Source organism: Pseudonocardia nantongensis (assembly GCF_046546495.1).
GTDB classification, from domain to species: domain Bacteria; phylum Actinomycetota; class Actinomycetes; order Mycobacteriales; family Pseudonocardiaceae; genus Pseudonocardia; species Pseudonocardia nantongensis.
Genome location: NZ_JBKGXT010000016.1, coordinates 56,617 through 113,012 on the forward strand (window position 1 = coordinate 56,617; position 56,396 = coordinate 113,012).

The window sequence follows — 56,396 nt, forward strand, 5'->3', positions numbered from 1 at the left end:
AGACGGTGTTCAAGCTGCAGCACTCGACCCGCTCCGGCCAGTACGACGTGTTCAAGGAGTACACGAAGGCGGTCGACGACCAGGCGCGGCGGTTGATGACGCTGCGCGGCCTGTTCGTCTTCAAGGAGGGCGAGCGGGCGCCGGTGCCGATCGACGAGGTCGAGCCGATCGAGTCGATCATGACCCGGTTCGCCACCGGCGCGATCTCCTACGGCTCCATCTCCCAGGAGATGCACGAGACCCTGGCGATCGCGATGAACCGGATCGGCGGCCGGTCGAACACCGGCGAGGGCGGCGAGGACCCGGACCGCTACACCACCGACGCGAACGGTGACTCCCGGCGCAGCGCGGTCAAGCAGGCCGCGTCCGGGCGGTTCGGCGTGACCTCGGAGTACCTGGTCAACGCGGACGACATCCAGATCAAGATCGCGCAGGGCGCCAAGCCCGGCGAGGGGGGCCAGCTGCCCGGCGGCAAGGTCTACCCGTGGATCGCGACCACCCGGTACTCGACGCCGGGCGTCGGCCTGATCTCGCCGCCGCCGCACCACGACATCTACTCGATCGAGGACATCAAGCAGCTCATCCACGACCTGAAGAACGCCAACCCGGCCGCGCGCATCCACGTGAAGCTGGTCTCCCAGGTCGGCGTCGGGACCGTGGCGGCCGGCGTGTCCAAGGCGCACTCCGACGTCGTGCTCATCTCCGGGCACGACGGCGGCACCGGCGCCTCGCCGCTGTCCTCGATCAAGCACGCGGGCGGGCCCTGGGAGCTCGGCCTGGCCGAGACCCAGCAGACGCTGATGGCCAACGGGCTGCGCGACCGGATCGTCGTGCAGGCCGACGGCCAGCTCAAGACCGGCCGGGACGTCGTCATCGCGGCGCTGCTCGGCGCCGAGGAGTTCGGCTTCGCGACCGCACCGCTGGTGGTCTCCGGCTGCATCATGATGCGGGTCTGTCACCTCGACACCTGCCCGGTCGGCGTCGCGACGCAGAACCCGGAGCTGCGCAAGAAGTTCGACGGCAAGGCCGCCTACGTCGTGAACTTCATGCACTTCATCGCGCAGGAGGTGCGGGAGTACCTGGCTGCGCTGGGCTTCCGCACGCTGGAGGAGGCGATCGGCCGGGCCGACGTGCTCGACGTCGACCCCGCCGCGCAGCACTGGAAGTCCCAGCACCTCGACCTGTCGCCGATCTTCCAGGTCGGCGACCACGGCGACGACGCCCCCCGCCGGCGGACCCGCGAGCAGGACCACGGCCTGGACAAGGCGCTGGACAACACCATGATCCAGCTGGCCGAGGGGGCGCTGCGCAGCGGCGACCAGGTCACCCTGGACCTGCCGGTGCGCAACGTGAACCGGACCGTCGGCACGATGCTGGGCTCGGAGCTGACCCGGGTGCACGGCGGCAAGGGCCTGCCCGACGACACGATCGACGTCACGCTCACCGGCTCGGCCGGGCAGAGCTTCGGCGCGTTCGTCCCGAAGGGCATCACGCTGCGGCTGGTCGGCGACACCAACGACTACTTCGGCAAGGGCCTGTCCGGCGGCCGGCTCACGCTGCGGCCGGACCCCTCGGCGCCGTTCTCCGCCGAGGAGAACGTCATCGCCGGCAACGTCATCGGCTACGGCGCGACCTCGGGCGAGATGTACGTCCGTGGTGTCGTCGGTGAGCGGTTCTGCGTCCGGAACTCCGGCGCGGTGGCCGTCGTCGAGGGCGTCGGTGACCACGGCTGCGAGTACATGACCGGCGGCCAGGTGGTCGTCCTCGGGCGGACCGGGCGGAACTTCGCGGCCGGCATGTCCGGCGGCGTCGCCTACGTGCTCGACCTCGACAGCAACCGGGTCAACCCGGAGATGGTCGACCTGGACCCGCTGACCGACGAGGACCGCTCGATCATCCGCGACCGGGTGGAGCGGCACCACGCCGAGACCGGCTCCGCGGTGGCGCACACCCTCCTCACGGACTGGGAACGCGCGGTCGAGCGGTTCGGCAAGGTCATGCCCAAGGACTACAAGCGCGTGCTGCTCGCGACGGAGAACGCCGAGCGCGAGGGGCGGGACGTGAACACGGCGATCATGGAGGCGGCTCATGGCTGACCCCAAGGGCTTCATGACCACCCCCCGGGAGAACCCGACCCGGCGGCCGGTGGACCTGCGCCTGATGGACTGGCGCGAGGTGTACGAGGACTTCCCGCGCGCGTCCCTGGAGTCCCAGGCCGGGCGCTGCATGAACTGCGGCATCCCGTTCTGCCATCAGGGCTGCCCGCTGGGCAACCTGATCCCGGAGTGGAACGACCTCGTCCACCGCCAGGACTGGCGGGAGGCGATCGAGCGGCTGCACGCCACGAACAACTTCCCGGAGTTCACCGGGACGCTGTGCCCCGCCCCGTGCGAGTCGGCGTGCGTGTTGGCCATCAACGACGACGCCGTGGCGATCAAGCAGATCGAGGTCGAGATCATCGACCGGGCATGGGACGAGGGCTGGGTGCCCCCGCAGACGCCGACGACGAAGACCGGCAAGAAGGTCGCCGTCGTCGGTTCCGGCCCGGCCGGGCTGGCCGCCGCGCAGCAGCTGACCCGGGTCGGGCACGACGTCGTCGTGTTCGAGCGGGCGGACCGCATCGGCGGGCTGATGCGCTACGGGATCCCCGAGTTCAAGATGGAGAAGTCCCGGCTCGACCGGCGGCTGGAGCAGATGGTCGCCGAGGGCACCCACTTCCGGGCCTCGGTCGACGTCGGCACCGACGTCACCGTCGAGCAGCTGCGGGCCGGCTACGACGCGGTCGTGCTGGCCGGCGGCGCCACGGCGTGGCGGGACCTGCCGGCCGACGGCCGGGACGCCGAGGGCGTCCACCAGGCGATGGAGTTCCTGCCGTGGGCCAACCACGTGCAGCAGGGCGACCTGGACGCCCCGCCGATCTCCGCCGAGGGCAAGGACGTCGTGATCATCGGTGGCGGTGACACCGGGGCCGACTGCCTGGGGACCTCGCACCGGCAGGGCGCCCGCTCGGTGACCCAGCTGGAGATCATGCCGACGCCGCCGGAGCACCGCACCGAGAACATGCCCTGGCCGACCTACCCGATGGTCTACCGGGTGTCCTCGGCGCACGAGGAGGGTGGCGAGCGGCTGTTCTCGGTCAACACCGCCGAGTTCGTCAAGGACGCCGACGGGAAGCTGACCGGCATCCGGATCGTCGAGGTGAAGCGCGGGGACTCCGGCTTCGAGCCGGTCGAGGGCACCGAGCGGGAGCTCCCGGCCCAGCTGGTGCTGCTGGCCATGGGCTTCGTCGGCCCGGAGAAGGGCAGGCTGCTCACCGACCTCGAGGTCGAGCTGGACGAGCGCGGCAACGTCGCCCGCGACGACGGCTACATGTCCAGCGCCGACGGCGTGTTCGTGGCCGGCGACATCGGCCGCGGGCAGTCGCTGATCGTGTGGGCCATCTCCGAGGGCCGTGCCGCGGCCGCCGGGGTGGACACCTACCTGACCGGCCGGACCGTGCTGCCCCGGCCGATCGACCCGACCGACCGGCAGATCGGCTGACACCGGCCGCTGCCACCGGGCGGCAACCGGTCGAGGGCCCGTACCGCGCGGCGGTGCGGGCCCTCGCCGTCGCTACTCCACGCGTTCCAGCTCGAAGGCGTCGTCGCCGATCCAGATCCGCACCCCGTCGCCGTCGTCGGTGATGTAGCCGTCCTCCTCCTCGCCGAGCTCACGGATCGCGCCGAGGGCACGCCGGCTGAACTCGACGACGCCGTCACCGGCGTCCACCGGGCGGTACTCCGGAGCGAGCCGCGCCGTCCGGCACTCGGTGGACAGCCACGCCGCGTTCTCCGGGCCGACCTCGCCCCGCCAGCATTCGTCGCGCATGCGTCGAGTATGGCCTCGATCACCCCGCCCGTCGCGAGCGCCCTACCGGCGATCGCGGGCCCGGGTTCCGGAACCGATTCCGTCACCGTCCGTCGCGAGCGGGCCGCCGCTCGCGGTCCGACCGCCGGGAAGCACAACTCGACGCCGGCTCGTGCGTTGAACCATGCGACCGGCACCTGCAGAACCGGGAGCCCCTGTGAGTGCCGGCACCATCGCCGACATCGGGTACCGCGGTGTGAACCGCGGTCCCGGTGCCCGGCGGTGTATCCCAGCCAGAACCGGTCAGTCCGCCGCGGGCACCGGCTCGCGGGTCTCCGGCACCGGCACGGCGGACCGCCCGGGGCACCCCGTCCGCAGCCGCTGCGCGAGCGCGAACGTGCTGGTCGTCAGGACCGCCATCACGCCGCCGGCCAGGATGCAGAGCAGCGGGTTCCCGCCGGTCACCGGGCCCAGCACGAGACCGATCACGATCATGTAGGCGCCCCACAGCATCGAGCTGACCAGCGAACCCGCCAGGAACAGTCGCGCCGGCAGCCGCATCCGGCCTGCCGCGGCGGTGCTCACCAGCCGGCCGCCGGGCATGAACCGGGACGCGGCGAGCGAGGTCACCGGACGGCGGAACAGGTTCGCCCGGACCCAGCGGGCGATGCCGTAGCGGTCGTCGCGCTGCCGGGGCAGCATCCGGTGCGAGCCGCGGCCCAGGCCGTAGGCCACATGGTCGCCCAGCATCGAACCGGTCGCGGCGGCCAGGAACAGTCCCGCCAGCATCGGGACGTCCCACCCCACGGTCGCGGTGGCGATGCCGGACATCAGGACGGTCTCGCTCGGCAGCACCGGCAACGGGCCGTCGACGGCGATCATCAGGATCAGCACCGGGAGCAACCACGGGCTCTGCAGCACGGAGGAGACGAGCGCCAGCGGGTCCACGACGGCTCCCTCCGGCGGTCTGGTCGGTCTGGTCGGCCACTCCACCGTCGCAGACCGGCGGTGCACGGGAACGGGGGCCTGCCCCCGGAGATGCCTTCCGGGCCGCCGATGAGTTCGCCGACGGGTGCCGGTCGTAGGGGTGAGCGCTGCGGAAAGGCCGTGGCGACACACCTCGGAGGCCACCGTGACCACGCATCCCGCCACCCGGCGCCCGTCGCTCTCCCCCGCCGCCCACCGCGTCCTGTGGGTGCTGCAGATCCTGCTCGGGTTGTTCTTCGTCGCGGCCTCCGCGCTGCCGAAGCTGTTCGGCGAGGCGACCGCGGTGGAGATCTTCACCGAGATCGGGGCCGGCCAGTGGTTGCGGTACGCGATCGGCCTCCTCGAGCTGGCCGGGGGGATCGGCCTGCTGCTGCGCCGGTTCGCCGGTCCGGCCGCCACCGGTCTGGTGCTGCTGATGATCGGGGCCGCGCTCACCCAGGCGTTCGTGCTCGACGGCGGCCTGCTGGTCCTGACGCCGATCGTGCTCGGTCTGCTCTGCGCGCTGATCGGCTACGGGCGCCGGGACACCCCGGTGCGGCTCGGCGCCGCAGGTGCGGACCGCTGACCTGCGGCATCGGGTTTCGCACCGGTAGGACCGGGAACCCACCCGGTGAGATCGGCACCGGAGCACCGGTGCCACCGGAGAACCCGTACAGGAGGCGACACCGCCATGGCCGACCGTCACGTCAAGCCGGTCGACGACGGCTGGACCGTCGAGAAGGACAACGCCCAGCGCCCGAGCGCGCGGACCACCACCCAGGCCGAGGCGATCAGCCGCGCCGTCGAGATCATCGCGAACGACGGTGGCGGCAACCTCATCGTCTACGGCACCGACGGGGCGGTGCGCGAGCGCCGCGCGGTGGACTCCGGCTCGGACGACGGCCCGGCGACGGCGGAGACCGCCACCCGGGCGGCCGCGTCGGCAGCTGCCACCGGTGCGAAGGACACCGCCGGAAAGGCCGCCGACACCGCGGGCCGGACGGCCGGCTCCGTCGCCGGGGACGCCTCCACCACCGCGAAGAAGGTGGCCGGCGAGGCCCGCTCCGGTGCAGGCAAGGCCGCCGAGGAGGCCCGGTCCGGTGCCGCGTCGGTCGCCGACGAGGCCGACGAGGGCGCGAAGGACGCGCAGCAGGCCGGCAAGGCCGCGGCGTCGGCGGCGAAGGCGACCGGTGAGCAGCTGGCCGACACCGCCGCCCGGACCGGCAGCCAGGTCGCCGGCGAGATCGGAGGCTCGGCGAACCGCTCGGCCGCCTCCGTGCGATCGGCCGCCGACAAGGGCGCCGACCAGGCCGTCCGCACCGCGGATCGGGCCGCGCGGATCGGTGACCGCGCCGAGAACGACCTCGACGACACCGGGGCCCGGCTGGCCCGCCGGCTCTACGACGACGGCGAGCGCGTCGCCACCCGCCTGGACGCCCTCGCTGCCCGGGTCTACCGCCCGCTGAACCCGGTCCGGTTCGGCAGCCGGGTCGCCGCCGGCGCGGTGGCCACCGCGTTCGGCGTCACCGGCGCCGTCACCTCCGGGGCGGGCCGCCTGCTCCGCGGTGGGGCCCGCCGGACCACCGGCCGCTAGGGACCGGCCCTGCCGTCCGCCGGGGCACCGGTCAGGACGGCAGGGTCAGCACGTAGTCGCCGGCCTCGTCGCTCCACTGCATGTCGATCAGCTCCCGCGCCCGGGCCGCCTTGGCGAACGATAGGAAGCTGCCGAAGCCGTACCGCTTCTCCGAGAATCCGGGTACCCGCTTGCGCAGCTGGTCCTTGAGCCCGGACAGCTGCGGCGGGGCGGACTGCGTCGACAGCGCCCGGACCACGTCGACCAGCTGCGCGAACGCGTCCTTGTCGGCGTCCGGGTCGTCCGGAATGCCGATCTCCGGGTCGCCCTGCGCCGTGCCCGCGGTCAGGGTCACCGCACCCTGGCCCTCCAGGTGGCGCAGCAGCTCGCCGAAGCCGCGGAAGCCGTGGTCGGCCTCGTCGAACGTGGGGTCCTTGCGCAGCACCGCCCGCTTCAGCCGGGACGCCAGTACCGGGCCGTCGGCGTGCCGCATCAGCCCGGTCAGCGTGCTGACCACCAGCGCGGCGACGTCGCGCTCCTCGGCGCCGGTGGTCGCGGTCTCCTCGGCCGAGCCGTCGGAGAAGGACACGTCGAACGGGTCCTGCGGCGGCACCCGCTCCGGCGCCGGCGTCGGCGCGGCGGTTCCGGACGGCGACCCGCCCACCGGGCCGGTCGTCCCGGTCGCCGGTGCGGCGGCCGGGGCCGGCGCGGCCGCGGCGGCCGGGACCCGGCCACCCCGGCGGCGCCGCGCCGGGGCCGGTGCCTGGCTCGGCTCGACACCCGGCAGCCGGTCGTAGAACAGGAACTCGTCGCAGGCCGGGGGCAGCAGCGCCGACGTCGAGGACTGCACCCCGATCCCGATCACCCGCTTGTCCAGCTCGCGCAGCTTGTGCATCAGCGGGGTGAAGTCGGAGTCGCCGGTCGCGATGGCGAACGTGGTCACGAACTCCCGCTCGTAGGCGAGTTCGATCGCGTCCACCGCGAGCTTGATGTCCGCGGCGTTCTTCCGGGAGCCACCGATCCGCTGCGGGATCTCGATCAGCTCGACCTGGGCGCGGGCCATCAGCCTGCGGTCCTCGTCGAACGCCGACCAGTCGGCGTAGGCCCGGCGCACCACCACCCGGCCGCGCTCGGCCAGGGCGTCGGCGACCGGCCCGAAGTCGAACGGGACGACGCCGAGACCGTCCCGGGCCCCGATCGCGAGGTTCTCGTAGTCGAGCAGCAGGGCGATGCGTTCGTCCTCGTGTGCCACCGCGGAAGACTAATCCCGCTGCCCCGGACGGGCCCGACCGGCACGGCGCCGAGGACCGCGCCGACCTGCCGGCGGTCGCGGACACGGTGATCACTCGGTCGGGGCGCTGACCCCCCAGTACTCGACGGCCTTGCCCTCGGCGATGCGCAGGATGTCGTTCCCGACGAACTCGGCGGGCCCGCCCGACATCCGCCCGGTGCCGCGCCAGCGCCCGGCGACCAGGTCACCGTCGCAGAGCGGTCCGATGTCGACGGCGAAGTGCGGCCCGTCGAGCATCGCCCGGGTCTCGTCGATGATCGCCTGCAGCTCGTGCGGGCCGCGGACATCGCGGTCCGGCCAGTGCCCGACGAAGGTGTCGGCGACGAGGTCGATCGCGGCCGCCCGGCCGTTCCACAGCTCGTTGATCCAGTGCAGGTACAGGTCGCGGACGTCGCGGCTCACGGGGTGCTCCTGAGGTCGGTGCGGGTTCGCCGCCGTCAGGTACCCGGGCCGGTGGGCACCCATGCGGCGGCACGGAACAACGCGGCCGCCGTGCCGGTTGTCCCGGACATGTCGGACACCCAGGAGCCGGTCGTCACGCACGCGCCGGAACGTAGCCGCTACGAGATCGCCCTGGACGGACAGCGGGTCGGGGTGGCCGCCTACGTCGACGACGGCGAGCGGCGGATCTTCCACCACACCGAGATCGACGACGCGTACGGCGGGCGCGGTCTGGCCGGGACGCTGGTGCGCGCGGCGCTGAGGGCCACCCGCGACGCCGGGAAGCGGATCGTGCCGGTGTGCCCGTACGTGCGGCGCTGGGTCCGCTCGCACGACGACGTCGCCGACGTGCTGGATCCGGTCACCCCGGAGGCGATCGAGATCGTGGAGCGGGCGGCGGGATGACGGCCCGGGTGTGGATCGACAAGCAGTCTCCCGAGGTGTTCTCGGCGATGACCCGGGTCGTGACGGTGGTCCGCGAGCAGGCGGCCCGGGCGGGTCTGGACCGGGCGCTGCTGGAGCTGGTGAACGTCCGGGTCTCGCAGATCAACGGTTGCGCCACCTGCCTCGACCAGCACTGGCGGCAGGCGGTCGCGGCCGGTCTCACGCCGCAACGGCTCGCGGTGCTGCCCGCGTGGCGGGACGTCGACCTGTTCGACGGCCGTGAGCGTGCCGCGCTGGAGCTCGCCGAGGCCGTCACCCGCACCGCGGACGGGCATCTCGACGACGACGCGTACACCCGGGCGCGCGCGGACCTCACCGACGACGAGACGTCGATGCTGGTCTGGGCGGCGATCACGATCAACTCGTTCAACCGGATCTCGATCCTGTCCGGCCATCCGATCCGCGAGCGGGACGCCGACGGCCGGGTGGTCCCCAGGGAGAAGGTCACCCGGTGAGCAACGTCGAGCTCGCACCGGAGGAGATCGTCTGCGGTGGCGACCGGGCCGGTGCCCAGCTGATCGAGCCGCGCGAGGTCCCGCTCGGCGGTCCGCGGGCGATGAGGGTGCGCCGCACGCTGCCGCGGCGGGCCCGGTCGTTGATCGGGGCCTGGTGCTTCGTCGACCACTACGGCCCGGACCGGGTCGCGGCGACCGGCGGGATGAGCGTGCCCGGGCATCCGCACACCGGGTTGCAGACCGTGTCCTGGCTGTTCGGCGGCGAGATCGAGCATCGGGACACGACCGGCGCGCACGCGCTGGTGCGGCCCGGCGAGCTGAACCTGATGACCGCGGGGCGCGGGATCGCGCACTCCGAGTACTCGACGCCGGGCACCGACCTGCTGCACGGCACGCAGCTGTGGCTGGCGTTGCCCCGGCAGGACCGGGAGACCGCCCCGGCCTTCGAGCACTTCGCCCCGCCACTGCGCGACGCCGACGGCGCCGGCGTGCGGGTGTTCCTCGGTTCGCTGGGCGGCGAGACCTCGCCGGTCGCGACGTTCTCCCCGCTGCTCGGCGCCGAGGTGACCGTGCCGGCAGGTGGCCGGGTCCGGCTGCCGCTGGATCCGGGTTTCGAGCACGGCGTGCTGGTCGACACCGGGACGGTCACCGTGGCGGGTACCACGGCGGCCGGCGGGGAGCTGGTCTACCTGTCGCCGGGCGGGTCCGACGTGGACCTGCGGGCCGGTGACGACGACGGGGCCCGGCTGCTGCTGCTCGGCGGTGAGCCGCTGGGCGAGCGGATCGTGATGTGGTGGAACTTCGTCGGTTCCGACCACGACGAGATCGTCGCGTTCCGTGAGCAGTGGCAGCGCGAGCGCGCCGCCGGCGGGGTCGCCGACGGCCGCTTCGGCGCCTTCCCCGACACCTGGCCCTCGACGCTCCCGGCGCCGGAGTTGCCGAACGCACGGCTCAACCCCCGGGGCTGACCCGCGGCCGTCCGGCATACTGCCGCCATGGTCACCGGAGGCACGCTCCCCCAGGCCGGACCCGCCGTCACCTGCCGCGCGCAGGCGGTCGGGGTGCCGGAACACCCGCAGCCCACCACGCCGGGAGCGCGCCGATGAGCGCCGCCGGGCTCACGGCCGCCGGCACGCTGCTGTTCGTCCCCGGGCACCGCCCGGAACGCTTCGACAAGGCCGCCGCGGCCGGCGCCGGGGCCGTCGTCCTCGACCTGGAGGACGCCGTCGGGCCGGACGAGAAGGACGCCGCCCGGGAGCACGTGCGGGCCTGGCTGGCCGCCGGCGGCACCGGTGTCGTGCGGGTCAACAGCGCGGACACCCCGTGGTACGCCGACGACCTCGCCGCCGTCGCCGGCGCGGCCACCGCGGTGATGCTGCCCAAGGCCGAGGACCCGGCGGTCGTGCGGGCGACCGCGGGCTCCGCCGGTGCGGTGCTCCCGCTGATCGAGACCGCCCGCGGCGTGTTCGACGCGCGGGCCGTGTGCGATGTCCCGGGCGTCGTGCGGCCGGCGTTCGGCAGCGTCGACCTCGCCGCCGAGCTGTCCGTCGACCCGGCTGACCGGTCGGCGTTGCAGCTCGCCCGGCAGACCCTGGTGCTCGCCGCCGCGGCCGCCCGCGTCGGCAGCCCCGTCGACGGGGTGACCACCGCCTACCGGGACGAGGAACTGCTGCGCGCCGACATCGCGCACGCCCGGGCGCTCGGCTTCGGGGCGAAGCTCTGCATCCATCCGGCCCAGGTCGCGGTCGCCGAGCAGGCCTACCGCCCCTCCGACGACGAGCTGGACTGGGCCCGGCGGGTGACCGCCACCGCCGGCACGTCGGTCGGCACCGTGGACGGGCAAATGATCGACAAACCGGTCCTGGAGCGGGCCAGGGCGGTCCTGGCGCGAGCAACCCCCTGACCGGGTGAGCGCCCCCGCCGGCGTCCAGCGGTCGCGGGCCGCGCAGCACGCTGCGATGCTTCGGGTGCGGCGTCGGACGCCGCTACCGGAAGGACGTGCTACGGATGAGCGACGGGGAGCGCCCCTTCACCGAGGGCGACACCGACGGCACCGCTCCCGGGCCTGCCCTGCGGTTCGAGCGCGCGCACGACCCGTCGGGGGCGGTCGTGCTGCGGGCGATCGGCGCGATCGACGACGACACCTCGCCGGACCTCTGGGTCGAGATCGGCGTCTGGTCCGAGGAGCACGCCGACCTGATCCTGGACCTGTCCGGGGTGGACTTCCTCGGCACCGCCGGGCTCACCTCGCTGCTCACGGCCCGGGACACGATCGACGCCGAGGGCGGCCGGTTGCGCGTGACCGTCGGCGGGTCCCGCCCGGCGCGACGGGCCCTGCAGGTCACCGGGGCGATGGAGCTCTTCGACGTCGTCGACCGCATCCCCGAGGAGCCGGCCGCGCGCCCGGCGCTGCTGTTCCTGGTCCCGCACCCCGACGGCCGGCCGACCGGCCGGTAGATCCACGCCCGTCATCGATGCGTCGCGCGCATCGCGCAGCCGAGCAATGGGCATTTCACACATCGGGCCCGGCGGGACGACACTGGCCGGGCCACCACCGCAGGACCGGGAGACAGTAGGGGACATGGCTGCGCTGAACGCCGAGGAACAGGCCGTCGTCGACACCGTGCGCGATTTCGTCGATCGCGAGGTGAAGCCCCAGGTCAACGAGCTGGAGCACGCGAACACCTACCCCGAGAAGTGGATCGAGCAGATGAAGGAGCTCGGGATCTACGGGCTCGCGATCCCCGAGCCGTGGGGCGAGGCCCCGGTCTCCATGCCCTGCTACGCCCTGGTCACCGCGGAGCTCGCCCGCGGCTGGATGAGCCTCGCCGGCGCGATGGGTGGGCACACCGTCGTCGCCAAGCTACTCGTCGAGTTCGGCACCCAGGAGCAGCGCGACCGCTACCTGCCCCGGATGGCCACCGGCGAGCTGCGGGCCACGATGGCGCTCACCGAACCCGGGGGCGGCTCCGACCTGCAGAACCTGACCACCCACGCCACCCGCACCGACGACGGCGGGTTCCTGGTCAACGGGTCCAAGACCTGGATCTCCAACGCGCGCCGCTCCGGGCTGATCGCGCTCCTGTGCAAGACCGACCCGGCCGCCGAACCCAAGCACAAGGGCATCTCGGTGCTGCTCGTCGAGCACGGACCCGGGCTCACCGTCTCCCGCGACCTGCCCAAGCTCGGCTACAAGGGCGTCGAGTCCTGCGAGCTGAGCTTCGACGACATGGCCGTGCCGGCCGACGCCCTGCTCGGCGGCACCCCGGGCAAGGGCTTCTCGCAGATGATGAAGGGCCTGGAGACCGGCCGGATCCAGGTCGCCTCCCGTGCCCTGGGCGTCGCCGACGCCGCACTCGCCGACGCCCTGCGCTACGCCCAGGAACGCGAGAGCTTCGGCAAGCCCATCTGGCAGCACCAGTCGATCGGCAACTACCTCGCCGACATGGCCACCAAGGTCACCGCCGCCCGCCAGCTGATCCTCTACGCGGCCGACAAGTACGACGCCGGCGAGCGCTGCGACATGGAGGCCGGCATGGCGAAGCTGTTCACCTCCGAGATCGCGATGGACGTCGCGCTCAACGCCGTCCGGATCCACGGCGGCTACGGCTACTCGACCGAGTTCGACGTCGAGCGCTACTTCCGGGACGCCCCGCTGATGATCGTCGGCGAGGGCACCAACGAGATCCAGCAGGGCGTCATCGCCGCGCAGCTGGTCAAACGCGGCGGGCTCGACCGGCACTGACACCGGATCGCGACGGTCCGATGCGCCGCGCGCATGATGGTGCGGTGACCACCATGGACGAGCTCGAGTGGTTCGTGGTGCTGGCCGAGACCGAGCACATGACCCGGGCCGCGGACCGGCTCTCGCTCGCCCAGCCGACCCTGTCCCGTGCTCTGGGCCGGCTGGAGCGACGGGTCGGGGCGCCGCTGTTCGACCGGCTGCACCGGCGGCTGCGGCTCAACCCGTCCGGCGAGATCATGCTGGAGCACGCCCGGCGCAGCCTGGCCGAGCTGGCGGCCGCGCAGGAACGGATCGAGACCCTGCGCGACCCGGAGCGCGGCACCGTGCGGCTGGCGTTCCTGCACTCGATCGCGGGCTGGCTGACCCCGGAGGTGCTGCGCGGGTTCCGCGGGCAGGCCCCGGGCGTCACCTTCGAGCTGACCCAGGCCGTCGGGCACGAGATCGCCGAGCACCTGCGGGCCGGACGGGTGGACATCGGCCTGACCGCACCCCGCCCGGATGGCGACGACCTGGCCTGGACCGGGCTGCAGCGCGAGCAGCTGTGCCTGGCCGTCCCGGCCGACCACCCGCTGGCCGGGCGGGACGATCTCGGGCTGGCCGCGGCGGGGGACGAGCCGTTCGTGACGCTGCGCGAGCCGATCGGGTTCCGCCGGCTCACCGACGAGCTGTGTGCCCGGGCCGGGATCGAGCCGCGGATCGCCTTCGAGGGCACCGAGATCGGCACCCTGGAGGGGTTCGTCGCGGCCGGGCTCGGCGTCGCCGTCGTGCCGGAGCCGCGCCCGCACCGGGCCGAGCCCGGGGTCGCGTACCTGCGGCTGACCGACGAGGCCGCGCACCGGATGATCGGCCTGGCCTGGCTGGCCGAGCGTCCCCGGCCGCCGGTGGTGGCCCGGTTCGCCGAGCACGTCACCGCGCGGTTCGGGACGCCCTCCGGGGCCGGAGCCGACGATGCTCCCGGCACCGGACCGGACGGCCTATCGTCGCTCGCATGACGAGCACGGACACCGGTGGTCACCGCCTCTTCGCCGCCCTCTACGACCGGTTGAGCGCCCCGGTGGAGCGGGCTGTGCTCGGGCCGCGACGGGCGGAGCTGGTCGGCCCGCTGACCGGGACCGTGCTCGACGTCGGCGCCGGGACCGGCGCGAACCTGCCGCACTTCCGTGCCGCCGAGCGGGTCGTCGCGACCGAGCCCGACCCGGCCATGCGGCGCCGGCTGACCGAGCGGGTGCGCGCCGCCGCGGTGCCGGTCGCGGTCGGCGACGCGGGTGCCGAGCGTCTCCCGCACCCCGACGGGGCGTTCGACGCGGTCGTGTTCACGCTCGTCCTGTGCACGGTCGGGGATCCCGCCCGCGCACTGGCCGAGGCGTACCGGGTGCTGCGCCCTGGCGGGCGGCTGGTCGCGCTGGAGCACGTGCGCGGCTCCGGCCGGCACGCGCGCCTGCAGCGCCGGCTCGACCCGCTGTGGACCCGGATGATGGCGGGCTGTCACCTGGACCGGGACACCGGCGCGGCGATCCGGGCCGCGGGGTTCCGCATCGAGCACGAGGAGCGGTTCACCGTCGAGCCGAGCTGGAACCCGACGTCGTCGGTGCTGCAGCTCACCGGCAGCCGCTGAGTCCTCCCCGTCAGCCGCCGACGATCCCGGCCAGCCGGTCGAGCGACGCGCGGAGCCGGTCCGCGGTCGTCGCACGGGCCCGGTCGAACCGGGTCGGATCGGTCAGGCCGGACCAGTCGTAGGTGTGGCGGACCCGGGTGTGGCCGGCGTCGAGCGGCTCGAACTCCCAGCGCCAGAGATGCCCGGGCGGTTCCTGGCCGGGCTCCGCGGGCAGCCAGGCGATGCGGCGCCCCTCCTCGAACTCGACGACGTGGTTCTCCCGGACGGCACCGTCGTGGGTCAGCGTCATCGCGAACGTCTCGCCGGTGCCCCGCACCCGCTGGTTCGCCGCGGCCTCTGCGAGGTTGTCGTTGCCGTCCCAGCGCGGCTGCTGGGCGGGATCGGCGACCAGCTCGAAGAGCCGCTCGGCCCCGGCGGCGATCTCCCGCCGGCTGGTCACGACGGTGGCAGTGTGCTCGGTCACGGCCCCAGTGAAGCATCCGCGCGGCTCGCGCCCCACGAGCACGGCCCCCGGGACCACGGCGGGTCCCGGGGGCCGTGTGTGCGCAGCGGTGATCAGCTGGCGGAGTCGCCCGCGCCGGACTCCTGACCGCAGTTGTCGGACTGGTCGGTGGTCGAGTCGCCGCTCTTGGTCTCGGCCTCGCCCAGGACGCCCAGGGCGCCGGTCAGGCCGTTGCCCGCGGCCGCGTCCTCGACCGGGACCTGGACGCCCAGCACGTTGACCGGGACGTTGTTGTTGCAGGCCTGGACCGGGACGTTGATGTCGTTGCCGTTCAGGCCCGACACCAGGCCCTCGGCGCTCTTGTCGATGCCGCTCTCGGACCCCTTGTGGTCGCCCTTGTCGTCCTTGCCGCCGTCGGCGAACGCCATCGGGCTGACCGCGAGCAGCGAGGCCGCGGATGCCGCGACGACGATTCCAGCCTTCTTCAGCACAGTGCACTCCTGATGTGTTGTCGGCCGCCCGATGAGCGCCCGTCTCCTGTCGGCACACGGATAGGCGGGAGCCCGTACCGACTGCGCCGCAACATATTTCCGAGATCCGATCGAAGACAAATCCTGCAATGCTTTCGTGTGAATACATTACTGCGAGTGCAGATACGGCTGAGTTCGACCTCTTTCGACGGTCGTCGTTCCGCTCATTTCTGGCATCGGTGTCGACCGGGGGTCAACGCCGTCACCCCGCGGCATGAGACCGGATGTGGAATCGCCCACCGCGACCTGCCGGCGCACCGCCGAGAGGTGGCGCACCGGCAGGCCGGTCCGGTCGTCAGGGGTGGCGGGTGCGCAGCAGCGCGGGCACCAGCACGGCCACCGCGAGGTGCACGAGGAACAGCGCCACCTGGGTCCCGGGCGTGGCGTTCACGAAGAAGATCGGGATCATCGAGGCGGTGACCACCACCACCGCCAGGGTCACCCAGATCCGGCTCGCGTGCCGGGTGAGCCGCTCGAGCAGGGCGAGGCTCCCCCAGCCCAGCAGTGCCGCGACGAGCGTGACCACCGCGGTGGTGCTCGCGTCGATCACCACCGCGCCGGACGGGTCGCTCAGGACGTAGTCGGCACCGGCGAGCAGGCCGGCGCCCCAGACGGCGAGCGTGACGACGACGGTCGTGCCGACGCCGGCCAGGCGGAGCAGCCGGCGCCGGGCCGCCGTCGAGAGGGAGGGGGTCGAAGGGACGGTGTGGACGGTCTCGGTGTCACTCATGGAGCGAGCATGTGACCTGAAGCTGAGTTCAGGTCAATGGCCCCGGCTCGGGAACGTCGGGCAGGGATGTCAGCGCTTGTCCGGGACGCCCCGGTAGGTCCGCCAGGACGGCGCGATCAGCCACCCCGCGTCGACCGGGATGTTGGCCCCGGTGATGGCCGACGCCGCGTCCGAAGCGAGGAAGCACACGGCGTCCGCGACCTCCTCGGTCCGCACCATCCGGCCGAGCACCGAGGCCTCGACCAGGTTGGCGGGGTCCCGCTGCCCGTTGTCGATCTGCTCCTGGAGCAGCGGGGTGAGCGTGTAGCCGGGCGACACCGAGTTCACCCGGACCCCGGAACGTCCCCACTCGGTCGCCAGGTCCGCGGTCATCGCGATCACGGCGGCCTTGGCCGGGGTGTAGGAGTGCAGCGGCATCGACCGCATGCCGGCGATCGACGCGATCGTCACGATGTTGCCACTGCCGCGCAGCGCCATCCGTCTGCCCACCGCGACCGCGCACAGCCAGGTGCCGCGCAGGTCGACGTCGAGGACCTTGTCCCACATGGACTGGTCCAGCTCCTCCGGCGGCAGCGGTGGCTGGGTGATCCCGGCCGAGGTCACCAGCACGTCGATCGGGCCCGCGATCTCCTCGGCCCGGTCGACCGCGGCCGTGACCGACTCCTCGGAGGTCACGTCCATGACCACCGCACGGCCGCCGACCTCGGCGGCGAGCGCACCCGCCCGGTCCTCGGCGATGTCGGCGACGACCACCGACGCCCCGGCAGCGGCCGACCGGCGGCAGACCTCGGCGCCGATCCCGCTCGCGCCACCGGTCACGAGGACCACCCGACCGGAGAGTGCTGCCGTCATTGGACCGCTCCTGTCTGTTCTGTTCACCGGACCGGCGTGGACATCGGTGTCGGCCGGTTTCCCCGAGGTCTACCCGACCGGACCCGCGGGGTGGAAGGGATCGGCGGTCAGCCCTCCCCGCAGGAGCAACCGCTGGATCTTCCCGCTGGGCGTCTCTGGCAGGGTGTCGACGAAATGCACCTGCCGGGGATAACGCCGAGCTGCGGACCTCGCCGCCCGGGTCGAGGATGACGAGCTCCGCGCGGCCGTCCTCGGCGTCGCCGGACGGCTGGCCGCCGACGACGCCGAGCCGGCCGATCCGGTCACCCTCACCCGGCGCGAGCTCGACGTCGTGGCGCTGCTCGCCGGCGACCGGGCCGTCGCGAGGTGGTCGTCGAGGCACGGCGGCGGGTGCTGCTGCCCTGATCCGGGCCGGCAGCGCGGGTCAGGGCCGGTTCACCCCATCCCGGGCGACGGCGGCCAGCCACTTCTTGAGCAGCACGGTCTCCGGGACGCCGAGCACGTCGTTGTCATCGGGGAGGCCACGCAGGACGGTTGCCGCGGCTCCGGCCGGCGTCGCCGTCCCGTCCGGCGCGCCACCGCCCCCGGTGATCGCGGCCAGGGTGGCCTCCCGCATCCCGGCCGACAGACCCGGGTCGGGCTCGCCGGTGATGATCTGCTGCAGGGTCACTCCGACGTTCGCCGCGAGGATGTGCGCCGTCGCCCTCTCGGGGTCGACGACGAGCCGGCCCCGCCGCTGCGCCTCCCGGGCCAGGCCCAGCAGGATCTTCGCGGGCCGCGCCTGCGCCGCCGGCTGCCGCCCGGGCGTCACCTGGCCGTACATCAGGGCGTAGAAGCCGGGGTTGGCCAGGCCGAACGCCACGTGCGCGTCCCAGCCGTCACGCAGGTCCTGGATCGGGTCCCCGCTCGACTCGTGCGCCTGCTTCTCCGCGAGGTACTGCTCGAAGCCGTGCTCGACGACGGCGTCGAGCAGCCCCTCCTTGCTGCCGAAGAAGTGGTAGAGCGTGGGCAGCCGCACCCCGGCCGCGTCGCAGATCGCGCGCAGCGACACCGTCTCGCCCGGGGAGGCCGCGATCAGGTCCGCGGCCGCCCGGAGCAGCCGGTCCCGGGTCCCCCCGGATCGCTGGTCACTCACGGCACAACTGTAGGTCGACACCGCGGCGGCGCGTGGTCGCTGCGTTCAGCGAGTGGTGTAACCACCGTTGGCGAAGATGGTCTGCCCGGTGATCCACCAGCCCTCGGTCGCGAGGAACCGCACGATCGGCGCGATGTCCTCGATCCGGGTGAGCTGGTTGCCCATCGCCTGGGACTTGTGGAATTCGACGCGCTCCGGGGTCTCCTGCGGGTAGAAGAACGGCGTGTCCATCGGGCCGGGGGCCACGCTGTTCACCGAGATCCCGCGCTCGGCGAACTCCTTCGACGCCGCCCGGGTGAAGTGCTCCACCGGGGACTTCCCGCCCGCGTAGGTCGAGTAGCCGTCGGTGAACGCGGCGAGCAGCGCGGTCACGATCGTGACCACCTTGCCGTGGTCGGCCAGGCTCCGGCCCGCCTCCTTGATGAAGAAGTAGGCGGCCTTGGAGTTGATGTCGAACATCGAGTCGTACTCGGCCTCGGTGGTCTCCACGATCGGCTTGCGCAGCACCTTGCCGACGGTGTTGACCGCGACGTCGATCGGGCCCAGCGAGCCGGTCGCGTCGGCGAACAGCTGCTCCACGTTTGCCGGCACCGTCAGGTCGCCGCTCAGGATCACGCCCTCGCGCCCGGCCGCCTCGACCGCCTTCAGCGTGTCCTCGGCCTCGGCGCGGGAGGGCTCCGAGTTGTAGTGGATCGCGACGTTCGCCCCGGCCTCGGCCGCCTGGCAGCTGATGAGCCCGCCGAGGTTCTTCCCGCCGGCGGCGACGAGCACGTTCTTGTCCTGCAGCGTGTGCGCGGTCATGGCTACCTCCTGTATCGAGTGTCCATAAAAAGATAACAGCGATACAGGGCCGCTGTCGACCGGCCCCGTTACCGCGGGCCCCGTCGGGGGACCGTCACCGCGCCTGGCCGAAGATGAGCCCGGCCGAGCGCGCCGGCTACCTGCGGGCGATCGGCGAGGCCGTCCGCGAGCGCTCCGACGACATCACCCGGATCTGGCCGCGGGAGTCGGGCATCCTGCACGGCGTCGCGCAGGCCATGATCGGCGGCATCCCGGACGCCTACGCCTACTACGCCGACCTGGCCGACACCTTCGTGTTCGAGGAGCCCGCCACGCTGACCGCGGGCGGCAAGCACGGCATGATCAGCCGCGAGCCGGTGGGCGTCGTCGGCGCGATCATCCCGTGGAACGCGCCGATGTCGCTGATCGCCTACAAGCTCGCCCCGGCCCTGCTCGCCGGCTGCACCGTGGTGCTCAAGGGCTCGCCCGAGGCGCCCGGCGCCCCGTACGTCATGGCCGAGATCGCCGAGCAGATCGGCCTCCCGCCGGGCGTGCTGAACGTGCTCACCGCGGACCGCGAGGTCTCCGAGTCGCTGGTCCGCGACCCGCGGGTCGACAAGATCGCCTTCACCGGCTCGACGGCGGCCGGCCGCCGGATCGCCTCGATCATGGGGGAGCGCATCGGCCGCTACACCCTCGAGCTCGGCGGCAAGTCGGCCGCGGTCATCCTCGACGACATGGACATCGGCGAGGCCGCCGCGAGCCTGTCCGGGGCGGAGTGCTTCCTCTCCGGCATCGGCCGCGAGGGTGGCGTCGACGGCCTGCTGCCCTACCTGGAGAACAAGACCATGATCTTCGAGGAGAAGCCCTCGACCTACCCCGGCTGACCCGGAATCGCGCCGAGATGCAGCTCAGCGGGCATTGGACATCGACATTTCCCGCTGAGCCGCATCTCGGTGAGTGCGGCTGCCGGGTGTGGGGCGTGGCGGCTCAGCGCCCGGTCGCGCCGATCAACCGTTCCTCGGCGTCCGCCCCGGGCCCGACCTCCGGGAACCGGGTGAGGAAGTACAGCCCGGCCAGCCACCAGCCGCCGACGATGATCCATTCCGGGAGGCCGAGCGCGGCCGGCATACCGGGCAGGTAGAGCGTCAGCAGCACCAGGCTCGCGACGACGGCGACGGTCCCGACGACCGGACCTGCGCTCACCCGGAACGGCCGGTCCAGGCCCGGCTCGCGGCGGCGCAGCACCAGGAACGTGACCGCGACGAGCGCGTACGCCATGGTGATCGTGATGCCGCCGGCGTCCACCAGCCAGGTGAGCATGTTGTCGCCGAACAGCGGGGCCAGCACCGACAGCCCGCCGATGAACAGGACCGCGTGCGAGGGCGTCCGGTAGCGCGGGTGCACCGCCGCGAACCAGCGCGGCAGCATCCCGGACACCGCCATCGCGTACACCAGCCGGCTCGCCCCGATCAGGAACGCGTTCCAGCTGGTCAGGATGCCGGCGATGCCGCCGAGTACCAGCAGGGTGCCGAAGGCGGGGTGTCCCCAGAGCGCCGCCATGCCGTCGGCGGCGGCGAGCTGGGTGCCGGCGAGCGCGTCGTCGTCGAGGGCGAACCCGGTGCCGACCACGATCACCACGTAGAACGCGACCGCCATCAGCACCGACACGACCAGCAACCGTCCGATGTGGCGGAACGGGAGTTTGATCTCCTCCGCCGACTGCGGGATCACGTCGAACCCGACGAACAGGAACGGCACCGCGACGAGCACCCCGACCATCCCGGCCGCCCCGCCGGTGAACCACGGCTGCGCGGTCTCGGCGCTGCCGCCGGCGAACGTCCCGGTGAGCATCACGAGCGCGACCGCCACCAGGAAGGCGACCGCGATCGTCTGGGCGACCGCGGCCGGACGGATCCCGATGTAGTTCAGCCCGGTGACCACGACGGCGCCGACGATCCCGACCAGCGCCCAGGTGGCGTACACGTCGTACCCGGCTATCGTCCACAGCAGACCGGCCTGCAGGTCCGGGAACAGGTACAGCGCGGTCTCCGGCAACGCGACGGCCTCGAACGCGACCACCGACAGGTAGCCGAGCACCATCGCCCACGAGGTGACGAACGCCCACCGGGCGCCCAACCCCCGCAGCACGTAGTGGTGCTCGCCGCCGGCCTTCGGCATGGCCGAGACCAGCTCGGCGTAGACCAGCCCCACGACGGCCATCACCGCGCCGCCGATGACGAACGCGAGTGCCGCGCCCGCGGTGCCGGCACCGGACACCCACTCCCCCGCGAGCACCACCCAGCCGAAGCCGATCATCGCGCCGAAGCCGATGGCGAGCACGTCCGCCCGGCCGAGTACCCGCACGAACGTCTGGTCGTCCTGTCGCGTCACACGCGGCATTCCACCCGATCGGGAGTGGGGCGTCGAGACCCTTCCGGCAACGTCCCTCAGGACCGGGCCGAGGCCAGGTCCAGTGCGATGTCGACGATCATGTCCTCCTGCCCGCCGACCAGGCCGCGGCGGCCGACCTCGACGAGGATGTCGCGGGTGTCGAGGTCGTAGCGCTGCGCGGCCCGCTCGGCGTGCCGCAGGAAGCTGGAGTAGACGCCCGCGAACCCGAGGGTCAGCGTCTCCCGGTCCACCCGGACCGGCCGGTCCTGCAGCGGGCGCACCAGGTCGTCGGCGGCGTCCTGCAGCGCGAACAGGTCGCAGCCGTGCTTCCAGCCGTGCAGTTCGGCGACCGCGACGAACGCCTCGAGCGGTGTGTTGCCGGCTCCGGCACCGTGCCCGGCCAGCGACGCGTCGACCCGGGTGACGCCCTCCTCGACGGCGATCACGGAGTTCGCCACCGACAGCGACAGGTTCTCATGGGCGTGGATCCCGATCTGCGTGCCCGGGTCGAGCACGTCGCGGTAGGCGCGCACCCGGTCCCGGACACCGGACATGGTCAGCCGGCCGCCGGAGTCGGTGACGTAGACGCAGCACGCCCCGGCCTCCTCCATGATCTTCGCCTGTTTCGCCAGGTCCGCGGCGGGCGCCATGTGCGACATCATCAGGAAGCCGGAGACGTCCATGCCCAGCTCGCGAGCGCGGGCGATGTGCTGGGCCGCGATGTCGGCCTCGGTGGCGTGCGTGGCCACCCGGACCGAGCGGACGCCGAGGTCGTAGGCCTTCTTCAGGTCACCCACGGTGCCGATGCCGGGCAGCAGCAGCGTGGTGAGCACCGCGTTCTCGACGACCTCGGCGGCCGCGGCGAGCCACTCCCAGTCGGTGTTGCTGCCCGGCCCGTAGGTCAGGCTCGCCCCGGCGAGGCCGTCACCGTGCGAGACCTCGATCGCGGCGACGCCGGCCGCGTCCAGCGCGGCGGCGATCCGCCGCAGGTCGGCCGGGTCGAGCCGGTGCCGGATGGCGTGCATGCCGTCGCGCAGCGTGACGTCCTGGACGTAGAGCTCGGTCATGCCGGCACCTCCGCTCGATCGGCGGCCACCAGCTGCTCCGCGGTGCGCAGCGCAGCCGAGGTCATGATGTCGAGGTTGCCCGCGTAGGCGGGCAGGTAGTGCGCGGCGCCCTCGACCTCCAGGAAGACCTGGACCCGCAGCGCGGGGCGCGGGGAACCGGCCGGGACGAGCGTGTCGAGCGACTCCCCGCCGGCAACCCGATCGGCGACCGGATCGATCTGCACCTCCTGCTTGAGCCGGTAACCGGGCACGTAGCGGGCGACCTCGGCGACCATCGCCGCGACGCTGTCCCGGATCGCGGCCGGGTCGGCGTCGTCGGCCAGGCAGAGCACGGTGTCCCGCATGATCATCGGCGGCTCGGCCGGGTTCAGGACGATGATCGCCTTGCCGCGCTCCGCGCCGCCGACCTGCTCGATCGCCGACGAGGTGGTCTCGGTGAACTCGTCGATGTTGGCCCGGGTGCCCGGGCCTGCCGACCTCGAGGCGATCGAGGCGACGATCTCGGCGTAGCGGACCGGGGCGACCCGGCCGACGGCGGCGACCATCGGGATCGTGGCCTGGCCGCCGCAGGTGACCATGTTGACGTTGCGGGCGCCGGCGTGCGCGTCCAGGTTCACCGGCGGGACGACGAACGGGCCGATCGCGGCCGGGGTCAGGTCGATCAGGATCTTGCCGTGCGGCGTCAGCTTCTCGGCGTTCGCGACGTGCGCGCCGGCCGAGGTCGCGTCGAACACGACGTCGATCTCGCCGAAGTTCGGTAGCCCGATCAGCCCGTCGACGCCGTCGGCGGTGGCGGCGATGCCGAGTCGCTCGGCCCGGGCCAGCCCGTCGGAGGCCGGGTCGATGCCGACCATCGCCCCCACCTCGAGAACGTCCGACAGCCGGATCACCTTCATCATCAGGTCGGATCCGATGTTGCCGGAGCCGATGATCGCGACCTTGGTCTTGTTGCTCATGCGCCACCTCCGGTGAAGCTCGCGCGTACCTCGCCCAGCCCGGAGAGGACGGCGGTGAAGGAGCTGCCGGGGGCGACCGGCGTCATCGGGCCGAGGGCACCGGAGAGGATCACCTCGCCGGCCCGCAGCGGATCGCCGTACTCGCGGGCGGTGCGGGCCAGCCAGACCAGCGCGGCGACCGGGTCGCCGAGGCAGGCGGCTCCGGTGCCGGCGGCGAGCTCCCCGCCGTCGGCGCCGGTCAGGGTCATCGCGACCTCGCGCAGGTCGGTGTCACCCAGCTCGGTGGAGGTGTCGCCCAGCACGTAGAGACCGCTGGAGGCGTTGTCGGCGATGGTGTCGACGATCGTGATGTCCCAGCCGGCGACCCGGCTGTCGACGATCTCCAGCGCGGGCAGGACCTGCGCGACGGCGGCGCGGGCGCTGCGCTCGTCGATCTCGTCGTGGTCGAGGTCGACGCCGAGCACGAACGCGATCTCGGCCTCGATCCGCGGCTGCAGCAGCCGTCCGATGTCGATCGGGGCGTGCTGGTCGCAGGCCATGTCGTCGAACAGCACCCCGAAGTCGGGCTGGTCGACGCCGAGCTGGGCCTGCACGGCCGGCGAGGTCAGGCCGATCTTGCGGCCGGCCACGGTGCGGCCTGCGTCGAGCCGGGCCCTCGTGAGCAGGGACTGCACCGCGTAGCCGGTCGCGACGGTCCCGTCCGGGAGGAGCGTGCGCACCGCGTCGGTGGTCGTGGAGGTGGTCATGGCTCGACGGTCCCGCACCGGATGCGAGACGATGGCATCGTGCGTTCCACCGTGCGAAACGCTCCTCCTTCGATGCTGGGACGGGCACTCGACCTGCTCGTGGCGTTCCGGGCCGGCGAGCCGGGGGTGTCGCTGGCCGAGCTGTCGCGGCGCAGCGGCGTCGCGAAGCCGACCGCGCTGCGACTGCTGCGCGAGCTCGCCGACCGGTCGATGGTGGAACGCACCGCGAACGGGTACCGGCTGGGACTGCGGCTGTTCGAGCTGGGGCAGGTCGTGCCCCGGCAGCGGGATCTGCAGGAGTCCGCCACGCCGATCCTGGCCGACCTGCACGAGGCCACCCGGGAGACCGTGCACCTGGCCGTCCCGGATGGCGCCGACGTCGTCTACCTGCAGAAACTCGCCGTCGCCGGGAGCCAGCGGCTCCCGTCCCGGCTCGGCGGCCGGATGCCGGCGCACTGCACCGGGGTCGGCAAGGTGCTGCTGGCGTTCGGCCCGCCCGGGCTGCTGGAGGCGACGCTGGAGCGCGGCCTCGTGCGGTGCACGCCGCGGTCGGTCACCGCCCCTGGGCTGCTGCGGGAGCGGCTCGCGGAGATCCGCGAGCGCGGCTATGCCCAGGAGTACGAGGAGTCGGCCCCCGGCGTCGCCTGCGTCGCCGCTCCGGTGCTCGGGCCGGACGGGACGGCCGTGGCCGCGATCTCCATCACCGGGTGGTCGAACCGGTTCGCCCCCGCCCGGATCGTGCCGGCGGTCCGGACCGCGGCGCTGGGGTTGTCCCGGATCGTGGGTGGGGCGTCCGGCATCAGGCCGCCGGCACCCCCGCGGCGAGCCGGTCGACGACCTCGGTGAGCAGGTCGACGCCGGCGCAGGCGTCGGCGTCGTGGGTGAGCTCGCCCTCGTTGTGGCTGATCCCCTCGACGCTGGGGACGAACAGCATCACCGTCGGGACCCGGCCGTTCATGTTCACCGAGTCGTGCCCCGCGATGGTCATGATCTCCCGGTGGGACAGGCCCAGCCCGGTGGCGCACCCGCGGGCCAGCTCGATCCCCGCCGCCGGGAACGGGCGCACGCCCCAGTGGTGTGCGCCGGCCACCGCGATCCGCACCCGGGCGAGCCGCTCGATCTCCGGGATCCGCTCGTGCAGCATCGCGTTCGCACGCTCGAGCACCGTCTCGTCCGGCGAGCGCAGGTCCAGGTGCAGCCGCGCCTCGCGGGCGACCGTCACCGGGCTGTTCGGCTCGACGGTCAGCTGCGACACCGACGTATGCAACGGCGTGTCCGGTGTGGACAGCGCGTCGGAGATCTCCCGAGCCAGCACGGTGAGGTGCGCGGCACCGAGCAGCGCGTCGCGGCGGTCGGTCATGACCGTCGAGCCGGTGTGGCTCTGCTCGCCCTCGACGGTGAGGAAGTACTTGTGCGCCGACCAGGTCGCGCACACCAGGCCGATCGCGTGGCCGCCGTCCTCCAGGACCCGGCCCTGTTCGATGTGGATCTCGGCGTAGGCCGCGACGTCGTCGAGCACCGGCGCGCCGCCGCCGGGCCGGCCGAGCTCGGCGAGCCGGTCCCCCAGCCGGACGCCGCGCAGGTCGCGGGTGTCCAGGGCGGTGTCCGCGTCGAGCAGGCCGGTGAACACCGAGCTGCCCATCATGCTCGGGGTGAAGCGCGAGCCCTCCTCGTTGAACCAGTTGACGACGCCGAGGTTGTAGCGCGGTGCGGTACCGGCCTGCCGCGACCGTGCGGCGACCCGCTGCGCGGCGTGCACCGCGGCCAGGACGCCGTACGCACCGTCGTAGCGGCCGCCGAACGGCTGGCTGTCCAGGTGCGAGCCGACGAGCACGTAGGGCGCCCCCGGGACGGCGTCGAGCAACCCGAACTGGTTGCCGACCCGGTCGGCGCAGACCCGGAACCCGCGTGCGGTGAGCAGCTCGCCGAACCAGGCGCGTTGCGCGGCGTCGGCGTCGGAGGCGGCCTCGCGGTGGACGCCACCCCGGTCGGTGGCCCCGAACCCGGACAGGGTCGCGAAGTCGTCCAGGAAGGCGGCGTGCCGCTCGGTCGGGGCGGTGTCGGTCATCCGGCGCTCCTCGTCGGTCGCGGACGGGCACGGGTGGCCCCCTCGGGTCATCCATCCGACCACGACCGGCCCCGGGTGTCAGGTACCCGGACGCCGCGCGATCCCGGGGCCGGACTGTGCGTCGGCACAACGTCCGGAGTTGTGCAGACGCCTACTGCCACCGGGTCAAGTCGGTGCACAGCGCGGTTCCGTGACGCCGGTCTCGTCGCCGATGCTGTGCGCACGGCAGCACCAGCACGGCACCACACCCGGACCGAGGAGAGACGATGAGCGAGAGGTCCGGCCCCGCCGGGGTCGCGACGGTGACCGACGCCGAGGCCAGGAAGGTGGCCTTCGGCGCGTTCGTGGGCACCGCGCTCGAGTGGTACGACTTCTTCCTCTACGGCACCGCAGCCTCGCTGGTGTTCAACCGGCTCTTCTTCGCGACCGGCGATCCCCTGGTCGCCACCCTGGCCGCGTTCGCGTCGTTCGCCGTCGGGTTCGCCGCCCGCCCGCTCGGTGCGGTGATCTTCGGTCACCTGGGCGACCGGATCGGGCGCAAGCGGTGCCTGATCATCACGGTGACGCTGATCGGCGCCGTCACCGCGCTGATCGGCCTGCTGCCGGACTACTTCGCGATCGGGGTCGCCGCGCCGATCCTGCTGACGCTGCTCCGGCTGCTGCAGGGCGTCGCCGTCGGCGGCGAGTGGGGCGGTGCGGTCACCCTCGCCGTCGAGCACGCTCCGCCGGAGCGGCGCGGCCGCTACGCCGCGATGCCGCAGATCGGTTCCCCGATCGGCACGCTGCTGTCCTCCGGCGCGTTCCTGGCCGTCTCGACCCTGCCTCCGGAGGCGTTCGACTCGTGGGGATGGCGACTGCCGTTCCTCGCCGCGTTCCCGCTGCTCGGTGTCGCGCTGTGGCTGCGCCGCCGGCTCGAGGAGTCCCCGCTGTTCGCCCAGCTGCTCGAGGAGGACGAGCGCGCCTCGTCCCCGGTCCGCCAGGTCCTCGCCACCGCCTGGCCGCAGCTGCTGGTCGGCGCCGGCACCGCGCTGCTCGGCGTCGGTGGCTTCTATCTGATCACCACCTTCGTGATCAGCTACGGCACCAGCACCCTCGGCATGCCGCGCTGGCTGCTGCTGACCGCGACGCTGGTCGCCGCCGCGGTGGAGATCCTCGTGCTGATCCTGGGCGGCCGGCTCGCCGAGCGCTACGGACCCGCCCGGGTCACCGTGGCCGGCGCGGCCGGGTCGGCGCTGGTGGCGTTCCCGGCGTTCTGGATGATCGACACGACCGCCGCGCTCGCGGTCGTCACCGGCGTGACCGTGGTGACCGCGCTGCTCTCGGTGCCCTACGCCGTGTCCGGCGCGCTGCTCACCGAGCTGTTCCCACCGCACCTGCGCTACAGCGGCGTCGCGCTCTCGGCGAACATCGCCGGCGTCGCCAGCGGGTTCGTGCCGCTGGCCGCGACCGCACTGCTCGCGCTCGGCGGCGGCAGCTCGGTGCTGCCGACCCTGTTGCTGGTCGGGATCTCCCTGGTGACCGGCGGGTGCGGGCTGGCGGCGCCGCGGCTGTTCGCCGGCCGGGACAGGGTGACGACGGCGGGGGCGACGACGGCCTGAGCCACCCCACCCGGCACGACCGGTCCGGCGGTCAGCGACGGCCCGGGGAGGGCACGTCGGAGCAGGCGAGCGCGAGCAGCAGCACCGTCGCCTGGTCCGGCACGGTCACGTCCCGCCCGGTGAGCTCGGTGCACCGCCGCAGCCGGTTGAGCACGGTGTTGCGGTGGCACCAGAGTTCCCGGGCGACCGCGGTGACCGATCCGGTGCGGGCCCAGGCCCGGACGGTGTCCAGCAGCCGGTCGCGCTCGGCCGGTGCCAGCGTGCCCAGCCCGCCGAGCACCGAGGACACCAGTTCCGGTCCGATCCCCCGCGCACCGGAGAGCCCGGCGGCCGCGACCGGCAACCACGCGTCGTACGGGTCGACCGGCCCGGTCAGGTCGGGCAGCGCGTCCACCGCCCGGAGCGCGGTCCGCGCGCTCGCCGGCACAGTCGGCACGCCGTGTGCCGGGGGCCCCAGCACGCACGGGACGGTGTCCAGCAGCCCGCCAAGGCCGGAGCGCAGCGCGCGGATCCCGGCGGGCCCCTGCTCCGCCGCCGCCCCCGTCCAGCGGGCCAGCAGCACGGCGTGCCGGGCCAACGCCTGGACGTGGACCGGGCGGCCCTGAGCGGCGAGGGTGGCCGCGGCCCGGTGCAGCTGCCCACCGGCCGACGCCGGAGCGACGACCACCAGCAGGTCGTCGTCGACGTCGACGGCGAGCGCCCGCGCGACCCGGGCGACCTCGTCCGGGCCGGGGTCTGGCAGGACGTCGTCGGGGCCGTCGACCCGGTCGAGCAGCGCCGCGACCAGCATCGACCGCTCGCCCCGGCGCTCGCGGGCGATCAGCGCACCCTCGTCCTGGTAGGCGACCTGGACCTGCAGCGCGTGCTCCTCCACCGCCGCCCACACCCGGTCGACCCGCTCCACCAGCAGCGGGCCGTCACCGGTGCCTGCCTGCTCGCGCAGGGCGTCCCAGACGATCCGGAAGTTCAGTCGGACCGCGGTGAGCAGGTCGTTGAGCGGGACACCGCGGTGTGCCCGGTCCCGGCCGATCTCGGTTCCGATCTCCGCCAGCCGGGCCGGCACCGGGGTGTCGCCGATCCGCCGGAGCAGGTAGTCGAAGGTGCGGGTCGCGTCGTCCTCCATCCGCTCGGTGGGGACGAGGCCACGCGCGTACGGCGGCACCAGGCGGACCCGGGCCAGGAACGCCCGGAAGAGGGCGTCGGAGTCCCCGCGCAGCCGGGTGACCAGCTCCTCCCAGCGGGCGTCGGCCGGCTCCCCGGCGACCGGGCCCTCGTCGGCCCGGCCCTCCGTGCTGTGCATGTGCACACAGTAGTGCGGTCAGTCCGTGATCGGCTCCACGCCGCACCACTCGGCGACGAACAACGCGACGGCGGTCGTGATCCGCCGGACCGACTCGACGTCCACCCGCTCGTCGATGCCGTGGATGGCTTCCGAGACCGGCCCGTAGACCAGGCATGGGAAGCCCCCGTAGAGGGTGAACACGCGCCCGTCCAGGTAGCCGGGGGTGGTGAAGGACTCCAGCTCGCTGCCGAACACGCGCTCGTGCGAGCGGGCCAGCACGGCCTCCGCGTCCGACCCCTCCTCCAGCACGTACCCCTCGGCGAAGAAGCCGGACGGGGTGGCGACGACGGCGTCCGGCAGGTCGATCGCCGCGGCAGACCTGGCCAGCGTCTGCTGGATCTCGGCCCACGCGTCGGCGGCGGAGGTCCCCGGGTACAGCGCCGCGCGGACGGTGAAGGTGCACTGCGCCGGGACGCTGGAGGGCCAGTCGCCGCCGTGGATCATGCCGACGTTGAAGTTGATCGGGTGGTCGGTGCCGGAGAAGTACGGGTGCTCGTCCTTGCGCCGGTTCCACTCCGCCTCGAGCGCGCGCAGGTCGCCCATCACCCTGTACGCGGCGTCGATGGCGTTCTGCCCGCTGCCCATCTCCCTCAGGTGGGTGGGGACGCCGCGGACGGTCACGTCGAACCACAGCACACCGACGTTGGCCCGGACGAGCTTGTCGTCCTCCGGCTCGGGGATCACGCAGGCGTCGGCGGTGTAGCCGCGCAGCAGCGCGGCCAGCGAGCCGTTGCCGGTGCACTCCTCCTCGACGACCGACTGGACGTGGATCCGCCCGGTCGGCCGCAGCCCGGCGGTGCGCAGCGCGCCGAGCGCGAACACGTTCGCACCGATGCCGGCCTTCATGTCGGCGCTGCCCCGCCCGTACATCCACCCGTCGACGACCTCGGCGTCCCACGGGGACCGGCTCCAGTACTCACCCGGCCCGGTCGGGACGACGTCGACGTGCCCGTTGAGGATCAGCGAGCGACCCCGCTCGACCAATGGGGTCCAGGTGCCGACGACGTTCTCCAGGACGGCCGGGTCGACGGGGGTCGGGCCGTACCCCACGTGCGCCCGCAGCTCCGGCGAGTCGATCCGCCAGCGGTCGATCTCCAGCCCGGCCTCGGAGAATGCAGCCTCGAGGATGTCCTGCGCGTCGGCCTCGCCGGCCCGCAGGCTCGGGCGGCGGACCAGCTCGGCGGTCCAGGCGAGCTGGTCGGTGAAGCGCTCGTTCACCGCCGCGATGATGCGCTCGGTGATCTCCGGGTCGAGCATGAAGACCGTCCTCCGTCCCTGGTCTGCCGACGAGCTGCGCGTACGCCGTCCACGGTCGCGTCGCGGTGGGGCGGCGACAAGTGAGGCGCACACAGAGTTGTCGCCGTCCGCGGTGTGCAGATCCACAGCCGGACGGGATCCCTACTGCAGGCCGACCCGCAAGGGAAGCGACCCCCACATCCGCATCGTGTTGTTGAGCTTCCGGCACGGTTCACCCGCCAGCTCGATCGTGCGGACCCGCCGGACGAGCGCGTGCAGCACCGCCTCGGCCTCGAGCCGCGCGACGTGCTGGCCGACGCACTGGTGCAGCCCCATCCCGAACCCGACGTGCCCCGAGGGGTCGCGGCCGAGGTCGAACGCGTCGGCGTCGGGTCCCCACCGGCGCGGGTCCCGGTTGGCAGAGCCCAGGAACATGAGGACCTTGTGTCCGTCCGGGATACGGGTCCCGGCCAGCTCGACCTCGCGGGTGGTGGTGCGGAAGAAGGTCTGCACCGGGGACTCCCAGCGGACGGCCTCGTCGAAGGCCGCCCGTGCCAGCTCCGGACGGTCCCGCAGCCGTGTCCACTGGTCCGGGTGGGTCGCGAACGCGTGCAGCGCCGCCGCCAGGCCGTTGACGGTCGTGTCGACGCCGGCCGACAGCAGCGAGCGCACGACCAGCGGGGCCTGGTCGGGGGTGATCTCGCCGCGGTCCGCGGCGGCCCAGATGTCCGCGCCGAACCCCGCCGGTGCCAGCGCCTCCCGCTCGCACTGCGCGTTCACCCAGCCCGACAGCTCCCCCATCCGCGGCATGCCCTCGGCGACCAGGTCGTTGTGCGGCCCGAACGCGTTGAACAGCAGGTTCCCGTAGGGCAGCAGGTTCTCCCGGCCCTCGGCGCCGAGACCGACGGCGTCCGGGAACACCCGTAGCGGGAAGGTCTCGGCGAGGGCGGCGACAGCGTCGAACTCGGTGGTCCGGTCGAGCACCTCGTCCACGAGCCGCTCGGCGTCGGCGATCCACCGTTCCCGCAGCCGCCGCAGCGCGCGCGGACCGAGGATCGTCGACAGCACCCGGCGCGGCGCGTCGTGGTGCGGCGGGTCGGCCTCGAGCAGCAGCGACGGTGGCCGCCACGGCTTCTCGGTCCGGAAGTTCGACAGGCCGACGCCGGCGCCGGACTGGAATGCCTGCCAGTCGGCGAGCGCGTCGTGCACCTGCTCGTGGCGTCCGAGGGCGAACACGTCGTACCGGCTCAGGTACACCACCGGGCCGGCGTCGCGCAGCCGGGCGTGGAACGGGATCGGGTCGGAGAGGATCTCGGGACCGAACGGGTCGGCCTCGTCGACCGGGGCGCCGGTCTGGGCGGCGAGGGTCATGGCGGGCTCCGGAAGTTCGACGGGTCAGAGGTCCAGCACGAGGCGGTCCCCGCGAGAGCGGGAGACACAGAGGTACATGCAGTCCCCGGCGGCGCGTTCCTCGTCGTCGAGGAGCGAGTCGCGGTGGTCCGGCTCGCCGGCCAGGACGGTCGTCTCGCAGGTGCCGCAGGTGCCCTGCCGGCACGACGAGAGCACGTCGACGCCGGCGTCGGCCACGGCCTCGAGGACGGAGCGGTGCGGCGGGACCGGGACGGTCACGCCCCGGCGGGCCAGCTCGACCTCGAAGACGGTGTCGCGGGCCGGGGCGGCCGCCTCCTGCGCCACGAACCGCTCGGTGCGCACGGTGTGCGCCGGCCATCGCTTCGACGCGGCGGCGAGGGCGGTGAGCAGCGCGGGCGGCCCGCACGCGTAGATGCGGGTACCGGCCTCCGGCTCGCCGAGGAAGCCGTCGAGATCGAGCAGCCCGTGCTCGTCCTGGGGCAGGATCCGCACCCGGTCCCCGTGGCGCGCCGGCTCGTCGGCGAACGCCATCGAGGCCCGGGTCCGGCCGCCGTAGAGCAGCCGCCAGTCGGCGCCGACGAGCGCCGCCTGGTAGATCATCGGCAGCAGCGGGGTGATCCCGATCCCGCCGGCCACGAACAGGTAGCGTCGCGCGGGCACGAGCGGGAAGTTGTTGCGTGGACCGCCGATCCCGACGACGTCGCCGACCGCCAGGTGGTCGTGCACCCAGGCCGAGCCGCCGCACCCGTCCGGCTCGCGCAGCACGCCGACCCGGTAGCGGTGGGCGTCCCACCGGTCCCCGCACAGCGAGTACTGGCGGGTCAGGCCGTTCGGGAGCACGAGGTCGACGTGCGCGCCGGGCGTCCAGTCCGGCAACCGCCGCCCGTCCGGGTCGACCAGCTCCAGCGACACGACGCCGGACGCCTCCTCGGTCCGCGCGGCGACACGGACCGCACGGGCCCGGCCCTGCGGATCGTCGATACGGCTCACGACACTGGTCACCGCACCTCCCGGCACTGGGTCCACGCCAGGATGTGGATCGGGCGAGCCGAACAGAACGGCACTCTCGCTCAATGAGAGTCGGATGTCCGCGCGGTGTGCGCGCGGGCGATGCCGTGCGCGGCCGCCCGCAGGGCCGCGACGACGCCGCCGGCCCGGCCGTCGTTCGGCAGCACCGCCCCGAGGGCGGCGACGACCGTGCCGTGCCGGTCCCGGACCGGCGTCGCGGCCCCGGTCGCCTCGGGATGGATGTGTCCCTCGGTGATCACCACGCCGTCGCGGCGGACCCGCGCCAGCAACGAGCGCAGCTCGCGGGGATCGGTCACGGTGGCCGGGGTGAGCCGCTCGAGCGGCGAGGCGAGCACACGTTCCTGCAGGTCATGACTGCCGTGCGCGAGCAACACCAGTCCCGACGACGACGCGTGCAATGGCAGCCGGCCCGCGATCCGCGTGAAGTTGACGACCGAGCCCGGCGCCGACAGCCGCTCCAGGAAGATCACTTCGGTGCCGTCGAGCACGCCGAGCTGGACGTGATGCCCGATCGCGGCGTGCAGGTCCTCCAGGAACGGCATCGCCGCCTCGCGCAGCGACAGCGTCGGCGACGCGCGCTGCCCCAGCTCCCACAACCGCATGCCGACCCCTACCCGCCCCGACGGGAGGCGGCTGAGCAGGCCCAGCTCGACGAGCTGGGCGACCAGGCGCGACGTCGTCGCGATGTGCAGGCCGGTCAGCCGCGCGATCTCCGCGACGCCGGCCTCGGCCCGGTCGGGTTCGAAGACCGCGAGGATGCGAACCGCCCGGGTGAGCACCGCTTCCCCGGATGCCCGTGCCATGACGCCGATTCTGCCGCTTCGACCGCGTCCGGGCGCCGCTCACCGGGGCACCCGGACGCCGGCCGACCACACCGGGGCGGACCGGGCAGGGCAGGACGACGAGCGACCAGGTCCCCTCGACCACCCGTAGGGTCGGTGCACGACGAGGTGAGGGGCGAGGCATGGCGATCGACGTCGAGCGGGACGGTCCCGTCCCCGCCCGGCGCGGCCGCCCGTCCGGCCCGACCGGGTCGGTGGTCGCCCGCGCCCTGCGGATGCTCGACGCGTTCGGCCCCGGCCGTCCGGCCCTGTCGCTGAGCGACCTGGCCCGGCACGCGGGCGTGCCGCTGTCCACCGCGCACCGGCTGGTCGCCGAGCTGACCGGTTGGGGCGCCCTGGAGCGCGACGAGACCGGCCGTTACCGGATCGGGCTCCGGATGTGGGAGCTCGGCGCGCTCGCCCCGCGCGGGCACGCGCTGCGCGAGATCGCGCTGCCGTTCCTCGAGGACCTCTCGCACGTCACCCGGGAGAACGTGCAGCTCGCCGTACGCGAGGGCGGTGAGCTGGTCTTCCTCGAGCGCCTCGCCGGGTCCGGTGCGGTCCCGGTGCTCACCCGGGTCGGCAGCCGGTTCGCGCTCACCGCGACCGGGGTCGGCCTCGTCCTGCTCGCGCACGCCGCGGCGGAGTTGCAGGAGGAGGTGCTCGCGGCCCCCGTCGACCGGTACAGCCGGTTCACCGTCACCGATCCGGCCCGGCTGCGCCGGATGCTCGCCGACGTCCGCCGGGACGGGTACTCGGTCAGCGACCGTCAGGTCACCGAGGACGCGCTGTCGGTCGGCGCCCCGGTGCACGGCGCCCGCGGCCGGGTCGTGGCCGCGGTCTCGCTCGTCGTGCGGCACGGCAGCGCGGCCCCGCGGGCGCTCGCCCCGCTGGTGCGCACCACCGCCCGCGGGATCAGCCGGGCACTCGGCTCCTGACCTCAGGCTTCCATTTTCCGGAAGTCGGGCTTCGTCCCACCCCGGACGGACCGCATGCTCGGTCCGACCGCGGCGCCCCACCACGACCGGCGCGCGGTGTCCCGACGCACGAGGACAACGGAGTTCCGCCATGCGCCATCCCTTCGGAGCGGGGTCGTGAGCACCCCGAGCCGCCGCCTCCTCGACGACGCCCCGATGTCCCGCTTCCAGTGGGGCGCGGTCGCCGTGTGCGTGCTGCTGAACATGCTGGACGGCTTCGACGTCCTGGTCATGGCCTTCACCAGTCGCGCCGTCTCCACCGAGTGGAACCTGTCGGGCGCCGAGCTCGGCCTGCTGCTCTCGGCCGGGTTGATCGGCATGGCAGCCGGCTCGATCGTCATCGGGCCGTGGGCCGACCGGATCGGCCGCCGCCCGGTCGTGCTCGGCTGCCTCGCCCTGGCCGGGACGGCCATGGTGCTGTCCGCCCTCAGCCAGTCCCCCGGCCAGCTCGGCGCCCTGCGCGTGGTCACCGGGCTGGGCGTCGGCGGAATCCTGGCCACCAGCAACGTCGTCGCCGCCGAGTACGCCTCGGCACGCTGGCGCGGCCTCGCGGTCAGCCTCAACTCGACCGGGTACGCGCTCGGAGCCACCCTCGGTGGCCTCCTCGCCGTGCTGCTGGTCGACCAGTTCGGCTGGCGCTCGGTGTTCGGAGTCGGCGGCCTCGCGACGCTCGCCACGATCCCCGTGGTCTGGTGGCGGCTGCCCGAGTCGATCGACTACCTCCTCGTCCGCCGCCCGGCCGGGGCGCTGGAGCGGGTGAACGCCCTGCTGTCGCGGATGGGGCATGCCGCGCGGGAGACGCTGCCCGCCGCGCCACCGGCCACGTCCGGGGTCGCCTCCGGCTACCGCGAGCTGCTGCGGCCCGCGCTGCGCCGCACCACGCTGCTGCTCTGGGTGGCGTTCTTCTGCGTCATGGCCGGGTTCTACTTCGTCACCAGCTGGACGCCGACGCTGCTGGTCGAGGCCGGGTTGTCGCCCGACGCCGGCATCGCGGGCGGCACGCTGCTCAACGTCGGCGGGATCTTCGGCGCCGCCGCGCTCGGGCTGCTCGCCGCCCGGTTCGCACTGCGCCGGGTCCTCGCCGCGTACATGGTGGCGACCGCGCTGCTGCTAGGTGCCTTCATCGCGTCGACGTCGTCGCTCGCCCTGGCCTTCTGCGTGGCCGCGGTGATCGGGCTGTTCGTCAACGGCTGCGTGGCCGGGCTCTACGCGCTGACCCCGCAGGCGTACGGCCCGGACGTGCGCACCACCGGGGTCGGGACGGCGCTGGCCATCGGGCGTGCCGGGGCGATCCTCGCCCCCACGCTGGCCGGGACGCTGCTCGACGCCGGGACCACCCCGCAGGCCCTCTACCTGGTTTTCGGCGCCGTGTTCGTCGGCGCCGCCGTCCTGATCCTCCTGCTCCGGCCGGGCCACACCACCACGGCCGCGCCGGTCCGTTCCGAAGGAGCCACCCCGTGAGCACCGCCATCCCCCGCGACCAGTGGTACGTCGCCGCCTACACCACCGAGGTCGGTCGCGAGCTGTTCTCCCGCACGATCGGCGGCGAGTCGATCCTGTTCTGGCGCACCGAGGCCGGCCAGGTCACCGCGCACGCCGACCGCTGTGTGCATCGCCGGTTCCCGCTGTCGCAGGCCCCCAGCCGGCTGGTCGGCGACACCGTGGTCTGCGGCTACCACGGCTTCACCTACGGCGCCGACGGGAAGTGCGTGGCCGTGCCCGGCCAGACCCGGGTGCCCCGCACCGCCCGGCTCGCGCCGTACCCGGTCGTCGAGCAGGATTCGCTGATCTGGGTCTGGGTCGGCGACCCGCAGCGCGCCGACCCGGCCCGCATCCCGCGGGCGTCCTACCTGGACTCCCCTGGCTGGACGACGGTGCGCGGCAGGGAACCGCTGGCCGCCCGGTTCTCGCTGCTGGTCGACAACCTGCTCGACCTGTCCCACGAGACCTACCTGCACGGCGGCTACATCGGTACACCGGAGGTCGCCGCCACCCCGATCTCCACCGAGGTCGACGACGACGCCGGCGTCGTCTACGTCTCCCGGCACATGGACGACGCCGAGTGCCCGCCGTTCTACGTCCGTTCGACCGGGCTGTCCGGGCGGATCGCCCGCTGGCAGGACATCGAGTACACCCCGCCGTGCCTGTACAAGCTGCACTCCCGGATCGCGCCGGTCGGCTCGGTGCCGCACCCGGACGGGAGCGACCCGGACGCGTTCCACGTCGAGGTCGTCTACGCGATCACTCCGGAGACCGAGCACTCCACGCACGACTTCTGGATGGTCGCCCGTGACTTCGCTCTCGACGACGAGGAGGTCACGGCGTTCCTGGCCGAGAACAACCGCACCGTCGTGCTCCAGGACGTCGAGGCGCTCGACGTCCTGGAAAGGGTGATCGCGACCGAGCCGGAGGGCTATCAGGAACTGTCGGTGAACATCGACACCGGCGGGCTCGCGGCGCGGCGGATGCTGGCTCGGATGGTCGACGAGGCGCCGCACGACGCCACCGCCGCAGCCCGGTGAGCGCCATCCCGGAGGCGCCGCCGGTGCTGCGCGGCGAACGGGTGCACCGCATCCACTGGGTCCTCGGCACCGACCTGCAGCGCGCCGTGTGCCACTGCGGCGCCGAGCAGATCTTCGACGACCCGGTGGAGCTGTGGGAGTGGCTGCTCGGCCACCCGGACGGCCACCGGCCCGTCGCCGTCCCGACCCGTCCGGAACCCGCGCTCGCCGGGTCTCGCGCAAGGAGCATGTGATGACCGAGACCGAGCTGGACCTCGTCGTCGAGAGGAAGGAGCCGGCCGCCGACGGTGTCGCCCTGCTGACGCTGCGCCGCGCCGACGGGGTGGACCTCCCGGAGTGGGAGCCGGGCGCGCACGTCGACCTGCTGCTCGACGGCAGGCCGGTGCCCGACGGCGGGTCGGTCCGGCAGTACTCGCTGTGTGGCGACCCCGCCGAGCGGTCCGTCTGGCGGATCGCGGTGCTGCGCGAGCCGGAGGGCCGCGGCGGGTCCGCGCACGTGCACGACGTGCTCGCCGAGGGCGCCCCCGTCCGGGCGCGCGGCCCGCGCAACCACTTCCCGCTGGTCCCCGCGCCGAGCTACCTGTTCGTCGCGGGGGGAATCGGGATCACGCCGATTGTGCCGATGCTGGCCGCGGCCGAGGCCGCCGGTGCGGACTGGCGGCTGGTCCACGGCGGCCGGACCCGGTCGTCGATGGCGTTCGCCGACCTCGCCGAGCGCCACCCGGGGCGGGTCGAGCTGCGGCCGCAGGACGAGGCCGGGCTGCTCGACCTCCCCGGGATCCTCGCGGGGGCGAGCTCCGTCTACTGCTGCGGGCCCGAGCCGCTGCTCGCGGCGATGGAGCGGGAATGCGCGGAGCGGCCGGACGTGACGCTGCACGTCGAGCGGTTCGCGCCGAAGGCAGGCGCCGACGACGTCCCACAAGATGCCTTCGAGGTGTCGCTGGCTGGGTCCGGCCGGGTGGTCGCGGTACCCGCCGGCCGGTCGGTGCTCGACGCCCTCGACGACGCCGGGGTGAGCGTGCTGTCCTCCTGCCGGGAGGGCACCTGCGGGACCTGCGAGACCGGGGTGCTGGAGGGCGTCCCGGACCACCGCGACTCGCTGCTCACTGAGGAGGAGCGGGCGGCTTGCGACACGATGATGCTCTGCGTGTCGCGGTCCCGGACGCCGCGGCTGGTGCTCGATCTGTGACACCGACCTGCTCGCCATGGACCGGACTGCACGACGAGCTCGATCAGCCGGTCGGGGAGCAACGCCGACGCGCGGCTCCTGCCGGTGCTCGGCCATCGGCCAGTCGTGGCCGGCCGCCGAGGCCGTCCGGACCGGACGGGCCCGGGGAGCTGCTCCGGTTCGGGCGGTTCCTCAGTGAGCTGTGGGACGTCTACCTGGGCTTCCGGTAGGCGTCAGGGCACATCAGGATCGCAGCGGAATTGCGTCGCGTCCAAGACCAGTCGATGCACTCAGCGAGACTTGATCGGGGATAATCAGACCCGGCCGTCATCGAGGAGGGTGAGAGTGGAACTGCGACATCTGGCCGGATTCGTCGCGGTGGCCGAGGAACTCCACTTCGGCCGTGCCGCCGCACGGCTGCACATGTCGCAGTCCCCGCTGAGCCAGCAGATCCGGCTGCTGGAGCGCGATCTCGGGGTCGAGTTGTTCGAGCGGAGCACCCGCTCGGTGCAGCTCACGGCGGTCGGCCACATGTTCCTCGAACCCGCGCGAGAGGTGCTGGCTTCTGCCTCGGTGGCCCGCCGGGCGGCGCGGGCCGGGGGCCGGGGCGAGATCGGTCGCGTCGCGCTGGGCTTCGCCGGCGCGAGCAGCGCGGTCACCCTTCCGCTGCTGACCCGGGCCGTCGCTGCCGAGCTCCCCGGCATCGAGGTGGCCCTGCACGGGCCGCACTTCTCCGCCGAGACGGTGAGCCGGATCGCCGAGGGCGCCCTGGACCTGGGGTTTGCCACGGTGAGCAACCCACGAGGGCTGAACACCCGGCTGGTGCGCCGGGACCCGCTGCTGCTCGCCGTGTCCGACGTGCATCCGCTCGCCGAACGGAGCTCGGTCGCACTCGGCGAGCTCGCCGGCGAGCACTTCGTCGCCTTCCCCGCCACGCGCGGCTCCGAGGTGCGCGCGCTGTCGGTGCGCTCGTGCCTGGAGGCCGGGTTCAGTCCCGCGATCGTGCAGGAGGCACCGGACTCGTTCAGCCTGCTCTCCATGGTGGGAGCGGGAGTCGGTGTGGCCCTGGTCGTCGAGGCGGCGCGTTCGATCCGGCTCGACCATGTGGTGTTCGTGCCGCTCGAGGGCCCGCCCCCGGTCCTGCCGGCGTGTCTGGTGTGGCGTCAGATCGACGAGTCCGCCGTGCTGCGGGCGGTGCTCGACGTGGCCGGGCGGGTACTACCGACTCCAGAGTGAGTCGTGATGCAGCATACCGACCGCGAACATTGGTCTTGGACCGATCCTAATGGTCGGTGTCACGGTTGCCGGGCAGCTCAGAGAGGAGCACGCCCGTGACCGAGTCCCACACCGTCGCCGCGCCCACGCCCGGCTCGACCCGTGACGCCCGGCGCGCCGGTGTCAGCGCGTTCGCCGGCACCACGCTCGAGTGGTTCGACTTCTACATCTACGGCTCCGCCGCCGCCCTGGTCTTCGGGAAGGTGTTCTTCTCCGGTGCCCCCGCGGCGATCGGCACGCTCGCCGCCTTCGGGACGTTCTGGGTCGGCTTCCTGGCCCGCCCTCTCGGTGGCCTGATCTTCGGACACTTCGGCGACAAGTACGGTCGCAAGTCCGCCCTGGTCGTCACCTTGACGATGATGGGCGTCGCCACGGTCGCCATCGGGCTCCTGCCCGGCTACGCCCAGATCGGTGTACTGGCCCCGATCCTGCTCGTGGTGCTGCGGATGGTGCAGGGCGTCGCCGTCGGTGGCGAGTGGGGCGGCGCGGTGCTGATCGCCACCGAGTACGCGCCACCGGGCAAGAAGCTGCTCTACGGTGCCTTCGCACAGCAGGGATCGCCGGTGGGCAACCTGCTCGCGACGCTGGCCTTCCTCGCGGTCGCGCAACTTCCCGACGCCGCCTTCACCGGGTGGGGATGGCGGATCCCGTTCCTGGCCTCGGCGCTACTGATGATCGTGGGGCTGTTCATCCGCCTGCGGCTGGGCGAGACGCCCGAGATGGTGCGGCACCTGGAGCAGAAGAAGGACGCCGGACTGCCGGCCAAGGTCGTCCTGACCCGGTACCCCGGGCTGGTGGCGCTGGGCACCCTCGCCTGCGTCGCCGGTGTGGCGCTGACCTACGTGAAGAGCACCTTCGTGCTCTCCTGGGCCACCGCGGGCGACGCGCCGCTGTTCGACCGCACGACCTTCCTGACCATCGTCGCGATCTCGCTGGCCGTCCAGGTCATCGGCCAGCCCTTCGGCGCCGTCCTGGGCAGCCGGCTCGACCTGCGCCGCGCGGTGTACTGGATGCTGCTGCCCGAGATCGTGTTCCTGCCGCTGCTGTTCGTGCTGGTCCTCACCGGTTCGTTCTGGTGGGCGGTGATCGGCATGGCCCTGGCCACCCTGCCGCACGCGATGTACTACGCGGTCATGGCCGGGATGCTGTCCGCGGCCTTCCCGACCGAGGTCCGCTACACCGGGATCTCGTTGTCCTACCAGCTCTGCGCCACGATCTTCTCCGGCACCGCGCCGTTCGTCTGCCAGCTGCTGCTCACCACGACCGGCAGCATCTGGTCGGTCGTCGTCCTCGGCCTGGTCTACGTGGCGATCACCCTGGCGGCCGTCGTCCCGCTGCTGCGCCGGATCACCGCCGCCGAACAGAACCCGACCACCGCCGCGCCCGCGGCGGCGCGCTGACCCTCGGAGGCCACCCGTGAACTTCGCCGATCTCGATCCCGCGCTGCGTCCGCTGCTGGACCGCTACCTGCCCCCGGACGACCGCGCCCGCATCGAACCCGTGCTCGCCGAGCTCGGCGGGCTCGTCGCCGGCGAGCTGGACCGCCTCGCCGCCGCGGCCGAGACCAACCCGCCCACCCTGCGGACCCACTCCCCCGCGGGCGACCGCATCGACGAGGTCGACTTCCACCCCGCCTACGAGGCACTGGTCGAGGCCGGGTTCTGCCGGTTCGGGCTGGCAGCGCTGTCCCACGGCGGTGTGTTGGGCTGGTCCGACCCGGCCCCGCACGTGGTCAAGTACGCGCTGACGTACCTGTTCTCCCAGGCGGAGTACGGCCTCGGCTGCCCGATCAACATGACCGACTCCGCCGCGCGCGTGCTGGAGATGTTCGACCCCGAGACCTTCCGCCCCGAGATCGAGGCGCTGACCTCCACCGACCCGGACACCCACGCCACCGGCGCGATGTTCATGACCGAGATCGACGGCGGGACCGACCTCGCGCAGACCGCGACCGTGGCCACCCACCACGGCGACCACTGGACCCTCGACGGGCGCAAGTGGTTCTGCTCCAACGTCACCGCCGACGTCATCCTCACCCTCGCCCGGGTCCCCGGGCAGGGGGAGGGCACCCGCGGCCTCGGCATGTTCCTGCTACCCAGGTACCGGCCCGACGGCACCCGCAACAGCTACCGGATCGACCGGCTCAAGAACAAGCTCGGCACCCACTCCATGGCCAGCGGCGAGGTCACCCTGCTCGATGCCGAGGCCCGCCCGATCGGCGACCTGACCCGCGGCGTCCAACAGATGCTCGAGATGGTCAACCACTCCCGCCTGGCCAACGTCATGCGCTCCACCGCCCTCATGCGCCGCGCCGTGCACGAAGCGGTCACCCACGCGCGGCAACGTGTCGTGTTCGGCACGACCCTGTTCGACCAGCCACTCATGCGGCGCACCCTGCTCGGCCTGCAGCTCGAGACCGAAGCCGCGCTCGGCGTCGTGCTGGAGATCGGCGACCAGCTCGCGCGCGGCGACGACGGGGACGAGCACGCCGCGATCGCCGCCCGCGTGCTCACCCCGATGGCCAAGTACTCGGTGTGCAAGCGCAGTCGCTGGGTCACCGCCGAAGCCATGGAGGTCCGTGGCGGCAACGGCTACATCGAGGACTGGATCAACCCGCGCCTGGTCCGCGACGCCCACCTGGGCTCGATCTGGGAAGGCGCCTCCAACGTCGTCGCCCTCGACGTCCTGCGCTGCATGCGACTGCAGCACGCCCACCATGTCCTGGTCGACACCTACCTCGGGCGCCTCGACCCGGTTGCCACTCCGCTCGCCGGCCGACTCGCCCAGCACTGGCAGGCCCTGCGCCGGCGGGGCGACACGCTGCTCGAGGGCGACCGCGAGCGGCAGGAGCTCGCCGTGGGCGACTACACCGAGGCCCTCGCCCAGGCGGTGATGGCGACCCTGCTCGTCGAACAGGCCGCCTGGGAGGCCAAGGACGGTCGGGGGGACCGCAAGCGCCTGGTGGCCGAGGCCTACCTGCAGCGGCTGTTCACTCCCGAGGAGCCCCCGCTGGCCGCCCTCGACGCGCTCGCCTCCATCGTCGACGGCACCACCGCGGAGGTGACCACATGACCGCCGCCCGCGCGCCGCTCGCAGGCATCCGGGTCCTGGACCTGTCCAAGATCCTCGCCGGTCCGTACGTCAGCCAGGCCCTGTCCGACCTGGGTGCCGAGGTGATCAAGATCGAACACCCGGACGGCGGCGACCCCACCCGGAGCTGGGGTCCGCCGTTCCGGGGCCCCGACGCGACCTACAACCTCGCGGTCAACCGCAACAAGCGCTCGCTCGCGCTCGATCTCTCCACGGAGGCCGGTCAGGAGGTCGTCCACCGGCTGCTGATGGACAGCGACGTCGTCCTCGACAACTTCCGGCCCGGGAGCTCGCTGGCCCACGCCTTCCACGGACCCGAGCTGGTGCAGCGGTATCCGCGGCTCGTCGCGCTGCACATCTCCGCCTACGGCGAGACGGGGCCACTGCGCGACGAGCCGGGCTACGACATGGTCGTGCAGGCCGCGGCCGGCCTGATGTCGCTCACCGGCGAACCCGACGGCCCACCGGTCAAGGCCGGTTTCGCCTTCGGCGACCTCGGGGCGGCGATGTGGGGGCTCAGCGGTGTGCTCGCCGCCCTGCTCGAGCGGGAGCGGACCGGGCGCGGTGCCTACGTCGCCACCTCGCTGTACGAGTCCCAGCTGGCCTTCCACGCCGGCTTCGCCACCGGCTACTTCGCCACCGGCCAGAACCCGCCCCGCCTCGGATCCGGTCACCCGAGCCTGGTGCCCTACCAGGCCTATCCGACCGCCGACGGGCACCTGGTCATCGCGGTCGGCAACAACGCGCACTGGCGAGCGCTGTGCGGGGCACTCGACCGCCCCGACCTCGCCGAACACCCGGACTACGCCGACAACGCGGGCCGGGTGGCCCACCGCGACGGCGTCAACCGCGACATCACCGACGAGGTGCGTCCGAAGTCGACGGCCCACTGGCTGGCCGTCCTCAAGGGTGCGGGTGTGCCCTGCGCCCCCGTCCGGACCCTCGCCGAGGTGTACGACTGCCCGCAGACCGCTGCCCTCGGGATGATCGACCAGGTCGAGCACCCCGAGGCAGGGCCGCTGGAGCAGATCGCACTCCCGCTGACCTTCGACGGCGAGCGGCCGGCGCCACGCAGCGCACCGCCGGCCCTCGATCAGCACGGGGCCGACATCCTCGCCGAGCTCGGATACACCGCCGAGGGCGCCGCGGCGGCGCCGACCGGTCGCTGACCCTCGGTTCTTTCGATACCGGGGTCAGGGCCGGCCACCGCGTGGCACAGCGCTTCTCGACCGACACCCGCTGGGGCCCGGGGATCTCGGTAACAGGGGCGCGGACACGCAACCAACGTCATTCGCCGGACGCTCTTGGTTCCACGAAAGAACAGCGGCGCCCCTCCCATGATCGGGAGTGGGCGCCGTTTCCGCTGGTAGAAGCGCTGAGTGGGCGACGGGAATCGAACCCGCGTAGCCAGTTTGGAAGGCCTCGCCAGACTGGCGCTCCCGAGGATCGACCAGGGAGAACAGCGGACGAGATGGCCTGTGGGTGACCGTGGTTGGCCGCCCGTAGTTGCACGCCAATTGCACGGTCTCACCCGAACCCCGGTGAACACGGAGAACAGCCTGCCCAGCTGGTGCAGACGCGTCGATGCCATCCGAGCACCAGCTGGGCAAAGAACCGTTAGAAGCCCATCCCGCTCATACCTCCGCTCGGATCAGCGGGTGGGGCCGCGTTGTCTTCTGGCTTGTCGGCGATGACCACCTCGGTGGTGAGGAACAGGGCCGCGATCGAGGCCGCGTTGTCCAACGCCGAGCGGGTCACCTTGGCCGGATCGATGATGCCCGCGGCGATAAGGTCCTTGTACTCACCCGTGGCCGCATCGAGACCCTCCCCGACCGGCAGGTTACGCACGGTGTTGACGACCACCCCGCCTTCGAGGCCAGCGTTGACCGCGATCTGCTTGAGCGGCGCTTCAAGCGCGACCCGCACGATCGCCGCACCGGTCTCCTCGTCGGGATCATCCAGGCCAAGACCCTCGATCGCATCCCACACTCCGGCCTGGATGAGCGCGACGCCGCCGCCGGCGACGATGCCCTCCTCGACGGCCGCCTTCGCGTTGCGCACGGCGTCCTCGATGCGGTGCTTACGCTCCTTGAGCTCGACCTCGGTGGCCGCGCCGGCCTTGATGACGGCGACGCCGCCGGCCAGCTTGGCCAGGCGCTCCTGGAGCTTCTCGCGGTCGTAGTCGGAGTCGGTGCGCTCGATCTCGGCGCGGATCTGGTTGACCCGGCCGGCGATCTGGTCGGCGTCACCGGCACCGTCGACGATGGTGGTCTCGTCCTTGGTCACCACGACCTTGCGGGCGGTGCCCAGCAGGGACAGGTCGGCGGTGTCCAGCTTGAGGCCGACCTTCTCCGAGACGACCTCGCCACCGGTCAGGATCGCCATGTCGGCCAGCATCGCCTCGCGGCGGTCACCGAAGCCCGGGGCCTTGACCGCGACGGACTTGAAGGTGCCACGGATCTTGTTGACGACCAGGGTGGCCAGGGCCTCGCCCTCGACGTCCTCCGAGATGATCGCCAGCGGCTTGCCCGACTGCATGACCTTCTCCAGCAGCGGGAGCAGGTCCTTGACCGTCGAGATCTTGGACGAGACCAGCAGGACGTAGGGGTCCTCGAGCTCGACCTCCATCCGCTCGGCGTCGGTCACGAAGTAGGGCGAGATGTAGCCCTTGTCGAAGCGCATGCCCTCGGTGAGCTCGAGCTCGAGCCCGAAGGTCTGCGACTCCTCGACCGTGATGACGCCTTCCTTGCCGACCTTGTCCATCGCCTCGGCGATCAGCTCGCCGATCTCGCGCTCCCCCGCCGAGATCGACGCCGACGCAGCGATCTGACCCCGGGTCTGCACCGGCTGCGCCGTGTCGATGAGCTGACGGCCCACCGCGGCCGCGGACTTCTCGATGCCGCGCTTCAACGCCATCGGGTTCGCCCCGGCAACCACGTTGCGCAGGCCCTCACGGACCAGCGCCTGCGCCAGCACCGTGGCCGTCGTGGTGCCGTCACCGGCGACGTCGTCGGTCTTCTTCGCGACCTCCTTCACCAGCTCGGCACCGATCCGCTCCCACGGATCGTCGAGCTCGATCTCCTTGGCGATCGACACACCGTCGTTGGTGATCGTCGGCGCGCCCCACTTCTTGTCCAGCACGACATTGCGGCCACGCGGGCCCAACGTCACCTTCACCGCGTCAGCGAGGGTGTTCATGCCCCGCTCCATGCCCCGACGGGCCTGCTCGTCGAACGCGATCAGCTTCGCCATAACTGCAGATCCACTCCTCCAACCGATGCGGGACCGGACCGGGCGCCCGCGACGGACGACCAACCACAGGGCGGCTGCTCTCACCCCGTCCGGCCTGGCACTCACCGACAGCGAGTGCCAGAGTCCTACTGTGCAGGACTAGGTTCGCCAGCCGCAACCGGGGCACCTACGATGTAGGACCATGAGCCCGAAGAAGGCCACCACCGGGCCCGCCATGCCCGGAGCCGTGTGGCTGCGTGAACGTCCGCCGCGGCGCGGGCAACACGGTCTGACCCGCGAACGGATCGCCGCCGAGGTCGTGTCCCAACTCGACCGCGTCGGGCTCGACGGACTGAATCTCCGCGCGCTCGCCGCCGCCCTCGACGTGCACGCCACCACGCTGTACTGGCACGTGGCGGTGCGCGACGACCTCCTCGACCTCGCTGTTGACGCCGTGTTCGGCGAGATGCCGCTGCCGAGCGAGCCCGCGCACGACTGGGTCGACGACGTCCGCGCGTTCATGCACAACCTGCGCACCGCCCTGCTATCCCACCCATGGTCCGGAGCCTTAGCCAGCAGCCGTCCACTGCTCGGCCCGGAGGCACTTGCACGATCGGAGTTCGTCTACGCCGCACTCACCCGAGCCGGCTTCGCCGGTGGCGAACTCACCGCGGCAGCCGCGGCCGTGTCGAACCTGGTGATCGGGTCGGTCGCCGCCGAAGCGTCCTGGCAGCACGACGGCGAAGCAGCGGCCCGTCAGGCAGTCCACGAACACCTGAGAGTCAACTCGCACACCTATCCCGCGATGGCGGAGCTTTCCCCCCACGCCGACGACTGGGCCGCACAGTTCGCCCAGAGCGTGGAGTTCCTCATTGCTGGCCTCGCGGTGAAGGCGCGACCCTGAAACCGCGGAGACAAGATCTACTACTTCCGGCGATGCCCGATGTTCGCCGTCACCCCTCTTGAACTGCACGGACTCGCTGCCGCGTCTTCCACAGGCAACGGTCCGCTGTCGGCTTCTGCCGTCCATTCCCGGGGACAACCTGGGGCCCGCCCCTCCCCCGCGCCCTTCACGCGTCCGCTGCGGAGGCCGCACATCGCAGAGGTACAGCTACGGCGCAGAGTAGTCGATGACCAGGAAGTAGATCGCCTCGTCGTCACCAGGATTCGAGATCCGATGCACCACGTCACCGACGAAGCTGACGGCGTCACCGGCCTCCAGATCGACCGCTTCGGAGCCCACCGTAACCCGAAGCCGCCCGTGCTCCAGGGCCAGCCACTCACGAGCCCCGGGGGCGTGAGCCGGGAACTCGGGCCCATCACTGCCTGGGGGCGCGACCACCCGAACAACCTGGATCGAGCGGTCCGGGAGCGCCGGAGACAGCAGACGCCAGGTCCAACCGTTCTCAACCTCCACTCGCTGGTCATCCGCCCGGATCACCACGACTGATTTCCTGCGGTGGTCATCGAGCAATTGCGCCACCGATGACCCCAACGCCCCAGCGACACGATCGAGAACGAGCACCGTCGGCATCTTCGCGCCCCGCTCGACCTCGGACAGCATGCTGCGGCTGACCCCCGCAGCATCGGCGAGACCCTGCAGTGTCAGACCCCGGTGCTGTCGACCCTTGCGAACGCGACGCCCGAGCTCGCTGACCGGCAAGCCGTTCGAGAAGCGGTCGACATCCGCACTCCTCTTTGGTGGAATCACTCCGCGATGGTAGACCCACCAACGGGAGGACACATGGCACTCGCACGCTGGGGCTTTCTGTACACGGCCACCGGAGCCGATCCAGAGCGCGACGTCACCGTCGCCGACACCGGCTCCTGCCGCACCATCCTCGTCGGCATGGAACGCCCCGACCAGAGCATCGAAGTGGCACGGAAGCTCGTCGAGCAGCACGACGTGCAGCTGATCGAGCTGTGCGGTGGGTTCGGTCCCGTCTGGGCCTCCCAAGTTCTCGACGCGACTGGGCACAAGATCCCGGTCGGCGCGGTTGCATACGGCCCAGAGTCGGTGGACGGGGTCCACGAGATCTTCTCCTGAGCGGATGCGCTTGGAGACGTACTGCCACTGGGGAAATGCCGACAAGGCCGAAACACCGCCAATCCGGCCGCTGACCTGCTGTTCCACTGACCGTGACAGGTCGTCGTTGGGCGTCGCTGGCTGCGCTGGTTTGTACCGGTTTGTACCCGGCCATGGCGGTCCACCGCTCTTCCGCGCACGTAGACCGCTTCGGCTCGAAGCGACCGAAGCGCCACGTGCAGCTCGGGGAATACGCAGGAGATGGCCAGCGACGCCCTCCGCATGCCGGGCAGGCCAGGAGCACGACGCTTAGCTGCGCGCTACTACATCCGGTGTTCGGCGACGATGTGGGCGGCGCGTCGAGCGGCAGCGTCGGCGAGGCCAGGATGGTTCTGGGCAATGGCGGCGTGGATGGCGTCGAGGACCGCGCTGTGGACCAGTCGGCTTGCTCGTGCTTCGACGTGGTGGCGGGTCTCATGGGAGCCGGCGACGACGGAGTGATCACAGACCTCGGTCAGCGGGGACCGATGGAAGCTGGTGATGCCGATGGTGGCCCCACCGGCGTCTCGGGCAGAAGTGACGGCGGCGAGCGTCTCCCGGGTCTGGCCGGTGTGGCTGATGGCCAGACATGCGGCTCCCGGGCGAAGGAGGGCAGCACTGACGTGCTGGACGTGGGCGTCCGGGGGTGCTTCGGCGAGCAGCCCGATGGAGCGGAACCGGTAGGCGCAGTCTTGTGCCAGCGGCGCCGAGGTTCCGACTCCGACGACAAGAACGTGCCGGGCCTGGGCAACGACGTCGACGACCGCGGTGAAGGCGTCCGGGTCGACGGTGGATGCGGCGGCGGCGAGGGCGTCGGCACTCGACCGCAGCACCGAGGCGAGGATGCCGCCCGGGCCATCAGCCGGCTCAGCCTCCACGTCGGCGGGACGGGCGGATTCAGCGGCCAGGCGGAGCTTCAGGTCGCCGAATCCGCGCAGGTCGAGGTCCTGACAGAATCGCACCACGCTGGCCAGCGACGTTCCGCTCTCGACGGCTAGGTCGGTCACGGTCAGCTCGACGACCCGTCCCGGGTCGCGCATCACGACCTCGGCGATGCGCCTACCGGTCGGTGACAGGCTCGGAGTCAAGCCCCGAATCCGTTCCCGCACCGACCCGGTGAGTCGTTCACCCGACCCGCCGGACGCCGCTGTAGAGGTACTCACACCGCCGACGATAGCGACCGTGGAAATCAGATCCATGACTCTTTGCTCTGCCGGCTAGATCTTCCATTCATCGTTCATCTTGCATGCGGCTGCTGTTTCCGGACCGTGGCTAGCGTCGGGTGCCATGAGGACCAGCAGCACGGGCGCGATCCTGACCACGCACACCGGAAGCCTGCCCCGGCCGCCCGGGTTGGCCGAGACGATGGTTGCCCGGGAGAACGGCACTGCCGACACCTCGGCGCTGGAAGCACTGCCGGACATGGTTCGCGCGGCGACCACGGAGGTGCTGCGCCAGCAGGGTGAGACCGGCATCGCCGCGGGCAGCGACGGTGAGCAGGGCAAGATCGGGTACAGCACCTACGTCAAGGAACGCCTCAGCGGGTTCGACGGCGAGGCCGGCGCGCTGTCGTTGGCCGACCTCGACGACTACCCCGAGATCACCGAGCAGGCACTGGCCGGGCTGGTCACCGCCACCCCCGCCTGTACCGGCCCGGTCCGCTACACCGGCACCGACACCCTCGCCGCAGAGCTCAACGACCTTCGGACCGCGCTGAACGACGTCGGCACGGCGGGCCCTGCCGAGGTCGTGGTCCCCGCCGCCTCCCCCGGCGTGATCTCCATCTTCCTGGCGAACCAGCACTACGCCTCGCACGAGGACTACCTCGGCGCACTCGCCGACGCGATGCGCACCGAGTACGAGGCCATCGTCGACGCAGGCTTCCTGCTCCAGATCGACTGCCCGGACCTGGCCATGGGCCGCCATGCCCAGCACACCGGTGCGACCGTCGATGAGTTCCGCCGGGCGATCGCCGGTCACGTCGAGGCCCTTAATGCGGCCACGGCCAACATCGATCCGGACCGGATGCGCATGCACCTGTGCTGGGGCAACTACGAGGGCCCGCACCACCGCGACGTCGACCTCGCCGACGTCATCGACATCGTCCTGCCAGCTCGGCCCCGGGCACTGCTGCTGGAAGCAGCCAACCCGCGCCACGCGCACGAGTGGCAGATCTTCGCCGACCATCCACTGCCCGACGACAAGATCCTCGTGCCCGGTGTCATCGATACCTGCACCAACTACATCGAGCACCCCGACCTGATCGCGGAACGCCTGACCCGCTACGCCCACACCGTCGGCGTCGAACGCATCATCGCCGGCACCGACTGCGGGTTCTCCACCTTCGCCTCGTTCACCCCGGTCCACCCCCGCATCGCCTGGGCGAAACTCGCCTCCCTGGTCGAGGGCGCCCGCCGCGCCGGCGAATCACTGCGCAGCCCCGCCACCGCGATCGGAGCCCACGCATGAACCTCGACCAACACCGGACCGAACCGATGACCGTGCTCGCCGTCGGCGACGTCGTCGGCTCCGATGCCGCGGACTGGCTCGCCGACCGCCTACCGACGCTTCGGGAGCAGCACCAAGCCGACTTCATCATCGTCAACGCCGAGAACTGCGCGGTCACCGGCCCGATCCCGATGGACGGCTTCGGCATGACCGTCGAGGTGATCGACCGGCTGCTCGAGGCCGGCGTCGACGCCATCACCGGCGGCAACCACTCCTGGGACGGCCCCGACGTCGACGCCGTTCTCGCCTACCCTCAGGTCATCCGCCCGGCCAACCTCGACGAGACCCACGGCCAGGGACTGATCACCCTCCGGCAGAACAACCGCACGCTTACCGTGATCAACCTGCTCTCCCCCACCGCGGCGCTGCCCGGCATGAAAGCACCCCAACCGGAACCGCTCTGGCCGTCCTGGACCACACTCGCCGCCACCGAGGACCTCCCCGGCGCCGTCCTGATCGACCTGCACGGAGAATCGCCCTGGGAGAAGGCCTCACTCGCCACCGCCCTCGACGGCCAGATCGGTGCGCTCGTCGGCACCCACACCCACGACCCCACCCTGCGCGGGCACCTCCTGCCCGCCGGCACCGCCTACATCGCCGAGCTCGGCATGACCGGCCCCCTCGGCTTCACCGGCGGCGGGTTCGACCCCGCCCATTTCGCAGCCCGCCTCCGCGGCGAGGACCACACCGCACTACCGCCCTACGAACTCGCCACCGGGCCCTTCACCCTCGGCGCCGTCCGCGTCGAGATCACCACCAACGGCACGGCCACAACCATCGAGCGCATCACCTAAGCGCCGGAACAACACAAGAGGCAGCAGATCGACAAGATCTTCTGGGAGGCCAAGCAGGCTGCCTGATCCAGGCGCTGAAAGCGGCGCTGACCAGCGGGAACCCACTCCCGTCGGTCAGCGTCGCTTTTCGTTGTTGGGTGGTCTCCCACGGCCCAGCGACGGCCCAGACGGCCCGGAAACGGCCCAGCAGTGGCGCTGCCGAGCACTGCCTTGCAAATGTGGATCAGGAGCCCTTCTCATACCGCTCCCCCAGGTTGCGAGAGGTCCTACGAGACTCATGTTGACCGCCGTTGCCCGGATCGTGTGGCACGTACGGGCACGCTCGGCTACTTGTTCTGTCGCATCGCCGGGGAGCTGCGGGGGTGCCACCGATTCCCCGCACCTAGCGAGTCACGTCAGTAGCCGCCGGTGGTACCTCCGCCCAGGCACCACGCGGCTCCACACCGCGCGATGAAGGCATCGCACACATCATCCTGCCCCCGCGAACACCACACGCCGACTACGGTCGAGAGCGACCGAACGTCTAGACCGGACACCTGCCCGCGGGTGGTGGTTCGGAAGGAGCGACCCCGTGGCCCTTGAGACCATTGCTTTCGAGCTGGTGGCGCCGAACGTCGAACTCGGCCGGCAGCGCGCCGTCGAGGAGGCGGGCAAGGTACTGGAGCACTCGGCAGCGTGTGGCATGCAGGATCGGATCGGGCACATCCTGATCCCCGGCATGATCGAGGAGGACGACGACCGCCCCGTGGCGATGAAGCCGAAGATGGATGTCCTCGACTTCTGGTCGACGATCTCGCCCGAACTTCCGAACGTCCGTGGCCTGTGCACCCAAGTGACCTCGTTCATGGCCGAGACGCAGTTGACCCAGCGGCTGAGCGCGCTGCGTGGCGCAGGCATGGACGGAGTCGTCTTCGTGGGTGTCCCACGGACGATGAACGACGGCGAGGGATCGGGAGTGGCCCCCGTCGACGCGCTGGCCACCTACACCGATCTGGTGCCCGAGCGCGGCGCGGTCGTCATCCCCACCCGCGATGGCGAGGTCGGCAGGTTGAACTTCAAGTGCGACCAAGGCGCGACCTTCGGCCTTACGCAGCTGCTCTACTCCGACCGGATCGTCGAGTTCCTCCGCGACTTCGCTCGGCAGAGCCCGCACCGGCCGGAGCTGCTGTTGTCCTTCGGCTTCGTGCCCCAGGCCGAGAACCGGGTCAACCTGATCAACTGGCTGATCCAGGACCCCGGCAACCCACTCGTTGCTGAGGAGCAGGCCTTCGTGACCAAGCTCGCTGACGGGGAACCTGCCGAGAAACGCACGATGCTGCTCGAACTCTACAAGCGGGTCGTCGACGGAGTGCTCGAACTCGGATTTCCCGTCAGCCTGCATCTTGAAGCCCCGTACGGTGCCAGCGCACCAGCTTTCGAAACCTTCGCTGCCTTGCTCGACTACTGGGCTCCGGACACCGCGTGACGTGTACGAGTTTGAGCAGCCATGGCGTGAGATGGATGGAGTGATGATGTCACTAACCGGCCCATGTGAACTATGTGGAGTCTCGGACGTTGTCACAGATCCCGCGGACGGCGACCAAGCGTTCTGGATTGCATGCGAGTTTAGCGGATCGACTGAGCACTATTTGTGCCATAATGATCACTATCTTAGCGCGCGTGCGGAACACGTTCTTTCTCACCACTCATCGAACTGTATCGCGACCGGCATTGAGGCGGCCAATTCGAGCGGCGGAGCGCATGACGACGAATCAGCGTACGTTATCGCGTCGCAAATAGTTGAAGACACCAGAGGCGATTGCACGTGTAAGTCGATGGCGTTTCGCGATTGCACCATTTGCCAGACGTAGCGCGCGGCAGTACGGCCGTTCCTCGCCCGGTCCGATACCCCGTCCGCTCCGGCTCGTACCGCTGCGCGTTTCGGCGGTCGACCTGAGCTATGAGGCCGCCGAGCGCGAGCACCGCTCTCCTAACGCGAACCAGGCCCGCCGCCTGCCTGCGCGTCCCGCTCGGCGCCGTCGATCACCAGCTCACCCGTTGCCACGTCGTGTCAGCGGGTATCGGTGCGATCCGGGGCGGATGTGCCCCAGATGTGCCCCGGCGCAAGCCGCTCCCCTGCGCTTGCTGAGTGCCATCCCGTCGACCTGCTGCAAGCCGACCGCGCGGGCGGCCGTGGGCGGCCCTCGACGCAACCGCCGGCTGATCTCGTAAAGCTCCGCCCACGGTCGTCCGTGTGGTAGCCCGGAGGGAGGTCGGCGGGATGGCACGGCCACCATCCCGGAGAGCTGCCCGCCCGGCAAGGGCCATTAGCCTGTTGTCTCCGAACGGTCAATCCGGATGCCCGCACCGCCGGTGAATCCGCTTCCTTCGAGTGCTCTTTCGACACATCCAAGCGCCCAGCCGAGTGCAGTCGAACTCCACTCCGGAAGAGAGACAGTCAGCGAACGCTTTACTGTGCGATCCTCTGATATCCACCAGCGCCAGGGGGCGTCCCGCCTAGCCGCGCCTACCTCTATTTCGTCGGAGCCGGTTAATGAGATACCCGATTTATTCTCCTCAAACTTGGCGAGCCATTCACTGGCCCGCCCAATTATATACTCAGTATCAGTCTGATGCGGCATCTCGATTGTGACTAGTGCACTGCAACGCGCCGTAGACTCTCCCATGTCCAGCCATGACTTGGCTCCGAACGCTGCCCATGAGTCGGGCGCCCTGCCTGATACGGGGAAATATGCCACCAAGCCGGACACCTTCAGATCGCCGAAGCGTTTCAAGGTTGACATTGCGCAAGTTGTGAACAGCTCTACTGGCAGCGGGGCACTTGGCGCTACGGTCGGAGTGACCTGAAACCAGCCCAGGAGGTCCGATCGCTGGTCGGCCGTGAACATCGGACCATCGGCGTCGTTCATTCCCCAGACTCCACCGTGCGCATCGGACGCAAGTCCATGCATTTGTGAAAGTGAGTGAAAGACGCTGTAACAATCTGGACGCTCGTCTCGGGACAAGTACTCGACACTTTTAGCATTCGGCGTCAGTTGGCCGTAAATGCCGAGAGCAAGCGAATCGATCATAGAGCTCTCCAGTTTGAGCGGCTACTGAGCGACCACTAAACACTGCAGGGAAGTGGGCGCGATTCCGTGATGGTCTTCCCGGGACTGTCAATTTTGTCGACGACATCGACGTCGATCAAGCTGCGCCAGTTCATCGTAGCCGTCCCGACGCAGTTCGCTCGACCAGTGGCTCGCTTACCTCGCCCAGGGTCGCCCGGAGCTAAGCGGGCGGGCGGTCCAGGGGGCCCTACACTGGTCCATGTTGCACCTTTCTGGACCTGCAGTTGAACTGTCACATCTGCACGCAGCGAGGGGTCCGGATGGAGCCACCACCCATGCCCGGACGCAGCCCGCGGCCCGCCTGAGGTGGATATATGAACGAAGTCCCCCTTTCCGAGTCCTGGCGCTGCCTGCGACGGAGCATTAACGTCCGATTGATTCGCGTTCGCGACGCCGGGGCCCACCAGTGCGACAGCCAGCGCGCAGATCATAGCTGCGGTCGCCTTCAAGTAACGTCTTGTCCGGAGGGTCGACGAGTCACGATCAACTTCGCACGCGTTCGACATGGTCGAACTGCACCACATTGGCATCGACGCTGCCGTCAACTTGACCCGATCGAGTGGCGCACCTCGGGGACGCGTGGTCGGCGACCGGCCGGAGGCCGCACGCGCCGACCACGGCGCCGGAGGCGCCGCCTTGATACTGAATGGAAGGTCTAAACACGGCGGGCGCCGGGTCGCCGGGTCGCTTGTCGTGTCCCGGCTGATGCCTGCCCCCTTCGGGTCTCACCTGATGCTTGACGCCCGTGTGCACGCCCACCGGGTACAGTCCGAAGCATGTGGCTCCCGCTCGCGAAGCGCCCCCGCACCGCCTGAGGCGGTGCACCCCGCCGTCCGATCCGCTGCAGGGTCCGACGGCCTCTCACCCGTGCCGACATGGGCTCGTTGTGTAGACGTGCCACCGCCGCGTCCCCTCACCAGCATTCAGGGACAACGCGACCGTGGAGACACCCACCGTCGGCGGCCACGCCGACGCCTCTTCTTCTGATCGACCGGCACTGGACGCGATCGTGCATCGCCTGGCGTGCCCGCACTGCCGTGCGACACCCCTGCGCCGCGACCATCGCAGCATCCGCTGCCGGGCAGGACATTCGTTCGATATCGCCCGTCAGGGCTACGTCTCGTTGCTGTCGGGCCGGCACCGACACCGCGGGGACACCGCGGCCATGGTTGCTGCCCGCGAGACGTTCCTGAGCAGCGATCACTTCCGTCCGCTGCGCTCGACGATCACCGCACTCGCCGCCGAGCACGCACCGCGCCTGCCCGAACTCGTCGTCGACCTTGCCGGCGGCATCGGCCACTACCTCAGCTCCGTGCTCGACGCCCTCCCAGGGTCGTGGGGGCTGGCCGTGGATCTCTCCCCCGCGGCGCTACGTCGCGCGAGTAGGGCACATCCGAGGGCGGCCGCGATCGCCGCCGACGTGTGGGAACCGTTGCCGCTTGCCCCACGGACGACCGGCGTCGTGCTCAGCGTCTTTGGGCCGCGCACCGTCGCAGAGATCGACCGGATCCTGACCGACGAGGGCGTCGCCATCGTTGCCACTGCGGGGCCCGAGCACCTGCGTGAACTACGAGACCGTGTCGGGACGATCGGAGTCGACCCCCGGAAACCCGACCGGCTGCGACGAGCCTTCACCGGGTTCGTCCAGGTCGCTCAGCACGCGGTGCGCTGGCGTCTGGCCCTGCGGCACGACGAGGTGGGTGCACTGGCAGCGATGGGGCCCAGCGCACATCATTCCGATCCAGAGCAACGACAACGGGCGATCGAGCAGCTACCCGATCTCGTCGGGGTCACCGCCGCGATGGACGTGACCGTGCTGCGACGCCAACGCTGAACGGGTAAGCACAGCCACGGTCGACGGCGAAGCGATCACGTCTGGACCACGGAGCAGCGCGAGGAGCTGTGCTAAACGGTCGCGGCATCGACGACAGTGATCCATGCGGCGGCGCGATCGGCATCGTTGCCGCTGGCGTTCGCGAGCCGTCCGGCCAGTTGTCGGGCAGCGCCGCAATCGTCAGCACTGGCCTTCAGTGCGAAGACCGCGATGTCGTAGGTGGCGTCGCCGTTCATCCCACGGGGGTCGATGAACCAGAGACGTGACTGGCTACGCAGGACATTGGGCGGCGAAAGATCACCGTGGCAAAGGGCTGTTGGTGCGGTCGTGGCAAGTTGGGCGAGGACCG

The 56,396-nt window shown here is 71.8% G+C and carries 54 protein-coding genes and 1 tRNA gene (2 of these 55 only partly in view); 30 read left to right on the top strand and 25 right to left on the bottom strand.

The features are described 5' to 3' along the window. Window positions 1–2,096, top strand: the 3' portion of a protein-coding gene (gltB, locus tag ACLFMI_RS17940; RefSeq protein WP_410949125.1) for a glutamate synthase large subunit. It extends 2,491 nt beyond the left edge of the window; 2,096 of the gene's 4,587 nt are visible here — the last part of the coding sequence; its start codon lies off the left edge, out of view; it ends in the stop codon at window positions 2,094–2,096. Next, window positions 2,089–3,540 carry a glutamate synthase subunit beta gene (locus ACLFMI_RS17945; protein WP_410949030.1) on the top strand — a complete coding sequence of 484 codons (1,452 nt, stop codon included), beginning with the start codon at window positions 2,089–2,091 and terminating at the stop codon, window positions 3,538–3,540. The genes gltB and ACLFMI_RS17945 overlap by 8 nt, the downstream gene beginning before the upstream one ends. Window positions 3,541–3,612: 72 nt before the next feature. On the opposite strand, the gene ACLFMI_RS17950 is transcribed toward ACLFMI_RS17945, so the two are convergent. Both ACLFMI_RS17950 and ACLFMI_RS17955 read right to left on the bottom strand, forming a co-directional pair. Further along, complete coding sequence (locus ACLFMI_RS17950) at window positions 3,613–3,867, bottom strand: hypothetical protein (protein WP_410949031.1); 255 nt, start codon at window positions 3,865–3,867, stop codon at window positions 3,613–3,615. Between the two features lie 282 nt (window positions 3,868–4,149). Continuing rightward, window positions 4,150–4,794 carry a DedA family protein gene (locus tag ACLFMI_RS17955; RefSeq protein ID WP_410949032.1) on the bottom strand — a complete coding sequence of 215 codons (645 nt, stop codon included), beginning with the start codon at window positions 4,792–4,794 and terminating at the stop codon, window positions 4,150–4,152. Between the two features lie 184 nt (window positions 4,795–4,978). Between ACLFMI_RS17955 and ACLFMI_RS17960 the strand changes: the two genes are divergently transcribed. Next, a complete protein-coding gene (locus ACLFMI_RS17960) occupies window positions 4,979–5,398 on the top strand; it encodes a DoxX family protein (RefSeq protein ID WP_410949033.1) in 420 nt (139 codons plus the stop codon). 105 nt (window positions 5,399–5,503) lie between these two features. After that, the gene (locus tag ACLFMI_RS17965; protein WP_410949034.1) at window positions 5,504–6,406 is read left to right on the top strand and encodes a DUF2188 domain-containing protein; all 903 of its coding nucleotides are present in this window, start codon (window positions 5,504–5,506) and stop codon (window positions 6,404–6,406) included. 31 nt (window positions 6,407–6,437) lie between these two features. Here the strand turns inward: ACLFMI_RS17965 and ACLFMI_RS17970 are convergent, their stop codons facing one another. Continuing rightward, the gene (locus ACLFMI_RS17970; protein ID WP_410949035.1) at window positions 6,438–7,637 is read right to left on the bottom strand and encodes an NYN domain-containing protein; all 1,200 of its coding nucleotides are present in this window, start codon (window positions 7,635–7,637) and stop codon (window positions 6,438–6,440) included. A 90-nt stretch (window positions 7,638–7,727) separates the two neighbouring features. After that, the gene (locus tag ACLFMI_RS17975; RefSeq protein WP_410949036.1) at window positions 7,728–8,078 is read right to left on the bottom strand and encodes an ester cyclase; all 351 of its coding nucleotides are present in this window, start codon (window positions 8,076–8,078) and stop codon (window positions 7,728–7,730) included. Window positions 8,079–8,186: 108 nt separating this feature from the next. Here ACLFMI_RS17975 and ACLFMI_RS17980 point away from each other — a divergent pair, with 108 nt between their 5' ends. The 8 genes from ACLFMI_RS17980 to ACLFMI_RS18015 all read left to right on the top strand — a co-directional run bounded on the left by ACLFMI_RS17980 (window position 8,187) and on the right by ACLFMI_RS18015 (window position 14,376). Beyond that, window positions 8,187–8,522 carry a GNAT family N-acetyltransferase gene (locus tag ACLFMI_RS17980; RefSeq protein ID WP_410949037.1) on the top strand — a complete coding sequence of 112 codons (336 nt, stop codon included), beginning with the start codon at window positions 8,187–8,189 and terminating at the stop codon, window positions 8,520–8,522. Continuing rightward, window positions 8,519–9,016, top strand: coding sequence for a carboxymuconolactone decarboxylase family protein (locus tag ACLFMI_RS17985; protein ID WP_410949038.1), 498 nt, complete (start codon window positions 8,519–8,521; stop codon window positions 9,014–9,016). The genes ACLFMI_RS17980 and ACLFMI_RS17985 overlap by 4 nt, the downstream gene beginning before the upstream one ends. Continuing rightward, window positions 9,013–9,984: a pirin family protein gene (locus tag ACLFMI_RS17990; protein WP_410949039.1), complete on the top strand. Its 972-nt coding sequence runs from the start codon at window positions 9,013–9,015 to the stop codon at window positions 9,982–9,984. Before ACLFMI_RS17985 ends, ACLFMI_RS17990 begins: the two co-directional genes overlap by 4 nt. 134 nt (window positions 9,985–10,118) lie before the next feature. Then, window positions 10,119–10,919 (top strand): HpcH/HpaI aldolase/citrate lyase family protein, encoded by an 801-nt coding sequence (locus ACLFMI_RS17995; protein ID WP_410949040.1) that lies wholly within the window; start codon window positions 10,119–10,121, stop codon window positions 10,917–10,919. Between the two features lie 104 nt (window positions 10,920–11,023). Further along, window positions 11,024–11,473: an STAS domain-containing protein gene (locus tag ACLFMI_RS18000; RefSeq protein WP_410949041.1), complete on the top strand. Its 450-nt coding sequence runs from the start codon at window positions 11,024–11,026 to the stop codon at window positions 11,471–11,473. Window positions 11,474–11,597: 124 nt separating this feature from the next. After that, complete coding sequence (locus ACLFMI_RS18005) at window positions 11,598–12,761, top strand: acyl-CoA dehydrogenase family protein (RefSeq protein ID WP_410949042.1); 1,164 nt, start codon at window positions 11,598–11,600, stop codon at window positions 12,759–12,761. Window positions 12,762–12,814: 53 nt separating this feature from the next. Beyond that, entirely contained in the window at window positions 12,815–13,753 is a 939-nt protein-coding gene (locus tag ACLFMI_RS18010; RefSeq protein WP_410949126.1) for a LysR family transcriptional regulator, read from the top strand. After that, the gene (locus ACLFMI_RS18015) at window positions 13,750–14,376 is read left to right on the top strand and encodes a class I SAM-dependent methyltransferase (RefSeq protein ID WP_410949043.1); all 627 of its coding nucleotides are present in this window, start codon (window positions 13,750–13,752) and stop codon (window positions 14,374–14,376) included. Before ACLFMI_RS18010 ends, ACLFMI_RS18015 begins: the two co-directional genes overlap by 4 nt. A 10-nt stretch (window positions 14,377–14,386) precedes the next feature. Here ACLFMI_RS18015 and ACLFMI_RS18020 read toward each other — a convergent pair whose 3' ends face one another. From ACLFMI_RS18020 to ACLFMI_RS18045, 6 genes are all read right to left on the bottom strand, one after another. Beyond that, window positions 14,387–14,839, bottom strand: coding sequence for an SRPBCC family protein (locus ACLFMI_RS18020; RefSeq protein WP_410949044.1), 453 nt, complete (start codon window positions 14,837–14,839; stop codon window positions 14,387–14,389). A 92-nt stretch (window positions 14,840–14,931) separates the two neighbouring features. Further along, complete coding sequence (locus tag ACLFMI_RS18025; RefSeq protein ID WP_410949045.1) at window positions 14,932–15,309, bottom strand: hypothetical protein; 378 nt, start codon at window positions 15,307–15,309, stop codon at window positions 14,932–14,934. Between the two features lie 334 nt (window positions 15,310–15,643). After that, a complete protein-coding gene (locus ACLFMI_RS18030; RefSeq protein WP_410949046.1) occupies window positions 15,644–16,078 on the bottom strand; it encodes a DUF6069 family protein in 435 nt (144 codons plus the stop codon). A 69-nt stretch (window positions 16,079–16,147) separates the two neighbouring features. Further along, window positions 16,148–16,930 carry an SDR family NAD(P)-dependent oxidoreductase gene (locus ACLFMI_RS18035; protein ID WP_410949047.1) on the bottom strand — a complete coding sequence of 261 codons (783 nt, stop codon included), beginning with the start codon at window positions 16,928–16,930 and terminating at the stop codon, window positions 16,148–16,150. Window positions 16,931–17,354: 424 nt separating this feature from the next. Next, complete coding sequence (locus ACLFMI_RS18040) at window positions 17,355–18,065, bottom strand: TetR/AcrR family transcriptional regulator (RefSeq protein WP_410949048.1); 711 nt, start codon at window positions 18,063–18,065, stop codon at window positions 17,355–17,357. A gap of 45 nt (window positions 18,066–18,110) precedes the next feature. Beyond that, a complete protein-coding gene (locus ACLFMI_RS18045; protein WP_410949049.1) occupies window positions 18,111–18,866 on the bottom strand; it encodes an SDR family oxidoreductase in 756 nt (251 codons plus the stop codon). A 41-nt stretch (window positions 18,867–18,907) separates the two neighbouring features. On the opposite strand from ACLFMI_RS18045, the gene ACLFMI_RS18050 reads away from it, so the two are divergent. Continuing rightward, window positions 18,908–19,732, top strand: a complete 825-nt coding sequence (locus ACLFMI_RS18050) for an aldehyde dehydrogenase family protein (protein ID WP_410949127.1) — start codon at window positions 18,908–18,910, stop codon at window positions 19,730–19,732. Between the two features lie 103 nt (window positions 19,733–19,835). Here the strand turns inward: ACLFMI_RS18050 and ACLFMI_RS18055 are convergent, their stop codons facing one another. From ACLFMI_RS18055 to ACLFMI_RS18070, 4 genes are read right to left on the bottom strand one after another with little or no spacing between them, the layout of a single operon-like run. Next, a complete protein-coding gene (locus ACLFMI_RS18055) occupies window positions 19,836–21,239 on the bottom strand; it encodes an APC family permease (RefSeq protein WP_410949050.1) in 1,404 nt (467 codons plus the stop codon). 56 nt (window positions 21,240–21,295) lie between these two features. After that, window positions 21,296–22,306, bottom strand: a complete 1,011-nt coding sequence (gene dmpG / locus ACLFMI_RS18060) for a 4-hydroxy-2-oxovalerate aldolase (RefSeq protein WP_410949051.1) — start codon at window positions 22,304–22,306, stop codon at window positions 21,296–21,298. After that, window positions 22,303–23,262: an acetaldehyde dehydrogenase (acetylating) gene (locus ACLFMI_RS18065; protein ID WP_410949052.1), complete on the bottom strand. Its 960-nt coding sequence runs from the start codon at window positions 23,260–23,262 to the stop codon at window positions 22,303–22,305. The genes dmpG and ACLFMI_RS18065 overlap by 4 nt, the downstream gene beginning before the upstream one ends. After that, a complete protein-coding gene (locus ACLFMI_RS18070; protein ID WP_410949053.1) occupies window positions 23,259–24,008 on the bottom strand; it encodes a 2-keto-4-pentenoate hydratase in 750 nt (249 codons plus the stop codon). The genes ACLFMI_RS18065 and ACLFMI_RS18070 overlap by 4 nt, the downstream gene beginning before the upstream one ends. Window positions 24,009–24,080: 72 nt before the next feature. On the opposite strand from ACLFMI_RS18070, the gene ACLFMI_RS18075 reads away from it, so the two are divergent. Beyond that, window positions 24,081–24,854 (top strand): IclR family transcriptional regulator, encoded by a 774-nt coding sequence (locus ACLFMI_RS18075; protein WP_410949054.1) that lies wholly within the window; start codon window positions 24,081–24,083, stop codon window positions 24,852–24,854. Here the strand turns inward: ACLFMI_RS18075 and ACLFMI_RS18080 are convergent. Beyond that, window positions 24,808–26,076, bottom strand: coding sequence for a M20 family metallo-hydrolase (locus ACLFMI_RS18080; protein ID WP_410949055.1), 1,269 nt, complete (start codon window positions 26,074–26,076; stop codon window positions 24,808–24,810). The two genes, ACLFMI_RS18075 and ACLFMI_RS18080, sit on opposite strands and share 47 nt — an antisense overlap. Window positions 26,077–26,342: 266 nt before the next feature. On the opposite strand from ACLFMI_RS18080, the gene ACLFMI_RS18085 reads away from it, so the two are divergent. Then, entirely contained in the window at window positions 26,343–27,674 is a 1,332-nt protein-coding gene (locus tag ACLFMI_RS18085; RefSeq protein WP_410949056.1) for an MFS transporter, read from the top strand. 31 nt (window positions 27,675–27,705) lie between these two features. Here the strand turns inward: ACLFMI_RS18085 and ACLFMI_RS18090 are convergent, their stop codons facing one another. The 5 genes from ACLFMI_RS18090 to ACLFMI_RS18110 all read right to left on the bottom strand — a co-directional run bounded on the left by ACLFMI_RS18090 (window position 27,706) and on the right by ACLFMI_RS18110 (window position 33,455). Beyond that, a complete protein-coding gene (locus ACLFMI_RS18090) occupies window positions 27,706–28,974 on the bottom strand; it encodes a PucR family transcriptional regulator (protein ID WP_410949057.1) in 1,269 nt (422 codons plus the stop codon). Window positions 28,975–28,992: 18 nt separating this feature from the next. Next, complete coding sequence (locus tag ACLFMI_RS18095) at window positions 28,993–30,273, bottom strand: ArgE/DapE family deacylase (RefSeq protein ID WP_410949058.1); 1,281 nt, start codon at window positions 30,271–30,273, stop codon at window positions 28,993–28,995. Between the two features lie 141 nt (window positions 30,274–30,414). Continuing rightward, on the bottom strand, window positions 30,415–31,623 hold the full coding sequence (locus ACLFMI_RS18100) for a cytochrome P450 (protein ID WP_410949059.1): 1,209 nt from the start codon (window positions 31,621–31,623) through the stop codon (window positions 30,415–30,417). 24 nt (window positions 31,624–31,647) lie between these two features. After that, on the bottom strand, window positions 31,648–32,625 hold the full coding sequence (locus tag ACLFMI_RS18105) for a PDR/VanB family oxidoreductase (protein ID WP_458788592.1): 978 nt from the start codon (window positions 32,623–32,625) through the stop codon (window positions 31,648–31,650). Window positions 32,626–32,693: 68 nt separating this feature from the next. Then, entirely contained in the window at window positions 32,694–33,455 is a 762-nt protein-coding gene (locus ACLFMI_RS18110) for an IclR family transcriptional regulator (RefSeq protein ID WP_410949060.1), read from the bottom strand. Window positions 33,456–33,616: 161 nt separating this feature from the next. Between ACLFMI_RS18110 and ACLFMI_RS18115 the strand changes: the two genes are divergently transcribed. From ACLFMI_RS18115 to ACLFMI_RS18155, 9 genes are all read left to right on the top strand, one after another. Continuing rightward, window positions 33,617–34,411, top strand: coding sequence for an IclR family transcriptional regulator (locus ACLFMI_RS18115; RefSeq protein ID WP_410949061.1), 795 nt, complete (start codon window positions 33,617–33,619; stop codon window positions 34,409–34,411). Between the two features lie 156 nt (window positions 34,412–34,567). After that, on the top strand, window positions 34,568–35,911 hold the full coding sequence (locus ACLFMI_RS18120) for an MFS transporter (RefSeq protein WP_410949062.1): 1,344 nt from the start codon (window positions 34,568–34,570) through the stop codon (window positions 35,909–35,911). After that, window positions 35,908–36,972, top strand: a complete 1,065-nt coding sequence (locus tag ACLFMI_RS18125; RefSeq protein WP_410949063.1) for a Rieske 2Fe-2S domain-containing protein — start codon at window positions 35,908–35,910, stop codon at window positions 36,970–36,972. Before ACLFMI_RS18120 ends, ACLFMI_RS18125 begins: the two co-directional genes overlap by 4 nt. After that, window positions 36,969–37,205, top strand: a complete 237-nt coding sequence (locus ACLFMI_RS18130) for a hypothetical protein (protein ID WP_410949064.1) — start codon at window positions 36,969–36,971, stop codon at window positions 37,203–37,205. Before ACLFMI_RS18125 ends, ACLFMI_RS18130 begins: the two co-directional genes overlap by 4 nt. After that, window positions 37,205–38,161 (top strand): PDR/VanB family oxidoreductase, encoded by a 957-nt coding sequence (locus tag ACLFMI_RS18135; protein WP_410949065.1) that lies wholly within the window; start codon window positions 37,205–37,207, stop codon window positions 38,159–38,161. Before ACLFMI_RS18130 ends, ACLFMI_RS18135 begins: the two co-directional genes overlap by 1 nt. A 324-nt stretch (window positions 38,162–38,485) precedes the next feature. Beyond that, complete coding sequence (locus ACLFMI_RS18140; protein WP_410949066.1) at window positions 38,486–39,376, top strand: LysR substrate-binding domain-containing protein; 891 nt, start codon at window positions 38,486–38,488, stop codon at window positions 39,374–39,376. 95 nt (window positions 39,377–39,471) lie between these two features. After that, complete coding sequence (locus ACLFMI_RS18145; RefSeq protein WP_410949067.1) at window positions 39,472–40,815, top strand: MFS transporter; 1,344 nt, start codon at window positions 39,472–39,474, stop codon at window positions 40,813–40,815. Window positions 40,816–40,831: 16 nt separating this feature from the next. After that, window positions 40,832–42,487 carry an acyl-CoA dehydrogenase family protein gene (locus ACLFMI_RS18150; protein WP_410949068.1) on the top strand — a complete coding sequence of 552 codons (1,656 nt, stop codon included), beginning with the start codon at window positions 40,832–40,834 and terminating at the stop codon, window positions 42,485–42,487. Then, a complete protein-coding gene (locus ACLFMI_RS18155; RefSeq protein WP_410949069.1) occupies window positions 42,484–43,674 on the top strand; it encodes a CaiB/BaiF CoA transferase family protein in 1,191 nt (396 codons plus the stop codon). Before ACLFMI_RS18150 ends, ACLFMI_RS18155 begins: the two co-directional genes overlap by 4 nt. A 211-nt stretch (window positions 43,675–43,885) precedes the next feature. Here ACLFMI_RS18155 and ACLFMI_RS18160 read toward each other — a convergent pair. Next, window positions 43,886–44,007 (bottom strand) — tRNA-OTHER (locus tag ACLFMI_RS18160). A gap of 115 nt (window positions 44,008–44,122) precedes the next feature. Then, the gene (groL, locus tag ACLFMI_RS18165; protein WP_410949070.1) at window positions 44,123–45,757 is read right to left on the bottom strand and encodes a chaperonin GroEL; all 1,635 of its coding nucleotides are present in this window, start codon (window positions 45,755–45,757) and stop codon (window positions 44,123–44,125) included. 181 nt (window positions 45,758–45,938) lie between these two features. On the opposite strand from groL, the gene ACLFMI_RS18170 reads away from it, so the two are divergent. Then, the gene (locus tag ACLFMI_RS18170) at window positions 45,939–46,640 is read left to right on the top strand and encodes a TetR/AcrR family transcriptional regulator C-terminal domain-containing protein (RefSeq protein ID WP_410949071.1); all 702 of its coding nucleotides are present in this window, start codon (window positions 45,939–45,941) and stop codon (window positions 46,638–46,640) included. A gap of 207 nt (window positions 46,641–46,847) precedes the next feature. Here ACLFMI_RS18170 and ACLFMI_RS18175 read toward each other — a convergent pair whose 3' ends face one another. Continuing rightward, window positions 46,848–47,447: a helix-turn-helix domain-containing protein gene (locus tag ACLFMI_RS18175; RefSeq protein WP_410949072.1), complete on the bottom strand. Its 600-nt coding sequence runs from the start codon at window positions 47,445–47,447 to the stop codon at window positions 46,848–46,850. A gap of 33 nt (window positions 47,448–47,480) precedes the next feature. Here ACLFMI_RS18175 and ACLFMI_RS18180 point away from each other — a divergent pair, with 33 nt between their 5' ends. Then, window positions 47,481–47,783 (top strand): DUF6506 family protein, encoded by a 303-nt coding sequence (locus ACLFMI_RS18180; protein WP_410949073.1) that lies wholly within the window; start codon window positions 47,481–47,483, stop codon window positions 47,781–47,783. Between the two features lie 302 nt (window positions 47,784–48,085). Here the strand turns inward: ACLFMI_RS18180 and ACLFMI_RS18185 are convergent, their stop codons facing one another. Further along, a complete protein-coding gene (locus ACLFMI_RS18185) occupies window positions 48,086–49,000 on the bottom strand; it encodes a MurR/RpiR family transcriptional regulator (RefSeq protein ID WP_410949074.1) in 915 nt (304 codons plus the stop codon). 88 nt (window positions 49,001–49,088) lie between these two features. Here ACLFMI_RS18185 and ACLFMI_RS18190 point away from each other — a divergent pair, with 88 nt between their 5' ends. The 4 genes from ACLFMI_RS18190 (at window position 49,089) to ACLFMI_RS18205 (ending at window position 56,047) form a co-directional block, all read left to right on the top strand. Beyond that, window positions 49,089–50,270, top strand: a complete 1,182-nt coding sequence (locus ACLFMI_RS18190) for a cobalamin-independent methionine synthase II family protein (RefSeq protein ID WP_410949075.1) — start codon at window positions 49,089–49,091, stop codon at window positions 50,268–50,270. Further along, on the top strand, window positions 50,267–51,103 hold the full coding sequence (locus tag ACLFMI_RS18195; protein WP_410949076.1) for a YmdB family metallophosphoesterase: 837 nt from the start codon (window positions 50,267–50,269) through the stop codon (window positions 51,101–51,103). Before ACLFMI_RS18190 ends, ACLFMI_RS18195 begins: the two co-directional genes overlap by 4 nt. A gap of 571 nt (window positions 51,104–51,674) precedes the next feature. Further along, complete coding sequence (locus ACLFMI_RS18200; RefSeq protein ID WP_410949077.1) at window positions 51,675–52,568, top strand: mycobacterial-type methylenetetrahydrofolate reductase; 894 nt, start codon at window positions 51,675–51,677, stop codon at window positions 52,566–52,568. A gap of 2,585 nt (window positions 52,569–55,153) precedes the next feature. After that, window positions 55,154–56,047, top strand: coding sequence for a putative RNA methyltransferase (locus ACLFMI_RS18205; RefSeq protein ID WP_410949078.1), 894 nt, complete (start codon window positions 55,154–55,156; stop codon window positions 56,045–56,047). A gap of 71 nt (window positions 56,048–56,118) precedes the next feature. Here ACLFMI_RS18205 and ACLFMI_RS18210 read toward each other — a convergent pair whose 3' ends face one another. Next, window positions 56,119–56,396, bottom strand: the 3' end of a protein-coding gene (locus ACLFMI_RS18210; protein ID WP_410949079.1) for a phosphotransferase. The gene runs 547 nt beyond the window's last position; the window shows 278 of its 825 coding nt (coding positions 548–825); the start codon falls outside the window, past its right edge; its stop codon occupies window positions 56,119–56,121.

What these genes read in the sequence shown, in the direction of transcription:
- ACLFMI_RS17945 (WP_410949030.1), top strand. Translation starts at nt 2,089, where the DNA reads ATGGCTGACCCCAAGGGCTTCATGACCACCCCCCGGGAGAACCCGACC.
- ACLFMI_RS17950 (WP_410949031.1), bottom strand. Translation starts at nt 3,867, where the DNA reads ATGCGCGACGAATGCTGGCGGGGCGAGGTCGGCCCGGAGAACGCGGCG.
- ACLFMI_RS17965 (WP_410949034.1), top strand. Translation starts at nt 5,504, where the DNA reads ATGGCCGACCGTCACGTCAAGCCGGTCGACGACGGCTGGACCGTCGAG.
- ACLFMI_RS17980 (WP_410949037.1), top strand. Translation starts at nt 8,187, where the DNA reads ATGTCGGACACCCAGGAGCCGGTCGTCACGCACGCGCCGGAACGTAGC.
- ACLFMI_RS17985 (WP_410949038.1), top strand. Translation starts at nt 8,519, where the DNA reads ATGACGGCCCGGGTGTGGATCGACAAGCAGTCTCCCGAGGTGTTCTCG.
- ACLFMI_RS17995 (WP_410949040.1), top strand. Translation starts at nt 10,119, where the DNA reads ATGAGCGCCGCCGGGCTCACGGCCGCCGGCACGCTGCTGTTCGTCCCC.
- ACLFMI_RS18000 (WP_410949041.1), top strand. Translation starts at nt 11,024, where the DNA reads ATGAGCGACGGGGAGCGCCCCTTCACCGAGGGCGACACCGACGGCACC.
- ACLFMI_RS18005 (WP_410949042.1), top strand. Translation starts at nt 11,598, where the DNA reads ATGGCTGCGCTGAACGCCGAGGAACAGGCCGTCGTCGACACCGTGCGC.
- ACLFMI_RS18010 (WP_410949126.1), top strand. Translation starts at nt 12,815, where the DNA reads ATGGACGAGCTCGAGTGGTTCGTGGTGCTGGCCGAGACCGAGCACATG.
- ACLFMI_RS18015 (WP_410949043.1), top strand. Translation starts at nt 13,750, where the DNA reads ATGACGAGCACGGACACCGGTGGTCACCGCCTCTTCGCCGCCCTCTAC.
- ACLFMI_RS18030 (WP_410949046.1), bottom strand. Translation starts at nt 16,078, where the DNA reads ATGAGTGACACCGAGACCGTCCACACCGTCCCTTCGACCCCCTCCCTC.
- ACLFMI_RS18035 (WP_410949047.1), bottom strand. Translation starts at nt 16,930, where the DNA reads ATGACGGCAGCACTCTCCGGTCGGGTGGTCCTCGTGACCGGTGGCGCG.
- ACLFMI_RS18045 (WP_410949049.1), bottom strand. Translation starts at nt 18,866, where the DNA reads ATGACCGCGCACACGCTGCAGGACAAGAACGTGCTCGTCGCCGCCGGC.
- dmpG (WP_410949051.1), bottom strand. Translation starts at nt 22,306, where the DNA reads ATGACCGAGCTCTACGTCCAGGACGTCACGCTGCGCGACGGCATGCAC.
- ACLFMI_RS18065 (WP_410949052.1), bottom strand. Translation starts at nt 23,262, where the DNA reads ATGAGCAACAAGACCAAGGTCGCGATCATCGGCTCCGGCAACATCGGA.
- ACLFMI_RS18070 (WP_410949053.1), bottom strand. Translation starts at nt 24,008, where the DNA reads ATGACCACCTCCACGACCACCGACGCGGTGCGCACGCTCCTCCCGGAC.
- ACLFMI_RS18075 (WP_410949054.1), top strand. Translation starts at nt 24,081, where the DNA reads ATGCTGGGACGGGCACTCGACCTGCTCGTGGCGTTCCGGGCCGGCGAG.
- ACLFMI_RS18080 (WP_410949055.1), bottom strand. Translation starts at nt 26,076, where the DNA reads ATGACCGACACCGCCCCGACCGAGCGGCACGCCGCCTTCCTGGACGAC.
- ACLFMI_RS18085 (WP_410949056.1), top strand. Translation starts at nt 26,343, where the DNA reads ATGAGCGAGAGGTCCGGCCCCGCCGGGGTCGCGACGGTGACCGACGCC.
- ACLFMI_RS18090 (WP_410949057.1), bottom strand. Translation starts at nt 28,974, where the DNA reads ATGCACAGCACGGAGGGCCGGGCCGACGAGGGCCCGGTCGCCGGGGAG.
- ACLFMI_RS18095 (WP_410949058.1), bottom strand. Translation starts at nt 30,273, where the DNA reads ATGCTCGACCCGGAGATCACCGAGCGCATCATCGCGGCGGTGAACGAG.
- ACLFMI_RS18100 (WP_410949059.1), bottom strand. Translation starts at nt 31,623, where the DNA reads ATGACCCTCGCCGCCCAGACCGGCGCCCCGGTCGACGAGGCCGACCCG.
- ACLFMI_RS18110 (WP_410949060.1), bottom strand. Translation starts at nt 33,455, where the DNA reads ATGGCACGGGCATCCGGGGAAGCGGTGCTCACCCGGGCGGTTCGCATC.
- ACLFMI_RS18115 (WP_410949061.1), top strand. Translation starts at nt 33,617, where the DNA reads ATGGCGATCGACGTCGAGCGGGACGGTCCCGTCCCCGCCCGGCGCGGC.
- ACLFMI_RS18135 (WP_410949065.1), top strand. Translation starts at nt 37,205, where the DNA reads ATGACCGAGACCGAGCTGGACCTCGTCGTCGAGAGGAAGGAGCCGGCC.
- ACLFMI_RS18155 (WP_410949069.1), top strand. Translation starts at nt 42,484, where the DNA reads ATGACCGCCGCCCGCGCGCCGCTCGCAGGCATCCGGGTCCTGGACCTG.
- groL (WP_410949070.1), bottom strand. Translation starts at nt 45,757, where the DNA reads ATGGCGAAGCTGATCGCGTTCGACGAGCAGGCCCGTCGGGGCATGGAG.
- ACLFMI_RS18170 (WP_410949071.1), top strand. Translation starts at nt 45,939, where the DNA reads ATGAGCCCGAAGAAGGCCACCACCGGGCCCGCCATGCCCGGAGCCGTG.
- ACLFMI_RS18180 (WP_410949073.1), top strand. Translation starts at nt 47,481, where the DNA reads ATGGCACTCGCACGCTGGGGCTTTCTGTACACGGCCACCGGAGCCGAT.
- ACLFMI_RS18185 (WP_410949074.1), bottom strand. Translation starts at nt 49,000, where the DNA reads ATGGATCTGATTTCCACGGTCGCTATCGTCGGCGGTGTGAGTACCTCT.
- ACLFMI_RS18190 (WP_410949075.1), top strand. Translation starts at nt 49,089, where the DNA reads ATGAGGACCAGCAGCACGGGCGCGATCCTGACCACGCACACCGGAAGC.
- ACLFMI_RS18195 (WP_410949076.1), top strand. Translation starts at nt 50,267, where the DNA reads ATGAACCTCGACCAACACCGGACCGAACCGATGACCGTGCTCGCCGTC.